Annotated in this window: 48 protein-coding genes, 1 tRNA gene and 2 pseudogenes; 17 read left to right on the top strand and 34 right to left on the bottom strand. The window is 55.7% G+C overall.

Annotation, left to right across the window (positions count from 1 at the left end; translation table 11 throughout):
- Nucleotides 1-379: 379 nt before the first annotated feature.
- Both QN377_RS14435 and QN377_RS14430 read right to left on the bottom strand, forming a co-directional pair.
- Nucleotides 380-1,699 (bottom strand): LLM class flavin-dependent oxidoreductase, encoded by a 1,320-nt coding sequence (locus QN377_RS14435; RefSeq protein ID WP_095019284.1) that lies wholly within the window; start codon nucleotides 1,697-1,699, stop codon nucleotides 380-382.
- A gap of 17 nt (nucleotides 1,700-1,716) precedes the next feature.
- Nucleotides 1,717-2,640: an ABC transporter substrate-binding protein gene (locus QN377_RS14430; RefSeq protein ID WP_138738466.1), complete on the bottom strand. Its 924-nt coding sequence runs from the start codon at nucleotides 2,638-2,640 to the stop codon at nucleotides 1,717-1,719.
- Between the two features lie 313 nt (nucleotides 2,641-2,953).
- Here QN377_RS14430 and QN377_RS14425 point away from each other — a divergent pair, with 313 nt between their 5' ends.
- A complete protein-coding gene (locus QN377_RS14425; RefSeq protein WP_138738467.1) occupies nucleotides 2,954-4,192 on the top strand; it encodes an acyl-CoA dehydrogenase family protein in 1,239 nt (412 codons plus the stop codon).
- Between the two features lie 37 nt (nucleotides 4,193-4,229).
- Here the strand turns inward: QN377_RS14425 and QN377_RS14420 are convergent, their stop codons facing one another.
- Nucleotides 4,230-4,409 carry a hypothetical protein gene (locus tag QN377_RS14420; RefSeq protein WP_143518471.1) on the bottom strand — a complete coding sequence of 60 codons (180 nt, stop codon included), beginning with the start codon at nucleotides 4,407-4,409 and terminating at the stop codon, nucleotides 4,230-4,232.
- Nucleotides 4,410-4,471: 62 nt separating this feature from the next.
- Between QN377_RS14420 and QN377_RS14415 the strand changes: the two genes are divergently transcribed.
- Together QN377_RS14415 and QN377_RS14410 are read left to right on the top strand one after the other, a co-directional pair.
- Nucleotides 4,472-5,491, top strand: a complete 1,020-nt coding sequence (locus QN377_RS14415; RefSeq protein ID WP_095026557.1) for an alpha/beta hydrolase — start codon at nucleotides 4,472-4,474, stop codon at nucleotides 5,489-5,491.
- A 176-nt stretch (nucleotides 5,492-5,667) separates the two neighbouring features.
- On the top strand, nucleotides 5,668-6,183 hold the full coding sequence (locus tag QN377_RS14410; protein ID WP_095026558.1) for a cupin domain-containing protein: 516 nt from the start codon (nucleotides 5,668-5,670) through the stop codon (nucleotides 6,181-6,183).
- 14 nt (nucleotides 6,184-6,197) lie between these two features.
- On the opposite strand, the gene QN377_RS14405 is transcribed toward QN377_RS14410, so the two are convergent.
- Entirely contained in the window at nucleotides 6,198-7,019 is an 822-nt protein-coding gene (locus QN377_RS14405; protein ID WP_095001756.1) for an AraC family transcriptional regulator, read from the bottom strand.
- 65 nt (nucleotides 7,020-7,084) lie between these two features.
- Between QN377_RS14405 and QN377_RS14400 the strand changes: the two genes are divergently transcribed.
- Nucleotides 7,085-8,308, top strand: a complete 1,224-nt coding sequence (locus tag QN377_RS14400; RefSeq protein ID WP_095022925.1) for an MFS transporter — start codon at nucleotides 7,085-7,087, stop codon at nucleotides 8,306-8,308.
- Between the two features lie 361 nt (nucleotides 8,309-8,669).
- On the opposite strand, the gene QN377_RS14395 is transcribed toward QN377_RS14400, so the two are convergent.
- The 5 genes and pseudogenes from QN377_RS14395 to QN377_RS14375 all read right to left on the bottom strand — a co-directional run bounded on the left by QN377_RS14395 (nucleotide 8,670) and on the right by QN377_RS14375 (nucleotide 13,317).
- Entirely contained in the window at nucleotides 8,670-9,095 is a 426-nt protein-coding gene (locus QN377_RS14395) for a hypothetical protein (protein WP_130872095.1), read from the bottom strand.
- Between the two features lie 8 nt (nucleotides 9,096-9,103).
- Nucleotides 9,104-9,772: a hypothetical protein gene (locus QN377_RS14390; RefSeq protein WP_322212578.1), complete on the bottom strand. Its 669-nt coding sequence runs from the start codon at nucleotides 9,770-9,772 to the stop codon at nucleotides 9,104-9,106.
- Between the two features lie 80 nt (nucleotides 9,773-9,852).
- Nucleotides 9,853-10,121, bottom strand: a pseudogene (locus QN377_RS14385) (filamentous hemagglutinin N-terminal domain-containing protein); the annotation flags it as partial.
- A gap of 30 nt (nucleotides 10,122-10,151) precedes the next feature.
- Nucleotides 10,152-11,870 (bottom strand): ShlB/FhaC/HecB family hemolysin secretion/activation protein, encoded by a 1,719-nt coding sequence (locus tag QN377_RS14380; RefSeq protein WP_095019277.1) that lies wholly within the window; start codon nucleotides 11,868-11,870, stop codon nucleotides 10,152-10,154.
- A gap of 556 nt (nucleotides 11,871-12,426) precedes the next feature.
- Nucleotides 12,427-13,317, bottom strand: a complete 891-nt coding sequence (locus tag QN377_RS14375; RefSeq protein ID WP_095001759.1) for a LysR family transcriptional regulator — start codon at nucleotides 13,315-13,317, stop codon at nucleotides 12,427-12,429.
- Nucleotides 13,318-13,454: 137 nt separating this feature from the next.
- Between QN377_RS14375 and QN377_RS14370 the strand changes: the two genes are divergently transcribed.
- The 4 genes from QN377_RS14370 (at nucleotide 13,455) to QN377_RS14355 (ending at nucleotide 16,708) form a co-directional block, all read left to right on the top strand.
- A complete protein-coding gene (locus QN377_RS14370; RefSeq protein WP_095001760.1) occupies nucleotides 13,455-14,195 on the top strand; it encodes an SDR family oxidoreductase in 741 nt (246 codons plus the stop codon).
- A gap of 118 nt (nucleotides 14,196-14,313) precedes the next feature.
- Nucleotides 14,314-15,210, top strand: coding sequence for an SDR family oxidoreductase (locus tag QN377_RS14365; protein ID WP_204936318.1), 897 nt, complete (start codon nucleotides 14,314-14,316; stop codon nucleotides 15,208-15,210).
- Nucleotides 15,211-15,335: 125 nt separating this feature from the next.
- Nucleotides 15,336-15,947 carry a hypothetical protein gene (locus QN377_RS14360; protein WP_232527640.1) on the top strand — a complete coding sequence of 204 codons (612 nt, stop codon included), beginning with the start codon at nucleotides 15,336-15,338 and terminating at the stop codon, nucleotides 15,945-15,947.
- 293 nt (nucleotides 15,948-16,240) lie between these two features.
- Complete coding sequence (locus QN377_RS14355) at nucleotides 16,241-16,708, top strand: GNAT family N-acetyltransferase (protein WP_095019275.1); 468 nt, start codon at nucleotides 16,241-16,243, stop codon at nucleotides 16,706-16,708.
- 154 nt (nucleotides 16,709-16,862) lie between these two features.
- Here QN377_RS14355 and QN377_RS14350 read toward each other — a convergent pair whose 3' ends face one another.
- The 4 genes and pseudogenes from QN377_RS14350 to QN377_RS14335 form a co-directional block, all read right to left on the bottom strand.
- The gene (locus QN377_RS14350) at nucleotides 16,863-17,165 is read right to left on the bottom strand and encodes an MFS transporter (protein ID WP_176464310.1); all 303 of its coding nucleotides are present in this window, start codon (nucleotides 17,163-17,165) and stop codon (nucleotides 16,863-16,865) included.
- Between the two features lie 217 nt (nucleotides 17,166-17,382).
- Nucleotides 17,383-18,015 carry a hypothetical protein gene (locus QN377_RS14345; protein ID WP_095019274.1) on the bottom strand — a complete coding sequence of 211 codons (633 nt, stop codon included), beginning with the start codon at nucleotides 18,013-18,015 and terminating at the stop codon, nucleotides 17,383-17,385.
- Nucleotides 18,016-18,243: 228 nt separating this feature from the next.
- On the bottom strand, nucleotides 18,244-19,314 hold the full coding sequence (locus QN377_RS14340; protein ID WP_095019273.1) for an alpha/beta hydrolase family protein: 1,071 nt from the start codon (nucleotides 19,312-19,314) through the stop codon (nucleotides 18,244-18,246).
- Between the two features lie 245 nt (nucleotides 19,315-19,559).
- Nucleotides 19,560-19,970: pseudogene (locus tag QN377_RS14335) on the bottom strand (tyrosine-type recombinase/integrase); the annotation flags it as partial.
- A 345-nt stretch (nucleotides 19,971-20,315) separates the two neighbouring features.
- Between QN377_RS14335 and QN377_RS14330 the strand changes: the two are divergent.
- The 4 genes from QN377_RS14330 (at nucleotide 20,316) to QN377_RS14315 (ending at nucleotide 25,349) form a co-directional block, all read left to right on the top strand.
- A complete protein-coding gene (locus QN377_RS14330; RefSeq protein ID WP_095019272.1) occupies nucleotides 20,316-21,215 on the top strand; it encodes a LysR substrate-binding domain-containing protein in 900 nt (299 codons plus the stop codon).
- Nucleotides 21,216-21,378: 163 nt separating this feature from the next.
- A complete protein-coding gene (locus tag QN377_RS14325; protein WP_095019271.1) occupies nucleotides 21,379-22,701 on the top strand; it encodes an MFS transporter in 1,323 nt (440 codons plus the stop codon).
- The gene (locus QN377_RS14320; RefSeq protein WP_095021333.1) at nucleotides 22,701-23,960 is read left to right on the top strand and encodes a metal-dependent hydrolase family protein; all 1,260 of its coding nucleotides are present in this window, start codon (nucleotides 22,701-22,703) and stop codon (nucleotides 23,958-23,960) included. The genes QN377_RS14325 and QN377_RS14320 overlap by 1 nt, the downstream gene beginning before the upstream one ends.
- Before the next feature lie 99 nt (nucleotides 23,961-24,059).
- Nucleotides 24,060-25,349 carry an OprD family porin gene (locus QN377_RS14315; protein WP_095019269.1) on the top strand — a complete coding sequence of 430 codons (1,290 nt, stop codon included), beginning with the start codon at nucleotides 24,060-24,062 and terminating at the stop codon, nucleotides 25,347-25,349.
- Between the two features lie 408 nt (nucleotides 25,350-25,757).
- Here QN377_RS14315 and QN377_RS14310 read toward each other — a convergent pair.
- The 17 genes from QN377_RS14310 to QN377_RS14230 form a co-directional block, all read right to left on the bottom strand.
- Nucleotides 25,758-25,833, bottom strand: a tRNA-Lys gene (locus QN377_RS14310).
- 74 nt (nucleotides 25,834-25,907) lie between these two features.
- Complete coding sequence (gene queC, locus QN377_RS14305; protein ID WP_095001772.1) at nucleotides 25,908-26,600, bottom strand: 7-cyano-7-deazaguanine synthase QueC; 693 nt, start codon at nucleotides 26,598-26,600, stop codon at nucleotides 25,908-25,910.
- A gap of 1 nt (nucleotide 26,601) precedes the next feature.
- Nucleotides 26,602-27,249 (bottom strand): 7-carboxy-7-deazaguanine synthase QueE, encoded by a 648-nt coding sequence (gene queE, locus QN377_RS14300; protein ID WP_095001773.1) that lies wholly within the window; start codon nucleotides 27,247-27,249, stop codon nucleotides 26,602-26,604.
- A gap of 163 nt (nucleotides 27,250-27,412) precedes the next feature.
- Entirely contained in the window at nucleotides 27,413-28,231 is an 819-nt protein-coding gene (gene ybgF / locus QN377_RS14295; RefSeq protein ID WP_095001774.1) for a tol-pal system protein YbgF, read from the bottom strand.
- A gap of 6 nt (nucleotides 28,232-28,237) precedes the next feature.
- Nucleotides 28,238-28,738, bottom strand: a complete 501-nt coding sequence (gene pal, locus QN377_RS14290) for a peptidoglycan-associated lipoprotein Pal (RefSeq protein ID WP_003441254.1) — start codon at nucleotides 28,736-28,738, stop codon at nucleotides 28,238-28,240.
- A gap of 55 nt (nucleotides 28,739-28,793) precedes the next feature.
- Complete coding sequence (gene tolB, locus QN377_RS14285; protein WP_016782234.1) at nucleotides 28,794-30,044, bottom strand: Tol-Pal system beta propeller repeat protein TolB; 1,251 nt, start codon at nucleotides 30,042-30,044, stop codon at nucleotides 28,794-28,796.
- Between the two features lie 47 nt (nucleotides 30,045-30,091).
- Complete coding sequence (tolA, locus tag QN377_RS14280; protein WP_095001775.1) at nucleotides 30,092-31,186, bottom strand: cell envelope integrity protein TolA; 1,095 nt, start codon at nucleotides 31,184-31,186, stop codon at nucleotides 30,092-30,094.
- A complete protein-coding gene (gene tolR / locus QN377_RS14275; protein WP_322214098.1) occupies nucleotides 31,186-31,638 on the bottom strand; it encodes a protein TolR in 453 nt (150 codons plus the stop codon). The genes tolA and tolR overlap by 1 nt, the downstream gene beginning before the upstream one ends.
- A 23-nt stretch (nucleotides 31,639-31,661) precedes the next feature.
- Nucleotides 31,662-32,357, bottom strand: a complete 696-nt coding sequence (gene tolQ / locus QN377_RS14270) for a protein TolQ (RefSeq protein ID WP_048363571.1) — start codon at nucleotides 32,355-32,357, stop codon at nucleotides 31,662-31,664.
- Complete coding sequence (gene ybgC / locus QN377_RS14265) at nucleotides 32,347-32,814, bottom strand: tol-pal system-associated acyl-CoA thioesterase (RefSeq protein WP_016782230.1); 468 nt, start codon at nucleotides 32,812-32,814, stop codon at nucleotides 32,347-32,349. The genes tolQ and ybgC overlap by 11 nt, the downstream gene beginning before the upstream one ends.
- 137 nt (nucleotides 32,815-32,951) lie before the next feature.
- Nucleotides 32,952-34,010, bottom strand: coding sequence for a Holliday junction branch migration DNA helicase RuvB (ruvB, locus tag QN377_RS14260; protein ID WP_095001776.1), 1,059 nt, complete (start codon nucleotides 34,008-34,010; stop codon nucleotides 32,952-32,954).
- Nucleotides 34,011-34,619 carry a Holliday junction branch migration protein RuvA gene (gene ruvA, locus QN377_RS14255; protein WP_095001777.1) on the bottom strand — a complete coding sequence of 203 codons (609 nt, stop codon included), beginning with the start codon at nucleotides 34,617-34,619 and terminating at the stop codon, nucleotides 34,011-34,013.
- 110 nt (nucleotides 34,620-34,729) lie between these two features.
- Nucleotides 34,730-35,254 carry a crossover junction endodeoxyribonuclease RuvC gene (gene ruvC, locus QN377_RS14250; RefSeq protein ID WP_029611572.1) on the bottom strand — a complete coding sequence of 175 codons (525 nt, stop codon included), beginning with the start codon at nucleotides 35,252-35,254 and terminating at the stop codon, nucleotides 34,730-34,732.
- Between the two features lie 128 nt (nucleotides 35,255-35,382).
- The gene (locus tag QN377_RS14245; RefSeq protein WP_016782226.1) at nucleotides 35,383-36,129 is read right to left on the bottom strand and encodes a YebC/PmpR family DNA-binding transcriptional regulator; all 747 of its coding nucleotides are present in this window, start codon (nucleotides 36,127-36,129) and stop codon (nucleotides 35,383-35,385) included.
- 109 nt (nucleotides 36,130-36,238) lie between these two features.
- Entirely contained in the window at nucleotides 36,239-38,014 is a 1,776-nt protein-coding gene (aspS, locus tag QN377_RS14240) for an aspartate--tRNA ligase (protein WP_016782225.1), read from the bottom strand.
- 109 nt (nucleotides 38,015-38,123) lie between these two features.
- The gene (locus QN377_RS14235; protein WP_029611571.1) at nucleotides 38,124-38,345 is read right to left on the bottom strand and encodes an FmdB family zinc ribbon protein; all 222 of its coding nucleotides are present in this window, start codon (nucleotides 38,343-38,345) and stop codon (nucleotides 38,124-38,126) included.
- Between the two features lie 198 nt (nucleotides 38,346-38,543).
- The gene (locus QN377_RS14230; protein ID WP_322212575.1) at nucleotides 38,544-38,888 is read right to left on the bottom strand and encodes a ribbon-helix-helix domain-containing protein; all 345 of its coding nucleotides are present in this window, start codon (nucleotides 38,886-38,888) and stop codon (nucleotides 38,544-38,546) included.
- 473 nt (nucleotides 38,889-39,361) lie between these two features.
- Between QN377_RS14230 and QN377_RS14225 the strand changes: the two genes are divergently transcribed.
- A complete protein-coding gene (locus QN377_RS14225; RefSeq protein ID WP_095001779.1) occupies nucleotides 39,362-39,964 on the top strand; it encodes a cold-shock protein in 603 nt (200 codons plus the stop codon).
- 68 nt (nucleotides 39,965-40,032) lie between these two features.
- On the opposite strand, the gene QN377_RS14220 is transcribed toward QN377_RS14225, so the two are convergent.
- On the bottom strand, nucleotides 40,033-40,239 hold the full coding sequence (locus QN377_RS14220; protein ID WP_095001780.1) for a SlyX family protein: 207 nt from the start codon (nucleotides 40,237-40,239) through the stop codon (nucleotides 40,033-40,035).
- Nucleotides 40,240-40,241: 2 nt separating this feature from the next.
- Nucleotides 40,242-40,667 (bottom strand): HIT family protein, encoded by a 426-nt coding sequence (locus tag QN377_RS14215; RefSeq protein WP_095001781.1) that lies wholly within the window; start codon nucleotides 40,665-40,667, stop codon nucleotides 40,242-40,244.
- A 781-nt stretch (nucleotides 40,668-41,448) separates the two neighbouring features.
- Here QN377_RS14215 and QN377_RS14210 point away from each other — a divergent pair.
- The gene (locus QN377_RS14210; protein ID WP_095019266.1) at nucleotides 41,449-42,741 is read left to right on the top strand and encodes an OprD family porin; all 1,293 of its coding nucleotides are present in this window, start codon (nucleotides 41,449-41,451) and stop codon (nucleotides 42,739-42,741) included.
- A 268-nt stretch (nucleotides 42,742-43,009) separates the two neighbouring features.
- On the opposite strand, the gene QN377_RS14205 is transcribed toward QN377_RS14210, so the two are convergent.
- Both QN377_RS14205 and QN377_RS14200 read right to left on the bottom strand, forming a co-directional pair.
- On the bottom strand, nucleotides 43,010-43,852 hold the full coding sequence (locus QN377_RS14205; RefSeq protein WP_095019265.1) for a mechanosensitive ion channel family protein: 843 nt from the start codon (nucleotides 43,850-43,852) through the stop codon (nucleotides 43,010-43,012).
- A gap of 136 nt (nucleotides 43,853-43,988) precedes the next feature.
- Nucleotides 43,989-44,474, bottom strand: coding sequence for a YajQ family cyclic di-GMP-binding protein (locus tag QN377_RS14200; RefSeq protein WP_007906601.1), 486 nt, complete (start codon nucleotides 44,472-44,474; stop codon nucleotides 43,989-43,991).
- Between the two features lie 205 nt (nucleotides 44,475-44,679).
- Here QN377_RS14200 and QN377_RS14195 point away from each other — a divergent pair, with 205 nt between their 5' ends.
- Genes QN377_RS14195 through QN377_RS14185 form a run of 3 tightly spaced genes read left to right on the top strand, consistent with a single transcriptional unit; the run spans nucleotide 44,680 to nucleotide 48,223 of the window.
- Complete coding sequence (locus tag QN377_RS14195; protein ID WP_373557912.1) at nucleotides 44,680-45,555, top strand: putative 2-dehydropantoate 2-reductase; 876 nt, start codon at nucleotides 44,680-44,682, stop codon at nucleotides 45,553-45,555.
- Nucleotides 45,556-45,602: 47 nt separating this feature from the next.
- Nucleotides 45,603-47,639: an ATP-binding protein gene (locus tag QN377_RS14190; protein ID WP_095001785.1), complete on the top strand. Its 2,037-nt coding sequence runs from the start codon at nucleotides 45,603-45,605 to the stop codon at nucleotides 47,637-47,639.
- A gap of 2 nt (nucleotides 47,640-47,641) precedes the next feature.
- Nucleotides 47,642-48,223: a cob(I)yrinic acid a,c-diamide adenosyltransferase gene (locus QN377_RS14185; RefSeq protein ID WP_095001786.1), complete on the top strand. Its 582-nt coding sequence runs from the start codon at nucleotides 47,642-47,644 to the stop codon at nucleotides 48,221-48,223.
- Nucleotides 48,224-48,323 lie beyond the last annotated feature (100 nt).

The raw sequence follows: 48,323 nt of genomic DNA, 5'->3' as shown, positions 1-48,323 counted from the left end.
AGATGTGTATAAGAGACAGTGTTTATGCCGCCTGGCGGCATAAACATCCAGCAGCCTGACAAGGCCGATACCGCCACCGCTACAACCATCGCTTTAACAACAGACTTCAATTTCATGACCGAACGCTCATTTTCAACAGGGACAAAACGCCGCCCTTATACCAGTGCGAGCAAGGCTCGAAGCCAAGATTTACCCAACTTTACAGTCCTTGCACAACTGCCAAGCACCTGTAGCCGCTGTCGAGCGGAGCGAGGCTGCGACGAGCATCGGGTGATTGTCAGCTACCCATTGAATATTCTGTAAAGGAACCGGCCTCAGGGGCTATCGAGCAATCCATCATTGGCGAGGGGTTCAGGATTGCCCCCCTCGCACTCCGGTTTCAATTGAAACTTTTCAACCCCAGATGCCCACGCAAGGTCGGGTGTTCATAGGCGCTGCGCAGGTAACCGCGGCGTTGCAGGATCGGCACCACCGATTCGGTGAACTCGGTGAAAGTGCCGGGCAGATAGGCAGGCGACACCACATAACCGTCACAGGCACCCAACTCCAGCCAGTCGATCAATTGCTGCGCCACGCTCTCTGCGGTCCCCGCCAATTGCGGCACGCGGATACTGGCGGCCATGATCGCACCGTACTCGCCAAGGGTGATGTCACGTTCCAGACGCAGTTTTTGCGCAATCACGTCGGGGGTGGCCGAGTGCCGGGCGATATCCAGCAGGCGGGTGTCCAGCGGGAATTGGGTAAAGTCGAAATTGGACTGGGTCGACAGGGTGATAACCCCCAGTTCAGGGTTGGCCAATGCATTGTGCTCATCGCGCTTTTTGATCGCTTCAGCTTCAGTGCCGCCAATAAATGGCATGACCGCCGTGAGGATTTTGCAGTCATCCGGGTTGCGGCCAATGGCGCGCATTTGCTGGTGGATATCCTGGCGGAATTCGAGCATGCGCTCTACCCGGCTGTTGATGCTGAAAATCACTTCAGCCCAGCGTGAACCAAACTGGCGACCCCGCCCCGAGGCTCCGGCCTGGATCAGCACCGGCTGGCCCTGTGGCACTCGCGGAATATTGAGCGGGCCTTCGCAGTCGAAGTAGGTGCCGCTGTGCTTGAAGGCATCGATCTTGCTCGGGTCGGCGAGGATGCCGCGCACCTTGTCCAGCACCAGCGCATCCGGCTGCCAGCTGTTCCACAGTTTGAGCACCAGTTCGACAAACTCATCGGCGCGGGCGTAGCGCTGATCGTGGGCCAGGTGCTGGGCATGGCCGAACAGACGCGCTTCGCTGTCGTTCATCGAGGTCACGATATTCCAGGCGCTGCGACCTCTGGAGATATGGTCCAGGGAGGCGATGGCCCGCGCCACATGGGGCGGTTGGTAGTAGGTGGTAGAGCGTGTCAGCCCCAGGCCAATATGCTTGGTGTGACCGGCCAGCAAGCTGAGAATCGGTAGCGGATCGAGCCGCGCCGCATCCTGCGCACCCAACTCGAAGGAACGCGCCCGGGATTGCCCGGCCTGATCGCCGACCGCCAGGCGATCAGCGAAAAACAACAGGTCAAAACAACCCTCTTCCAGGGTCTTGGCTATTTCGATGTAGTAGTCGGGGTCGAGAAAGTGGCTATGGGTTTGCGGGTGACGCCACACCGCGTGGCTATGTACCACGGGGCCCGAAAGCATAAACCCCGCCAGTGCCATTTGCTTGGCCATAAGGTTTTCCTTGGTTGTCAGAGTGCGCGGTCAAACATGGGAGTGACGTCGTACGGCTTTTTCAGCAGTTTGGCGTCGTATAGAAAGTCAGAAGTGGCCTGGGCTTCGCTGACAATGGTGGGCGAGATCGGCAACACGGTAATGGCGTCACGCTTGAACCAGGCCTTGGCGATTTCCGGGGAGGACTGGTTGGCCTTGGACCAGGCGGCAGCGTATTCATCAACATGGCTTTGGCTCCACTCCCGGGCGCGGGTCAGGCGCGCAACAAAGTCCTTGATGATCTCGCCCTTTTGCGCCAGCACCGGCTCATAGGCAACCACATAAGTCGGTGCGCTCATCAGCCCCTTGGCGTTGCGGATCAGGGTGCTGCCTTCTTTTTCCTGCAGCGACACATAGGGTTCCCACGTGCCGAAGGCATCGATATCGCCCTGGCTCAAGGCCATGCTGGCTTCCGCCGGCAACAGGAACTTGTAGTTCACGCTGTCACGTGGCACGCCTGCTTCATCCAGGGCCTTGAACATCATCTGCTGACTCCAGGAGCCGTTCCAGATCGCCACGGTCTTGCCTTTGAGGTCAGCCACCGAATGGATGCCCGGGCGGGCCACAATGCCGACACCGTTAAGGCTGGTCTGGGTGCTGGCCACGACTTTGACCGGGGCACCGTTGGCCGCCAGGCTGATCACCGGGGTATCGCCTACCACGCCAATATCCAGGGCGCCGCTGGCGACGGCCGAGGCTACCGGCGAACCGGTATTGAAGCGCTTGAAATCGATGGTATAGGGCAAATCTTTAAGCTCACCCGAGAGTTCGAGAACAATGCGGTTGGAGAAGAACTGATCGCCCACCACCAGGGTCTGCGGGGTAGCGGCGCAGGCGGGAGTGCCATGCAGCACCAGAGAGGCCAGACCCAACAGGCCGAACAATTTTTGACGTGTTGTCATTAAGAATTCCTACAGAGTTAACAGCTGAATCAACCATCTGTAGGCATGCAGTCTGGCTTTGAGAAAAGAGGCTTTTTGAGTCGCCAAGCGTGGCGTTTTTAGAAGCTAGCGCAATAAAGACATAAGCAACCAATACTTTTAAGGCATATCCATAGAACCCTGTCCGGGTATTTGGTTAGCTGTTTTTGGTATTAAGCATTTGACCAATCTAGTATTAGGGTGGCTTCACCAGACCACTGGGCCTAACCGTATTTACTTCACTCATTTCAGCGCCAGCGCGCCTTTGAGCGCAGGCCCGGCAAGGTCAGACTGCATGCCTAATCCACAACTTGATATCTGGGGCAGCGCCCCAAGCGCCCGTTACGAACAACTGGCCGCTCCCTTTCGCCCGCTGTTTGCCCAAATCGGCGCACAAGCCGCCGAAGCTGATGGTTCGCGCAGCCACCTGGGCAAGGTGATCCAGCAACTGAACGCCCTGGGCTTGCCGCGCTGGCGTCTGCCGACCAGCTATGGCGGTCAGGACGCCACGCTGGTTGAGTTGCTCGCCCTGTTGACCGAATTGTCCGCAGCCGACTCCAACATCACCCAGGCCTTGCGCGGGCATTTTGGGTTCTGCGAAGAAGTGCTGGTCTCGAAAAATCTCGACTGGCAGGCCCGCTGGCTGGACACACTCAGCCAGGGCGTTTTACTGTCGCCGGGCAGTACCGAGGTGGGCACCCAGACCCGTGGCGAATTCGAAACCCGCATCCACCGGGCTGAAGACGGCTCGCTGCGTATCAGCGGGAAAAAGTTCTACACCACCGGCGCCCTTTACAGTGACCTGATCAACACCATCGGCACCGGTGACGATGGCACGTTGTACAGCGTAGTGGTCGATCTCAAGGCCCCCGGCGTACAAATCATTGATGACTGGAACGGCTTTGGTCAGCGTCTGACGGCCAGCGGCACCTGCATTTTCGACAACGTGCGGGTGAACGATGAACCCCGCGCCACCGACCAGCGTTTTGCCTATGGCCAATCGTTCTTCCAGATCTACCACCTGAGCACCCTGGCCGGCATCGCCCGCCGCGCCGCCTTGAGTGGTGCCGACGAACTGCACAGCCGCTCCAGAACCTTCTCTACGGGCAATGCCGACAGCGCCGCGCAGGACGTGCAATTGCTGCAAGTGATTGGCGAGGTGGCCAGCCAGGCCTATGCAGCACAGGCCATTGCCCGGTACGCGGCGCAGCGCCTGGAAAGCACCGCGCAATACACCATTGCCAGTGAGCAGCCGCTGACCCATGAAGACCCGCAGGTGGCACTGGCCGAACTGGAAGTGTGCCTGGCGGTCAACCCCGTGGTAGACGCCACCCTGGCCGCGACTACGGCGCTGTTCGATGCCCTGGGCGCCAGTGCCACCGCCAGCAACAAGGCGCTGGACCGCCTGTGGCGCAACGCCCGCACCCTGGCCAACCACAACCCCCGGGTCTACAAGTCACGCATTGTCGGCAACTACCTGGTCAACGGCCTGGTGCCCCCTTCGCAGTGGCGGGTGGGGGTGGCCAAGGGCTGATTATTGCGCAGGCGCGGCTTTCAGCTCATTGCCACCCTTAACGGTAATGAGTTGGCTTGCGCTCGCCAGATAAAACCCGGGCAACTTGTAAACGCTCATCAAACAACTGTCGTGAAAAACAAATACAGAATGAGCCGCTGGTTTTTCCGACTACAAATCCTCTAACAGTCTGGAAGTTGACGCTTTCAGCCAGCTTGAGCATAACTTCGTCGCCCATTTAGGCAATTGCGATGTACACCCGTACGTGTACGCTCAACCCACTGCGATGAAGATAAAAACATGAGCACTCTTGTTAAAATCCTGGCGGGGTCAATCCTCGCTGTATCTATAGGCAGCGCGTTCGCAGCAACTGACACCGGTATTGAACACAACACCCGGAACTTCCTTAATGCATTGAATTCCAGTGGCGGCACACCCATCGAGAAGCTCTCGCCTGAAAATGCGCGTGCGGTGCTGGCGAGTGCCCAGTCGGGGGTAGAGCTGACTCTGCCCAAAGCCGATATCAGCCAAAAGACCATTTCCGTCGAGGGTCAGGATATCAACCTGACCATCGTGCGCCCGGCAGGCGTGAAAGGCATCTTGCCCGTGTTCATGTACTTCCACGGTGGCGGCTGGGTGCTGGGAGACTACCCGACCCACGAGCGCCTGATACGCGACCTGGTCGCGGGTTCCGGGGCAGTGGCGGTGTATGTTGACTACACCCCCTCCCCCGAAGCCAGGTACCCGACAGCCATCAACCAGGCCTACGCGGCAACCCAGTGGGTGGCCGAGCACGGCAGCGAAATCAATGTAGACGGCAAACGCCTGGCCGTTGCAGGCAACAGCGTGGGCGGCAATATGGCCGCTGTGGTCAGCCTGATGGCCAAAGACAAAGGCACACCGGCGATCAAATACCAGGTGCTGCTATGGCCAGTGACTGATGCCAACTTTGATACCGGATCCTACAAGCAATTTGCCGAGGGCCACTTTCTCACCCGCAACATGATGAAGTGGTTCTGGGACAACTACACCACCGACCCCAAGCAACGTGCCGACCTCTACGCCTCGCCACTTCGCGCATCGGTGGATCAGTTGAAGGGGCTGCCACCTGCACTGGTACAAACCGCCAGTGCCGATGTACTGCGTGACGAAGGCGAAGCCTACGCCCGCAAGCTGGATCAGGCAGGAGTACCGGTCACTGCGGTTCGCTATAACGGCATGATTCACGACTTTGGTCTTTTGAACGTGGTCAGCCAGGTGCCTGCAGTGCGCTCTGCCATGTTGCAAGCCTCGCAAGAACTCAAGGCACATTTGCAGTAACGCTGAATGCTGGCAATGGCATGAGCGGGCAACCAACCCCATCAGCGCTCACCAAAAGTCCGTCTCGATCAGTCGGGCTTTTATAACCCATAAACAAATTGTTAATTGTCCAGAGCCGCTCCCCCGCAGAACATGACTGCCTGTCACGTCAATTCAGCACAAGGGAACCCTGCTCCATGCATAAGCACACTCGCGCACCGCAGCGCATTGCAATCCACCGCCTGGGCCTGCGCACGGCGGCGGCGGTAGCCATTACCCTGGCGACCCTGAGCGGTGCCCAGGCCGCCACCTCCACTACCGACACCATCAAGGCCTACAAATTGTGTACGGGTGCGGACAACGCCTCCCATGTTCTGCAAGGCCGTATCGACCAGAACATGCGCAACGACGTGACCGCCATCCATTTCAAGCAAAGCCCGGCGCATGCTTCCTATGACTGGCACAACGACCCGGAGCCGCAGTACGTCATCACGTTGTCGGGCACGCTGGCATTCGCGACCCGCAATGGCGAGAAATTCACCCTGCATCCGGGCGAAGTGCTGATCGCCGAAGACAACACCGGTACGGGGCATCGCTGGAGCATGGTCGATGACCAGCCCTGGCGCCGCGGCTACGTGGTGCTTAAACCCTCAGCCAAGGACTCGTTTATCCCCGACGACCCGGTTGCTGCCAAGGTGTGTAGCGGTTCTTAGAAGCGAGCGAAAGGCTATTTGAAAAAATGGCTGGGGGTTTTGCCGAACTGCTTTTTGAACATGTTGGTGAACGCACTCGGACTTTCATACCCCAGTGAAAACGCCACATCGATAATCTTCTCCCCCACCGCCATGCGCTCAACCGCCAGCAGCAAACGCGCCTGCTGGCGCCACTGGCCGAAGGTCATGCCGGTCTCCTTGCGAAACAGGCGCTGGATGGTTTTTTCGTCGAGGCCCAGATGGGTACTCCAGTCAGCCAGCGTCGAACTGTCGGCGGGATTTTTTTGCAACCTGAGGCAAATATCGTTGATGCGATGATCGGCTGGCCGGGGCAGATGCAAGGGTAATGCGGGCAGTAGAGCCAACTCGTCCAGAATCAGCTGCATCACCCGACCTTCGCGGGTGTGCGCGGTATATGGCAGCTTCAGGCCCACGGCAACCTTGATCAACTCGCTCAACAGCGGCGAGATGCTCACGGCCCTTATCTCGGCAGGCAGGTCCACAAGTGCATCGGGTCGCACAAACACACTGCGCATTTTCAGCGGCCCCACACAGCGGATCGAATGAACCCTGCCGCTGGGCATCCACACCCCCCGATTGGAGGGAACGGTCCACTGGCTCGACTCGCTGTAAACCACCATGACACCTGCAATGGCATACAGCAGTTGATGCTTCTCATGAGTATGGGCCGGGATGATCCAGTCCTGAGGATAATCGGTCGCGCTGCCGATCACCGTCCAGTTGCTCCGATCGATCTCCAGCAAAAAATCATTGAGTGGTTTGATCGCGACGCCCCTTTTGCGATGGTTTGCTCCCTTATACAGCGAGACAGGCATGCAGGCGAATTCTAGGATAGCGTCGAGCATTGAGCTCGCACCCCTATCGCCCCGGAAGATTTGCCATGTCTACAACAACCGCATCCCCGGCCTCTGCGTCTGCGTCAGCCTCAGTGGCCCAACAAGCGAGCCCGCTGGTCATGAAGGTGATCGGCGCCTGCGCGCTGGCACATTTGATCAACGACCTGATCCAGGCCGTGCTTCCCTCGATCTATCCCATGCTCAAGGCCAACTATGGGCTCAGCTTTACCCAGGTGGGGCTGATTACCTTGACCTTCCAGCTGACAGCCTCCCTGCTGCAGCCCTGGGTGGGTTATCACACCGATCGCCACCCCAAACCCTGGCTGCTGCCGGCGGGCATGGTGTGCACCTTGATCGGCATCCTGCTGCTGGCCTTTGCCGCCAGCTTTGCGTCGATCCTGGTGGCCTCCGCCCTTGTCGGCATCGGCTCATCGACCTTCCACCCCGAGGCCTCCCGTGTGGCGCGACTGGCGTCAGGCGGGCGCTATGGCCTGGCCCAGTCAACCTTCCAGGTCGGCGGCAACGCCGGTAGCGCATTCGGCCCGCTGCTGGCTGCGGCCATCGTGATCCCTTATGGCCAGGGGCATGTCGCCTGGTTTGGCCTGTTTGCCGCCTTCGCCATCTTCGTGCTGTACGGCTTGAGCCGCTGGTATCGCAACCACCTGGCCCTGTTCAAGCTTAAACAGGGCAGCCAGGCGAGCCACGGCCTGTCCAAGGGACGAGTAACGTTTGCACTGGTGGTGCTCGCAATGCTGGTGTTCTCCAAATACTTCTACATGACCAGCTTTACCAGTTATTTCACGTTCTACCTTATCGAGAAATTTCACCTGTCAGTGGCCAGCTCTCAACTTTACCTGTTCTTGTTCCTCGGCTCAGTGGCAGCAGGTACCTTCTTTGGTGGCCCGATTGGCGACAGGATCGGGCGCAAAAAAGTCATCTGGTTCTCGATCCTGGGGGCAGCCCCTTTTACACTGGCCTTGCCTTATGTGGACCTGTTCTGGACAGGCGTATTGAGCATGGTTATTGGATTTATTCTGGCGTCGGCGTTCTCTGCCATCGTCGTCTATGCCCAGGAACTGGTACCCGGTAACGTCGGCATGATTGCCGGTGTGTTCTTCGGCTTGATGTTCGGTTTTGGCGGGATTGGCGCCGCGTTGCTGGGGCATCTGGCGGACATCCAGGGCATCGAGTATGTGTATGGACTCTGTTCCTACCTGCCGCTGCTGGGGGTATTGACCATCTTGCTGCCGAATACCAAAGGGGTTTAAGGGAGGGCCGCGCTGGGAAATCACTACCAGCCTGACGCAACGCATGCAATTAATGGGAGTCACGCAAGAGCTCGGGTTGGGCTCTTGGTGTTCCCTAAGTTAACTCTCAAAGGCTAAGAACCTGCCTTGGCTGAAAGCTATGTGCTGGGTCTCGTAGTCAGCACTATTAAAATAGATAGTCTTGAATAGCTGTCGCACGAGAAAAAAACGCCTTTCAATACCGTTCCGCTGAGGGCAGCACGAACGAAGTTAACAGTTATTAGATAGGCCCCCGTTACTTTCACACCATTTGAGTTTTAATCAGCACAAACTAGGAAGACATCTCCACCTCCCAAACCACCAATTATATGCTGACCATACCCTAACCCCATGGTTCTGCTATGCGCTCCACTTCTTCCAGGAATCGCAGTACTTCCACTGGGTCCCGTTCAACAACCCCTATATAATGCTCATACTCATTAACCAGTAGCGGATAGCCTATAACATGGCTAATTTTAAAAGCTTCAAAAAGACACTTATAATCAGGGCGCGTTTGCGTAATACAAAGCTGCCAGCCGGCTGGAATTCTAGCATCAACCAACTGAAACAGACTGCTCGGAGCCCAGAAAGGTGGTTGCTCAGGCGCTCGAACTAAAAAATCCACTCGTTCAAAAACACACAGCAGACCATACACCACATAACTCCCACCAATACTTAAAGGGGAGTAGTCAGTTTGATCAACCTCACCCAAATAGCGCTCCTTGGCTGGAATAGCACTACCGAGATTAGCCTGACATAAGGCAAGCATAGTTTTACTCACTTAAATTTGAAATCATCAATGGCTCCAGTTATGGAGTTTCTTACATAGTGAATTTCGATTCCATTTATATTTTGGGCCGATTTCACCCAACCATCATTTGCCGGCCATCGGGGATCAGTCATTGGGACAGTCAGTGGGCGACCAGCAGCAGGGTTCGAAATAGCCTGCTCCATTGCAAGCTTTTCACTCAAGTTAGCAGGTGCAGACCTACCCGTCGAACCAAGACCTAAAGGTTTGTTCGCTAGCGTAGTTATTTCAGCGCCTTTTACCCCCCAAGACCCGAGGCGCCACAATATACCCGCGAGAGCCGCCCCTGTGAGCTCGCCGGCCATAAACATGCCCCAAGCCTCAACGAACTCAGTAGCCGGTTGGACACCATCAAACCCTTGCCCTCGGGCCAACTCCAGTTGCGCCTGAGCTATTTCATCACCCGTAGCGCCCTTGCTTTGCATATCTGTTGCGAGGGTAGTTGCCGCTTGTCCATACTCAACCAAGCCAGGCGGCAGATGGTTAAGGAAGTTGTACTGCGTCAGGTTCTGCGCAATCCATTTGCCTTTCTCAAGCTTGCTGGCGTCCACATCATGTTGAGCGGCAGCCGCCAGCACACCAACGATCTGGGAACTCATGGTCAGCAGTTTTTCATCACCTTGGACCAAGCCATTCAAGTGACCAACCAGCGCTTCGTTGGCACCGCCCGCCAAAGCCCCGGTTTTGAAGTCTCCCCCCCCATGGTTTCAGCCAGCAAGCCTCCGACCATGGGTTTACCGGTCGTCAACGTGACATTCGGGGTGTTGATAAAACCGCAGCCATTACAGGTAATACCGTACGGGTTGGCCACGATCACCCTGGCCGACTGACGACAATGTTTTCGGCCTGCACAAGCAAAGGTTGCCAGAACATCGTGTTGGCCAAAATAAGGGCCAGGCCACGTTTGGGTACTCCCAAAAAGGATTCCCAGGGCTGAAGGGTTGCTGAAGGCTGGCGGGCCAAAAAGGCTAAATGTCGATCATCCATGTCTGTTTCTCAATACAACACAGCGTTGAATTACAGGAAAAAATCCATACGGAAATAAATCGGTGCCTCAGGCTCGCTGAGCACATCCGGTCGCTCCAGGGAATGAGCCAGGGTCACACTGGCGCTGAGGTTGCGGCCCCGGGCAAACAACTCCAGCGAATTGCTGGAGACCCGGCCATGTACCTCGCGGTTGTAACGCCCGTGGCGAATCACGCCCTGGTCGTAGCCAAGGCTGGTGCCGTAATCGGTAAATACCGGGCGCAGCCACTCCCACGTCACCGGACGCGACCAGCGCAGGTCATTGCGCCAATAACCGCCGCTGTCGCCGGCAAGTTGCTGGTCCTTGTAGCCCCGTACCGAGGCTGTACCGCCCAGGCTTAAGCGTTGTGGACTAAACAGCACATCCTCACTGCGTTGACCGGTGGCCATACTGGTAAAGCTGAAGGACTCACCCAACAGCTTGAAAGGCTGTAAATAGCTGATGGTCGCGGTGTATTTACGGTAGCGGGCCTCTGGCATGCCCCGCTCGGGGCTGTGCTCCCCCTGGGCATCGAAGGCGCCGATACCGTTTTGCATACCGACATCGAGGTTGACGAAGGAACTCGCGATACGTCGACCGTGGTTGATGCCAACCTGGAATTCGCTAAGACGGTGGCTGCTGTTGCGCAGTCGTGAATCGCTTACGTAGTTATTGGAACGCATATGCGCCAGACCGGTGTTGAGGGAGGTTTTACTCATCGCGTCGCGATGGACCACCCGCTCGGCACGCAGTTGATGGTTTGCACTGTCCCCGGTTTGTTTGAAATCAAACGTATTGGCCTGGCCGACCGAGCGATAATCGCTTTGGCTGTAGGTATAAGCGAAGTTCCACCAGCCCCACGGCAGGTTGTAGTAGAAGCTCGCATTTTTCGAAGTTTTCCGGTGGTCACTGATTGCATCGTGGCCCCCACGCAGCACCAATTGATCGGCCAGACCCAGCGGGCTGTCCCACTCAAACCCCGTGCCCCACTGCTGTTCACCGGTACTTTTCTGACCGTCATTAGTACGCGACAAGCCGACACGCCAGGGCTTTTGAGGCGCGTTTTTGACCACTACCGCACTCCCCCCCACCTCACTGCCCGGTGCCAGTTCCATTTGTGCCTGGTTGGATGGCAAGCGGTTGAGCTGATCAATCGCCTGCTCGATTTCCCGCAAATCCAGCTGATTACCAGGCTGACCGGGAAAGCTCATGGCCAATTCGCGGCTGGATAGCTTGCTGTTGTCGTCGCCCTTGAAACTTTCAAGCTTGCCTTCAACCACCAGGACTTGCAGATGCCCTTGGGAAAGGTCCTGCTGCGGCAAGTAAGCACGACTGGTCACCAAACCCCTGTCGATATATTGGTTAGTGATGACCTTGAGTAGTTCATTGAGCTGAGACACGCCCAGACACTGGCCGATATAGGACTGGAACACCGATTCGCGCTCACTGGCGGACAGGCTGTCGGCGCCCTTGAGCTCGATTTCTTCTATGGGGAAACAGCGACTGTCGGCTGGCTGAGCTGGAGCCGTAGGAGAAATCTGTTTGCCGGGAAGCTCCTGAAGCTCCTCAAGCCGGCGCCGTTGCTCTTCGAGCAGACGTTCTTGACGATCACGAATCAGATCCTGCTCACCCGGCGTCGGGCCCGCTTCGGCCACAAGGGAACTCACCCCGGCCAAGCCAGCCAGTAAAGTTGAACAGTAAAACCTCTTAGCGAGGTGAGATGCCGACATGCTTGCTCCATCCTTGGTTCGCAAACCTTGCTGTGTGAGCCAAAGCCTTTTGACAGGGGCAACTCGTAGAAAAATGCCTAGGAGCGCCCGTGGATGGCGTAAGTTTTAAGTTTCTCAGAGGGAAATGATTTAGGACGTTTCCTATACCAACGACGAAACCTCTCGCTAGGGAACTAGATTTTTCGAAGCAGGTAGATCTGGTAGTTGAGGGGTCCGCTTGCCCCCATGTGCAAAGCCAAATTGTCAGAGCGCCCAAGAGCACTGCGTTGGCCTTATCGATGAGTGCCGATCCGTGGTTGATATCAACGGCCAACGGGGTGAGCAGATTAAAAATCCGCCGCTCTTTGAATATTTACTGCCGATCGCATACCGATAAACCACTCACGGACACCATGATTAAAATCAGTCACCCAATCATCTGCCGGGTAAAAAAGGGACTGCCCCGCCTGACCTCTATGCTTGGTGAATGCTAAAAATGGGGGGATTACCCGCCCTTCTGAACGAACGTTGGCCGCTCATCCTGAAATAAGCACTCAGACGAGCCGTCACAATGCCCTCACGATGCATCGGCGAATATCTCGCTCAACCAGTCGACAAATACCCGAACCCGTGGCGACATGTGCCGGTTCTGCGGGTAAAGCACAGAAACCGGCATCGGTGGCGGTGGCGTTTCGGCGAGAATTTTCTGCACCAGGCCTTGGGATATCTGCGTTTTCATCCGGTAATGCGGGCACTGGATGATGCCGAGCCCGGCAATTGCCGACGCCGCATAAATTTCTGCACCAAACACCGACAACGCCCCCTCAATGACCACTTCCTTGACTTGGCCATCGACCATGAACTCAAACGGAAACTGCCTGGCGGTGGTGCGCGAGACGTAATTCACGGCGCGGTGATGGCCCAGGTCGTCGAGGCTTTTCGGTACACCGTATTGGCGCAGATACCCCGGACTTGCACAGGTGATCTGTTCAAGGTTGGCCACACGCTTGCCAATCAATGCCGAATCACCAAGGGTTCCGGCACGCAGGACACAGTCCACACCTTCGGTAATCAGGTCGACAAAGCGATCGGCCTCGCTGATGGACAACTCTATCTCCGGATACCGGGCCATAAACTGCGGCAACGCCGGGATAACGAAGTGTTTGGCCAAAGTGCCATGCAAATCTACGCGCAACTGGCCTTTGGGGGCCACGCCGCGAAATGCCAGCTCGGCCTCCTCCAGTTCCGCCAATAACTGCACGCAACGCTGGTAGTACGCCTCGCCATCAAGCGTAGGGCGCACTTTTCGCGTACTGCGTTCCAGCAGACGCGTACCAAGCCAGGCCTCGAATTGATTCAGGGTATGGGTCAGCGTCGCCCGCGGCAGGTTCAAGTCATCGGCAGCTTTCGTGAAGCTGCTGCGCTCATAAATCCGCACAAAGGCTTTCATCGCCTTGACTTGATCCACGCTGAACGCCCTCTTTTTGATTGTTGGTATTTATTGAACAGTTAAGCCAACTTTCATGCATTTAACACCAAGAGTAAACATGTGAAATTAGCCTCGTCCCCAGCAAACACCCCCCACTGACACAAGGAATGACAGCCATGACGACTCACAATTTGAAAGTTGCCATTATCACTGGCGCCTCCCGCGGCATCGGCGCTGTTATTGCCAAACAACTGGCCACCGAAGGTTTCGCAGTCGCAATCAATTATGCCAACAGCGCCAACGAAGCCACGGCTCTGGTTGCCCAATTGCGTCAGGCCGGACACCAGGCCATCGCGATAAAGGCAGATGTTGCCAGTGCCGAAGATGTACGCCGCCTGTTTGATGAAACCGAAGCGCAACTGGGTAAAGTCGACGTGCTGGTCAACAACGCGGGCATCCTCAAAGTCATGCCGCTGGCGCAACACAGCGACGAGCTGTTCGATCAGAATTTCAATATCCACGCCCGCGGCACCTTCAACACGCTGCGTGAAGCCGCTACCCGCCTGAACAATGGCGGCCGGATCATCAACTTTTCCAGCAGTACCGTCGGCATGAACCTGCCGGGTTACGCCGTGTACATCGCCAGCAAAGCAGCGGTGGAATCCCTGACCCAAGTGTTCGCCAAGGAAATGCGCGGTCGCAACATCACCGTCAACGCCGTGGCACCTGGCCCGGTCGCCACCGATCTGTTCTTGCATGGCAAGAGCGAAGAGCAAATCCAGACCTTCGCCAAAATGCCTCCGCTGGAACGCCTGGCTCAGCCAGAAGATATCTCTCGCGTGGTGTCCTTCCTCGTCGGCCCTGATTCGGCCTGGGTGAACGGACAAATCCTGCGCGTCAACGGCGGCCTCGTCTGAACCGTCCTGCTTGAGACTCAGGGCAGGTGAACATGCTGCGAGCAATCGCAGCGGATGTTCACATTGCTCAGCGCAGTGACGGCAGGTTTTATCTGCTGATTTTGGAGAGGTCTTTATCTTGAAATCCGTCATTCTGATTACCGGTGCCTCCAGCGGGTTTGGCGCGCTCACCGCACGCGCCCTGGCCGACGCTGGCCATACCGTCTACGCCAGCATGCGTGAAACCCAGGGCCGCAACGCAGCGCAAGTACTCGAAGCACAGCGCTACGCGGACGAACACCGGGTTGACTTGCGCAGCGTTGAACTGGACGTCGCCTCAACCGAGTCGGTCCAGGCGGGCGTCGCGAAAATCATCGGCGATTGCGGCCAACTGGACGTGATCATTCACAATGCCGGGCACATGTCCTTTGGCCCCGCCGAAGCCTTTACGCCCGAGCAGTTCGCCCAGCTCTACGACATCAACGTATTGAGCACTCAACGCGTTAACCGAGCGGCCTTGCCGCAACTGCGCAAACAGGGACGGGGGCTGGTGCTGTGGGTTTCCTCCAGCAGTGCCCGCGGTGGCACCCCACCGTATTTGGCTCCGTACTTTGCGGCCAAGGCGGCCATGGACTCGCTGGCAGTGTCCTACGCCAGCGAACTGACGCGTTGGGGGGTGGAGACGTCAATCATCGTGCCGGGTGCGTTCACCAAGGGCACCAACCACTTCACCCATTCCGGTTCCCCTGCAGATCAGGTTCGAGCCGCCGAATACAACGAAGGCCCTTACTCCGGTGTGCCGGATCAGGCACTCAAAGGTCTGGCAGCCCTGGAACCGGCTGACGCGGATGTCGGTGAAGTGGCCAAAGCCATCGTCGAAATCGTCGGAATGCCATTGGGTACCCGTCCATTTCGGTGTCATATCGATCCATCCCAGGACGGTGCCCAGGTCGTCAATGCCATGGCCGACCGGGTACGCGCTGAAATGCTTCGCCGCATAGGCCTGGAAGACCTGCTCAAGGTCGCTGCTCGCTGAGTCTGCCCTCGCGGCCCGAGGGGTACTACGGCGACTAAGTGGAATACACACACTCCAGGTTTTACGCAAAGGCCAAAGCCCCCCGGCGACCTCCCACAAGACCGCCAATCACATAGGGCATGACAATGATGAACATCAACTTGAGCCACGGTACGGCGACCCTGCGCAGGCGCTTTCGAAATGCGGGCCTGACCGTTTTGACCACTATGGGGTTTGCAGCGTGCGGCGATCATCGTACGCCCGATGCCATGCAGGAAATGACCATGAAACCTTCAATCACGTATCTGCATTTGCTACGCCACACGCCGTTTTTCACGTCGTTGACGACCGAACAACTGCGGTGGGTCATCGACCACTCAAACGAATGGGAAACCGAAGCCGGAGCGGTCATCGCCAAGAAGGACCAGGGTGGAGCATCGGCACCGGACACCTGGATCCTGCTCGATGGTGGATGGCAGGTTCATTACAACGGCCATACCTTCGCAAGCGGGCATGGTGATGCGGGCAAATGGTTCAATATGGGCGAAACACAAGGTGCGGACTGTGCGCTGATCACGACCGGGCACAGCTACATCATGCGCATTACCGAGGCCGACATGAACACAATGCTGGAACAAGGTTTTACGTTCGGGCCTCATCTTGAAGCCGGGCGAAGGTACTACCAGTCGATATTCACTACGACGCAAGGGCTGAACTGCCCCTGTGAAGTTGGGGATTTTGCAGCTGGTTTGGATTGAGGCTATGACTGAGGACGATGCTGGCAATCGAAGCTACGGGTTGGCCCCACTCTTGAATGACCTGGGCTTTGAAAGATCTGGAATACGAACGTCATTTTGGCTGCATTAAATACCCGCTTAAAAGGCTAAAACTGCTGCCCACTTAAATCAAAGTGCACACCATGTCACAGCTTTGGGAGTTGGGTAGATGACGTGGATAGACGCACACGTTAAATTGAGTGTTGACGTATATTTTTACACCTTATATTCAGACTGATATATAAATCCGAACCAGTCATTTGAGCGTAGATCTTTTGAAGACTTCCCCCTTTATTTCGCTTGAATCCCCTGATCAACCGGAAGTGATTGCCCTCATTGAGGAGCTTGATGCTTACCAAGCCCCGCTTTACCCCGCAGAAAGTCATCACGGCATAAACATCGAAGCTCTTTCTTCGAAAAATGTGCTGTTCGCTGTTGGGCGTTCCAGTAACGGAGAGGCCGTGGCATGTGGAGCCTTGGTGGTGCACCCGACGCACGGCGAGCTGAAGCGGATGTTTACAAAACCAACATTCCGGGGACAAGGGCTGGCCAGTCGGCTTCTTACAACCCTAGAAAACGAAGCTCGAAAGGAGGGCTGCTTTCATTTAATGCTTGAAACCGGCTATCGACAACTGGAAGCAATTTCATTTTATGAGCGCAACGGATATCAGCGTCGAGGGCCATTCGGCGGGTATGAATATGATCCCAATAGTATATTTTTGGAAAAGCATCTCGAATCATAGCGTCCATATGCAGCTGTGCTGGCCGGACAGATATTGCTATAAGCGCAGCATTGAATTACTGCGGTGAAACCCTCAGCAATCATCGCCTGGGTTCGCGGAGGTGTCTTTACACACTTTGTGCCGAAAGCAGACTCTCAAGCTATTTTTATTAGCTTCAACATGCACCTGGCGGCCCATTGGCCCTGGCGAACCAAACCACGGACAGACCGAGCAGCGCCAGTATCAGCCGCGTTGGGGAAAAAGAGCTCGGCCCCGCCTGTTCCAGCAACAAGCCACCAGCAATGCCACCTCCGGCCACTGCCAGATTGAAGATGGCGACCAGCATCGACTGCGCTACATCGGCCCCGTCACCGGCGGTATCGGCAATGGCCGTCTGTAGTAACGAGGGAGCGCCACCAAACGTCAGCCCCCAGGTCGCAACGCTGAGGAGCACAATGTTGGGCGAGCTGCTTGCCATTCCCAACACCTGCGCCGCCATCGCGAAAACCGCCAGACTAAGAAGCGTCAGCACATGCAACCCACCCACATGCCTGTGACCCCGTTGCCGACAATAAGGCGGCACCGAAGACCATTAGCACGAGATCTATGCGCTGAGCAATCCCGACGGAGTCCAAAAATGGCCCGATTCAAGGTTAATCTTGCTAATGCCGCAGCATGAGTGCAAAGAGTTTTAATTACTCGACCTTATTACCTGGCAGTGGGGCCGTATGAATTTCGTCATACATAGCGGTTGTCACTGAAGCAGCATAAACAATGTACTTTACATCACCCTCTTGGCTGCTGACTTCATAAATTTCACAAAGAAGACTTCTGTTATCCTTAGGTAACGCTATAGGCGACCAAGATGAAGGGCTCTTGAAGTTATACTCAGGGCCTTTGTACGTTAAAGACCTTAGACCAACCACTACGCGTTTATATTGTTGCCTATCAGATCTTTTGGAGTTTTTATAGTCACCTATAAATGACCCTAAAGAACCAGAGACAACATCTATGCACGCCCTGTCTAGCTCGGCCTCATAATCAGTAGTCGCGTATATTCCAACGCTGCCATGATTGGAATAGAATTTTTGGCGTGGCGACAATTTCTCTTCGGGGTACGCGGGGATATATTTATCACCCTCGAAATAGTATTCGATGTACCCTCGCGAAATATCAACTCTGTTATATCTGCTTCTCTTTTCTATCACATCTTCGAAAGTATACCAGCGCTGCTCAATTAGCTTGTGCTCGACATCTAACCCGCTCGCCAAAACCTTTAAAGAAAGCGCGGAGCCGAACAAGACAGATGCAATCAAAATATTTTTCACGAGCTCACCTAACGCATGGTTTTTAAATTTTATTTTATTTTATTTTATTTTATTTTATTTTAATCAGCACTCGATAGAGCTGTAAATTTATTCAATAGAAAAATCAACCTTATCAATTGAGTTGCCTTGCTTTTTTATAAGCAACCTATGAGCACTTTTAGCCGATAGCTGCCTGTAACGAAGGACAGCTTTCGGCCAAACCAGTGGCGATTCATTTCAGGTCACCCACTAAATGTGTCGCGTATCTGCTTGTGAGCGTGCCTCAGTTACGCCCACTCTTGCATGAACCCACTCGGTTATCGTTTCAAGGGCACCGGGGGCGTAGGCATGACGACCTTCCATCAGGAATCTCAGCGTGGTTAGCCAGGGCCATTCGCTGGTTAGTTGTGTGTTGTAGGGATCCGCCCTCAAGAGTCCATGACTTGCATTCGGTATGACTTCAATCCGGTTTGCGGGATGATTGCCTCCTACAGTCTTTCGGTAAATATCTGCATTGACCTCAGAGTTTACATTCAAATCTTCCGCCCCCCACAACGCAAGCAATGGAATCTCGAGTTCTTTCAAATCATGGGTTGCATCTTCGTGAAGATTTCGTCGCACAAAAGCCCACCGCTCGGGGCTCATATCGCCCAGAAGGGCTGCTGACGGCACTTGCGAAGAGGCAAACAAACGTTCGTCATCTGCGGCAATCTCCGCCATCACTCGCTCAATGTCAGGCTGAGACATCCCTGTGCGCTGCAACCGCTGCCTGGTGTAATAGTCTCCTTGCCGTTGCCAAGATACGGCACCTCCGACAAGTACAATAAAGTCCGCACTATTCGGCTTAAGGCGGGGTAGTACCCAACCGGCTTGCGAAAACCCAAGAACACCCACAGGAATCCCTTGAAACTTGTTGCGCAGGGTAGAAATCGCGCTGCGCACGTTAACAGAGCGGTCAGTCATCGATTGATTGAGCCAATTCCCTTGCGAATCCCCAATGCCTGGTTTGTCCCACGATACAACTGCAATGCCTGCATCAAGAAGAGCGTTGATGAGTGGATCGAAACCCTGCTGTGATGTGCGATCTTGTGGGCCATCCCCATGGACTAGAACGACTGCCGCGGTTGTAGTTTGGTCAGGAAGCCAGAGCGTACCCGCCAGGAGCAGTCCATTTGCTTCGAATGCAAAAGGCTCACTTACTCTGCTATCCAGGCCATAAGTGTCAAGACGGGATAGAACAACAAAAGCGATTACCATGGCGAGACAAACGACGGAAATCAACCATCCGCGATTACGCTTCGCCCAGATTACTTTATTCATAGTCACTACCTTTTCGTTTCATGAGCTCCGGCCAACTAGCCCAAATCGTCAGCGCCAGACGAAGCAGAGCTTATGGTTCGTGACTGCAATGCTTTGCGCAAGGACGGGAGCGTTCACACCGGTCAGGCTAACCCCATTTTTTCGACCTCAAATTACTCGGCGCTCCGTCCTTGCCAGGCCCCAGCCATGTGCGGCGCCCGTCATCATTAATCACCCCTAGCTTCTTAGAAGCCTTCGAGAGGCTACGTATGGCCGAGAAGCAACTGAACCGCCCGCAGATTCTTCGTCCTGCGATAGATCAGTGATGCCTTCGTACTTCTCATTGTGTGCGTGCCATACATGGTTGGATCAAGGCCCACAGCTTTCACCCTGCCATTGACGATACGAGCGTATTGACGAGTAGATAGATGGTCTGAAGTATGCAGCCGGCTAGGAAAAAGGCAGTCCTCGCTGCGTAGCTGGGCCCAATGTATCCAGGCCGTGAGAGCAGACCGTGTTTGCTCAGTGATATCAAACTGCACCGGCTGCCGCGTTTTCTGCTGCATCACCATGGCTCGTGCTAATGCGTGCTCGCCATGAGCGACATCGCACACGCAGAGCTTGGTTAAGTCGCAGGCTCGAAGCTTGCTGTCGATGGCCAGATCGAAGAGAGCCAGATCACGGGTTCTTTACGCAATTTGAAACCTTACTCGGATGGCCCAGACATCTCTCAGTCGGAGTGGGGTTTTCTCCCCGACCAGTTTTCCTTTGTGCCAGGGCTGACGGCTGCAGGTAGCGTTGATGTTCATGACAGGTCCTCCACGTGTGGGGGGACAAAGATGGCTAATCGGAGAAACGCTCCCTAACCGGCCAAGGTCGGTTGTTCAATTCAACGAAGCACGAGATTGAGAGCTAGTAAAAGTTACAGCGCCAGTGCGTACGCAAGCTTGTAGCATTGGCTTACGCTTCGACCTTTGTAGCCCCATCGAAGCCTCCATCCTGCGATACATTTCGGACGAAGCATGCGTATAGAACCTCTTCCCCCGCTGCAAAACCTAATCGCATTCGAAGCCACCGTACGACACGGCAGCTTCACTCGCGCCGCGGCCGAGCTTCATCTGACACAAAGCGCGATCAGTCGGCAAGTTGCGCAACTGGAGGAGTTTCTTGGTCGTGCGCTGTTTCGCCGAGAGCACAAGCGTATTCATTTGACCGTGGCAGGTCAGATTTATGCTGAGGAGGTGCTCCGAGTACTGACGCATTGCGCAGAAGCAACAGCACAGGTCATTACCCACACCGGAGAGCAGGAGTTGACCTTGGCCAGCTCAAGTGGTGTGGCTGCTTTGTGGCTCGGGCCTTTACTAGGTCGTTACTCTGATGAATTCCCCTCAGTGGAGATCCGATTACGTGTTGTAGACAGTCTGGAATCACTGGTTCGTGCCGAATTCGACTTGGCTCTGTATTTCCTGCGCAAGCCATCACCGCCAGGGTTCGACAGCCGGTTACTGTTCGTCGAATCCGTGGGGGCCTATTGCTCGCCGGATTTTCTCAAGGGCGAAGTACTGGAACCGGAGCAGTTGACTGAGCACCGCTTGTTGATGCTGGAAGACGGGCAGCGCAAATGGCTTTCCTGGGTTGACTGGTTTAGTTACTACGGTGTTGATGCGTCGCTGATCCGGCAGCGCATGAGCGTCAACCACTATCCGGTATTGGTAGATCTGGCCATTGCCGGACATGGGATCGTATTAGGCTGGCGCCCGATGATCGACCGTCATCTGCGCTCCGGCGCGCTGGTTCCTGCGTGCAACGTGCATGCGGGTGCAGCCGGTGGCGGTTATTACCTGCTCAATCCCCAGGGACAGGTTCCCAGCCGCGCTGCGCGCGCGTTCGAGAAGTGGATGATGAGTACAATTGCAATTTAGCCCTTAACATTTGCATGCGCCTGACGCATGCAAACCTGCGTAATAAGCGTTTTCCGTCTTTTGAGGCTCCCTTTATTCTCAATCAAAGGGCACGAGACTCGATTGATTCGCACCTAAATCGACTCTCCTCCAATACTGCAGGGTCAATCCCTGCGCGTGATGCATGCAGGAGCCATTCGTGAACACTATAAAAATAAACACAACGGCAACACACAACAAACAGGCTCGTCGCGCCATTGTTGCCACTGTAATCGGCAACGGTCTGGAGTGGTTTGACTTCACCGTTTATAGTTTTTTTTCGGTCATTATCGCTAAGGTATTCTTCCCCACCGATAACGAACTCACTTCTTACCTAATTGCCCTGGCCACATTCGGCGTGGGATTTTTCATGCGCCCTGTTGGCGGCATTGTCATTGGTGTTTATGGGGACAAGCACGGGCGCAAAGCCGCCTTGTCTCTGACCATCCTGCTGATGGCTCTAGGCACACTGATCATCGCGATAACCCCCAGCTATGCTCAGATTGGCCTCATGGCCCCCATACTGATCGTGTTGGCGCGATTACTACAGGGCTTTTCTGCCGGTGGCGAGATGGGGAGTGCCACTGCCTTCTTGATCGAGCATGCACCCGCCGGCCGCAAGGCATACTACTCCAGCTGGATTCAGGCGAGCATCGGTGTCGCGGTGCTGCTCGGCTCTGCACTGGGCGCAGCACTGTCGAGCTACCTGACGCAGGCACAATTGGAAAGTTGGGGTTGGCGCGTACCGTTTATCATTGGCACCCTGATCGGTCCAATCGGGTTCTACATCCGCAGCCGGATTGACGAAACTCCCGCCTACACCGAATCCAAGCCTGTCGACTCTCCTCTTCGTGAGGTATTGCGCACGTACCCGCGCCAGACCTTAATCAGCTTTTCGCTCGTGGTGCTTTGGACTGTCTGTACCTACGCCATTCTGTTTTACATCCCGTCGTACTCCACACGAGTGCTGCAACTGCCTTCCTGGATGGGGTTTTGTGCCGGAATGATGGGTGGCGCCGTGTTGATTATCGTCACTCCGATCGTCGGCGCGCTGGCAGACCGATATGGCCGTCGTCCGTGGCTGCTGTGGTCGGCCTTGGCCATCTTCGTCACGGTGTATCCGATGTTTGTCTACATCAACCAGATGCCTGGGCTGATTTCATTACTGGTGTTCGAGTTAGTACTCGGCGTGCTAATCGCCGGTTACATCGGTTCGATACTCGCAGCCTTCGGAGAATTGCTTCCAACCCACGTGCTTTCAACAGGACTTTCGGTGGCCTACAACGTCGCAGTGACCATCTTTGGCGGCTTTGCGACCTTCACCATCACCTGGCTGATCGCCCAAACGGGCTCAAATGTCTCACCGGCCTTCTACATCATGTTTGCGGCGCTCATCAGCAGTATCGGCGCGATGCTATACCGCGACCATGAGCCTGCATTGCGCCCTACCCTGACGGGAGCTTACTAGTGAATACTCAGACCTCTAACCGCTTGATTCTGCGCAACGGCCAACTACTCGACTTGCAGCAAGGCCGATTGATTGCCGGCCAGGAAGTGCTGATCGAGGGCGATCGAATTATCGCTGTACGCCCCCAAAGCAGGGTGCCCGAGGCTGGCGTACAAGCCTATGATCTGAACGGCAAGACCCTTATGCCTGGCATGATCGATTGTCACGTACATGTGCTTGCGTCCAACGCTAATCTGGGCCTCAATGCACTACAACCGAATGCCATCATCATGTACCGAGCCCTGCCGATTCTCGAGGCAATGCTTGGCCGAGGCTTCACCACTGTACGTGATGCAGGAGGCGCCGATTGGGCACTTGCCCGCTCAATCGAGCTTGGACTGGTTCCCGGACCGCGGATTTTCGCCTCAGGCAAGGCGCTATCGCAGACGGGTGGTCACGGCGACATGCGCGCTCGGGGCTCGTTACTGCTTAACGAACCCTGCTCGTGCTGCTTCCGGGCCGGAGCCATCGCACGAATTGTGGACGGTGTCGACAACGTCCGCCTGGCTGTACGCGAAGAGCTTCAGCAAGGGGCCAGCCAGATCAAGATCATGGCGTCTGGCGGCGTGGCGTCTCCCACAGACCCCATCGCCAATACGCAATACAGTGAGGCAGAAATCCGCGCAATCGTAGATGAAGCCGAAGCCGCCAACACTTATGTAATGGCTCATGCCTACACTCCCCGTGCGATTCGACGTGCCATTGAATGCGGCGTACGGACCATAGAACACGGCAATCTGGTTGACGCTGACACCGCCCGCCTGATGGCAGAGCGAAACGCCTTCGCAGTACCGACTCAAGTCACTTACGAAATGCTGGCGGAGCACGGTGCACGCTTCGGATTGGCGCAAGAGTCTGTCGCCAAGATCGAAGAAGTGCGCCTGGCCGGGCGCAATGCTTTGCGGCTTTTCGCCGAAGCGGACGTACCGATGGGTTATGGTTCCGACTTGCTGGGTGAGATGCATGAGTACCAAACGCATGAACTGAAAATACGCGCCGAAATCCTGGGCAATCTTGCCGCCTTGCGAAGCGCCACAACCGTGGCTGCACAGATATTACAACGTGAAGGGGAACTGGGCTGTATCGCCCCAGGAGCGCTGGCCGACTTGCTGGTAGTCAACGGCAATCCGCTCACGGATATCGATTGCCTGATCGGTCAGGGTGAAAACCTGGCGATGATTATCCAGGACGGCAGTATTAAGAAAAACACACTTACGTAGTAGTTGCGAACTTCGGGGCTCCCCCCATGCAACGGATGCCAACAATAACGCAGCCATTGTGAGCTGCTACAAAATTCAGTGCATTCAGGAAATCAGTTAATGAAAAAGCAACTACAGGGTTTTGCCTTGGGTACGGCTGTGCTTGGCTCATTGTTGGAAACTGCGAATGGCGCCGGTTTCATTGAGGACAGCAAGGCAACTCTCGACTTGAGAAACTTTTATTACAACAGCGACACTCGTGATACACATAAGGCTACCGGCGATGAATGGGGGCAGGCATTCGTACTCAACGTAAAGTCTGGCTTCACAACAGGAACCATTGGTCTGGGGCTGGATGTCATTGGCACCTATGCAGTCAAGCTTGATTCTTCCGGCCCTGGCGCTCTGTTTCCCCGTAAACGAAATGGCCAAGCGGTCGACGACTTCAGCCGTGGGGGCTTAACCGGAAAACTGCAGTTTGCCAAAACCGAAGCTCGTGTCGGAACGCTTCTACCGTCTTTGCCAGTGATCTCCGCCAACGATGGCCGGCTTATGCCGCAGCTCTTTGAAGGCGCCATGGTTACATCAAAGGATATTGACAACCTTAGCCTTACGGCCGGGCAGATCGAGCATGCCACCGGCCGAATGTCCAGTGATACCACCGGCCTCGCAGTCGCAGGCGGTACACGCCAGAGCAATAAATTCCGCTTTGTCGGAGGGAACTACACCCCATTCGACAACGTGTTGCTACAGTACTATTTCGCCAATCTGGAAGACTATTACAACCAAAACTTCCTCGGCGCCATGCACAGCCTGAAATTTGACAGTGGGCAGTCACTCAAAACCGATTTGCGCTGGTTCAGGACACGTGGCAATGGGGCGAACGCCATGGGTGCTCCCGGTTACAGAACTTCGGGCTTCACAAAGAACGGCGACGGGAAGATTGACAACAATACCTGGAGTTCGATGTTTACCTATGGCGTTGGCGGCCATGCTTTTAGCCTCGGCTATCAGGAGGTCTCGGACAACAGCAACTTTGTTCAACTCAACCAAGGCAGTTTGGTTGATAAGGACGCGGGCGGAACTTCGTTGTACTTGATTACCGACCGCATGACGGCAAGCTTCAATTATGCGGGTGAACGCACGGTCCTGGGCCAATACGGCTATGACTTCGCATCACTCGGCATGCCAGGCCTTACCGCCAACCTCGCGTACCTCAAGGGTGATCAAATCAAGCAGATACGCGGTGCCGAAGAATGGGAGCGTGACTTTATTGTCGGTTATGTCGTGCAAAGTGGCGGGTTCAAAGGCGTTGGTGTTACGTGGCGCAACTCCAGTTTGCGCAGCGACATAGGAGGCGATGTCGACCAAAACCGGATGACGGTAAGCTATTCCCTAGCTCTTTGGTAAACATGGGTCGGCACGCTCAACTATTGACTCAAATCTATAGCGAACCAGTAATGTCTGTGGGTAGATTTATTCGTAGTCTTCAGGTGCAGTTCCACTTTGCTGACAGCGTCCTTTATGTAAGCTCAAGGTAGCAATCATCTGAAACGCTTTTCAGAGCAAAAAGAATGTTCCTGCAACAGCAAAATCCACCTTCCGACAGACATTGCTTAAATCGCTAAAAACAGCCAAGAACTCGACCGCTCCATATTGACATCACCTGAAGTCGAAATTAGTGTTCGATTCAGACGGCTGCATGTCTGTACGTTGGTGAAAGCTCAAACCACCTTCCAGCCCTCGCCCCACCAAATCCCGGACACAAAAAAGCCGGTTAATCCTGAGGACTAGACCGGCTGTTTTGGTGTAGCGATATGGTGGGTCGTGTGGGATTCGAACCTACGACCAATTGGTTAAAAGCCAACTGCTCTACCAACTGAGCTAACGACCCGCTTCGTTGTGGGGCGTATAATACTGATTTCTAACGAGAATTCAATACCCGCTCAGAAATAAATCGGAAATAATTCAAAAATAACGGGTTGGGTCGCTAATTCCGGCAGCTGCAAAGCCTTCTGCACGCAAACGGCAACTGTCGCATTTGCCACAGGCACGCCCTTGATTGTCAGCCTGGTAGCAGGAAACTGTCAGCGAATAGTCCACGCCCAGCTTTATACCAGCCTGTACGATTTGTGCCTTGCTCAGGTTTTGCAGAGGCGCCTTGATACTGAAGCCCTGCCCCTCGACTCCGGCCTTGGTCGCCAGGTTGGCCATGACCTCAAAGGCCTCGATAAACTCTGGACGGCAGTCCGGGTAACCCGAGTAGTCCACCGCATTGACACCGATAAAAATATCTCGCGCCTGCAGCACTTCTGCCCAACCCAGCGCCAAGGACAGGAACACGGTATTGCGTGCCGGAACATAAGTAACCGGAATGCCTTCACTCGGGGCCTCGGGCACGTCTATGGAGCTGTCGGTCAATGCCGAGCCACCCATGCCGTCCAGGTTCAGGCCGATAACTTTATGCTCAACAGCCCCCAGATCCCGTGCAACACGTGCAGCAGCGTCCAGTTCAGCACGATGGCGCTGACCGTAGTCAAAGCTCATGGTGTAGCAGCTGTAGCCCTCGGCACGAGCCATGGCCACGACGGTTGCCGAGTCAAGGCCGCCAGACAGCAGGATCACGGCCCGTTTTTCAGTGACAACAGTTTGTTCAGTCATTTCAGCGCCCCGGCTCGTCATTCCACAGATATTTGTGCAGCTGCATTTGCAAACGTACTGGCAGGTTATCCGCCACGATCCAGTCGGCCAGGTCACGGGCTGACAGGTCATGGTGGCTCGGCGAAAACAGTACTTCGCCTGCACGTCGCTCCAGCCCGTATTCAATCAACTTGGACACTGCCCAGTCATAGTCTTCCCGCGAGCAGATCACAAACTTGACCTGGTCGTTGGGCGTCAACAGGGCGATGTTTTCGTAGAGGTTGCGGTGGGACTCCTTGGAGCCCGGCGTTTTCAAATCCAGCACGCGACTGACGCGCGGATCTACCGCCGAGATATCCAGCGCACCACTGGTCTCGATCGAGACTTCATAGCCCGCATCGCAGAGCTGCTTAAGTAGAGGAATGGCATTGGGCTGGGCCAGCGGCTCGCCGCCTGTCACGCACACATAACGCGGGCGAAAGCCGGCAACCTGCTCAAGGATGTCGTCCAGAGGGCGCACAGTCCCGCCACTGAAGGCATAAGCGCTGTCACAGTAACCGCAGCGCAAAGGGCAGCCAGTCAGGCGCACAAAAACGGTGGGCAGGCCAGCCGTCCGCGTTTCACCCTGCAACGAGTAAAAAACTTCGGTAATTCTCAATGTGTCTTGCATATTCGCCACGGGCGTAACAGCTAAACAGGCTGTCCGCCTCCGTCAGGCACTCCAAAAAATCTGCTCGCGCAGGATCCAGAAGAGCGTATTTCATAAAAGGGCGTGGATTCTAACGAAAAAACCCGCGACAGGCGCGGGTTTCTCGATTAAAGCCGGTTATTGCTTACATACGCTGCAAGTCGCGTTGCGCCAACTGTGCAGCGGAAGTGCCTGGATACTGGGCTACAACCTGCTGCAGAATGCCTTTTACCTTGTCGGTATGGCCCAGGCGGCGCTCTACATCAGCAAGCTTGTAGAGCGAGTCCGGCACTTTGGCATGCTTGGGGTACAACTGGCTGACCTTGGCAAAGGCCTGGCCTGCCGCTTGCAAATCACCTTTGGCCAGGTTTACTTCTCCCAACCAGTACTGGGCGTTACCCGCGTACTGACTGTTGGGGTATTTGCGCAAAAAGGCAGTAAATGCCTGGCTGGCCTTGTCGAAGTCCTTGGCTTTGATCAGGTCGAAAGCAGCATCGTAATAGAGCTTCTCTTTCGCCGGATCGCCAGGCTCGGCACTGGCAGCGGCCTGGGAAGCAGGCGCTGCTGTATTACCGGCGGCATTAGCGCCACCAGCAGAAGAATTATCAGGGGCGGCAGCAGGAGCAATGCCAGCACCAATACGCCGATCAAGTTCCTGGTATCGCTCCAGGCTTTCTTGTTTCATGCGCGAAATGTCGTTCTGCAGAACTTCAATCACACCCTGTTGGCGTGCAATCTGTTCCTGCATTTGTTGCAGCTGGTTGAACAGCTCGCCCTGTGCCGAGACAGGGGTCGAAACCCCTCCCCCGGCATAGGCGCCGCTCGCACCATAACCCGGTGACGGATAACTCCCCCCGCTATTGTTATAGCCAGAGTTGTCATCGACCACAGGAACCGCAGCCCATGCCGATAGCGGCAGGAGGCTGAGAGTCAGAATAGTTACAGCACGGCGGCACGTTCGCATGACGAATTACTTACGCAGTTCGACGCGACGGTTTTGAGCCCACGACTGTTCGTCGTTGCCAGTAGCGATTGGACGCTCTTTACCGTAGGACACCAGCTCCAGCTGTGCTGGAGAAACGCCTTGCAGTACCAGGTAGCGTTGAACGGCTTTCGCACGACGCTCGCCCAGTGCCATGTTGTACTCACGAGTACCACGGGCGTCAGTGTTACCTTCCAGAACAACGCGAGCGCCGTTAGCTTTCAGGTCTTTGGCGTGAACGTCCAGAGCGCGCATTGCTTCTGGTTTCAGGTCCGAAGAATCGTATTCGAAGTAGAAAACAGTGATAGCGCGCAGAGCAGCTTCTTCGCTCAGGGAACCATCAACAGCGCCAGTGTTTGCGCCGTAACCAGCGTTTGGATCAACAGCAGCGCCTTCACCGGCATTGTCGCCGCCTTTGGACGAGCAACCTACAGCTACAGCCATGGCCAGTGCCAGCGCAGCAAATTTACCAAACTTCAGCATTTCCATCGTAAAACTCCTAATGAACCCCAAGTGTTATGTGCAACGTAAAGCTATCACCACGTCAGTTCAGGTAAGGGGACCAGGAAGGTTCTCTGACTTCGCCTTGAGCGGTAGGAAGAGGGAGCCTTACGCGTCCATTAATGGACACGAGCATCAAGACTCCCCGGCCCTGCTGGCGGGTGGCGTAGATTACCATGGTGCCGTTGGGCGCAACAGTAGCAGACTCATCAAGGTTGGTATCTGTGAGGATTTTCACGCTTCCACGCTGCAAATCTTGCGCCGCAACACGGAAATTGGTGAAGCCGTCCTGACGATGGATCATTACCAGGGTCTTTTCGTCAGCCGAAAGCTTAGGACTGGCGTTGTAGTTGCCGATAAAGGTCACGCGCTCTGCGTTACCGCTGCCAACGTTGGTCTTGTAGATCTGTGGTTTGCCGCCACGGTCGGAGGTGAAATAGATGGTAGAACCATCTTTACCCCAGAAAGGTTCTGTATCAATTGCAGGGTTGTTGGTGACACGAGTCAACCCACGGGAGGCCAGATCCATCACATAGATCTCGGCATTACCGTCCTTGGACAATACGAACGCCAGTTTCGAGCCGTCCGGCGACCATGCTGGCGCACCGTTCAGACCTTCGAAATTGGTGATTTGCTCACGGCGGCCGGTATCAATGTTCTGCACGAAGATGCGAGGACGTTTCTGCTCGAACGACACATAAGCGATGCGTTTGCCATCGGGCGCAAAACGCGGCGACAGGATCGGCTCACGGGATTGCAGCAGGGTCACGGCACGGGCACCGTCGTAGTCCGAACGTTGCAGGGTGTAACGGGTGTTGGTGGCACTGGCACGCTCGGCCGTCACGTAAAGAAGACGGGTGGAGAATGCACCTTTGATACCGGTCAGTTTTTCAAACGACTGATCGGAGATGTAATGCGCCATGTCCCGCAGCTGTTCAGCCGTGCCCGACACACTGCCAGTCAGTACTGGCTGCTCGGTTGCAACGTTGAACAAGGCGTATTGCACCTGCAGGCGACCGCCTGCCGGCACGATATTGCCAACCATTACGTACTGGGCACCCAGGGCTTTCCAGTCGCGGAAAATGACTTCGCTGGCCTGGGTAGGCAAGCCGATCATGTTCTGCTTTGGAATCGGCGCGTAGTAACCCGAGTTGCGCAGGTCATTGCCGATAATTTCAGCCATGTCGTCCGGCAGCACTGTACCGCCCTGCCAACCAAAAGGGACTACGGCAATTGGCGTTGCCCGATCGCTGCCACTGGTGACCAGGATGTTCTTTTCATCTGCTACAGCCATCCCTGCCAGGCAGCAGACGACGACCAGCAGTCCTCGAAAAAGTTTAATCACAAGGCTAGATCCTCAGGTGTGAATGTCATCTTGAACGATCGATAAGGATTAAAATCGCTGGGTTTCATACCCTGCATTTCCGTTAAACGGCCAATATTCTTGACCGCTGCCACTGCGGAGCTGTCGAACGGTCCGTCACCGCTGGATTTGGCAACCGTCACAGAGGTTACCGTACCATCTGGCAACATGCCGATCTGCAGCACCACTGTCATGTTTTTGCGCGCCGATGGCGGACGGGCCCACCCTTCTGCTGCACGAGCACGAATCAAGTCATCGAAACTGCCGGCGACCTCATCACCTTGCTCATCTGCCAGCGCCTGCTGGCGTTGCGGCGTATCGGAAAGCAAATCAGCCAAGGCTTGCGCCTTTTTCTCTTCGGTCGATTTACGAGCTGCTTCCACGGCCTTTTTCTTGGCGGCATCGGCAGCGGCCTTTTTCTTCGCATCTTCGGCGGATTTCTTTTTCGCCTCGTCTGCTACGGCCTTTTTCTTGGCGTCTTCAGCTGCTTTTTTCTTCGCATCTTCAGCCGCTTTTTTCTTGGCGTCTTCCGCGGCCTTTTTCTTGGCCTCTTCTTCCGCAGCCTTCTTGGCCTCTTCCTCGGATTTTTTCTTGGCTATGTCAGCCAGTTTTTTCTCTTCGGCTTTTTTGGCTTCAGTGGCCTTTTTGGCATCATCGGCTTTCTTGGCTTCATCAGCCTTCTTCGCCTCGTCTGCCTTTTTGGCCTCGCTCGCTTTGGCTTCGTCAGCCTTCTTGGCTTCTGCAGCTTTTTCGGCAGCCTCTTCTTTCTTTTGTTCCGCAGCTTTTACAGCTTCCTGCTCAACCTTCTTTTGTTCCATCTGCTCGACTTCGGTCTGGCGCGCGGCGGATTTCTTCGCCTCACCCGCAATCTTTTGATTGGTCTGGGTGGTCGCCTGACTTTTGGACTTGAGCTGGTACAAGGTCGCCTGAACAATCGGTTTGGAAGGCGGCAGTTCCGGAGTCATGGCAAAGCTGACAAACAGCAGGCCAAAAATCAGGACGTGCAACCCTACCGCCCAGACTGCAGGCCAAAAATAGTTTTCAGAGGCGGACGGCTCCCGCTGTTCGCGCATCAGGGAGCCTCGGTTATCAAGCCAACGTTACCGACCCCGGCCTTCTGCAGACCACCCATAGCCCCCATTACCGCCCCGTAATCCACGGTCTTGTCACCGCGAATAAACACCTGGGTGTGCTTGCCGCCTTCATTGCCTGCGCGGATGATCTTGGTCACGGCGTCAGTCATCTGGGGCAAGGTCATTGCCTTGTCCATCTGCTTGTCGGTGTCGACTTCGCTGCCAAGGTTCCAGAAATAGGTCTTGTCAGCCTTGATCGAAATGGTCACAACCTGGGTATTGTTGTCTTGCGGCAAAGCCTCGCTGGAGACCTTGGGCAAATCAACCTTCACACCCTGGTTGAGCATCGGTGCGGTCACCATGAAAATGACCAGCAGCACCAGCATCACGTCGATGTAAGGCACTACGTTCATCTCGGCGACCGGCTTGCGCTTTTTACGCGCTCGAGCGATTAAAGCCATTGGAAATTACCTGCTTATTCTTCGCTGGTGTGCACTTTGCGGTGCAGGATCGCCTGGAATTCATCGGCGAAGGTGTAGTAGCGGCCGATCAGCGTTTCGCTACGGGCAGCAAAACGGTTGTAAGCAATAACTGCCGGGATGGCCGCGAACAAGCCGATGGCCGTTGCGATCAGTGCTTCGGCAATGCCTGGCGCTACAGTCGCCAGTGTCGCCTGCTGGGCAGTGGCCAGGCCACGGAAGGAGTTCATGATGCCCCATACGGTACCAAACAGGCCGATATACGGGCTTACGGAACCAACGGTGGCCAGGAACGGCAAGCTTTGTTCAAGCTTTTCTTCTTCACGGGAGATGGCCACGCGCATGGCACGCGCCACACCTTCCATAACCGCTTCAGGATCAACGCCCGGCTGCTGACGCAGACGCGAGAACTCTTTGAAACCGGCACGAAAGATTTGTTCCACGCCCGAGTCCGGATCCGGATTGCTACCTGCCTGACGATACAGTTTCGACAGGTCGATACCCGACCAAAAACGCTCTTCAAAGCTTTCAAGGGCACGTCGACCGGCGCGCAACATGGTGCTGCGCTGAAAAATCATGACCCACGAGGTAACCGATGCGGCCAGCAGGGTCAACATTACCAACTGCACAACAATGCTGGCATTGCTGACCAAGCTCCACATGGAGGAATGGTCGACGACGTTAGCTTCCACGCTTTATCTCCTGCTCTAAATGTTTACCCGCGCCGCTCACGTCGGCAAAGGCCGTACGTAGAGCTTCGGGAATGGCTCGGGGTTTAAAACTATCGGCGCGCACACAGGCCACCAAAAACTGCCCTTCACAGAGCAGCGTTGCATCTGCAGCCCGCCAGACCTGCTGCTTGAAACGCAGGCTGGCACGGTTGAGTTCCATCACTTGCGCACTTACCAACAGTTCGTCGTCCAGTCGCGCCGGTGCGTGGTAGCGCGCCTCGCTGGAATGCACGACAAATAACAGGTTCTCGCCTGCCAGCGCGGACTGGGCAAACCCCAATTCCCGCAGCCTTTCGGTTCGAGCCCGCTCCATAAACTTTAGATAATTTACGTAATACACGACGCCACCCGCATCGGTGTCCTCGTAATAAACGCGACAGCGATGTGCGAACGGCTCAAGCCTGTTTTGCGCGCGCATACTCTAGTGCTTACTCCTCAGGTTGCCAATCCGCCAAACCACTGTTTTTTACGCTTCTTGGCCTTTATGACCGAAGATTTTCAGCGCCAGTCCTTGAGACAGCAAAAACCTTAAAAAAATCGACCGCTAACGGCTTATTAATCATCCAAAGCATTCAGAAATTCGTCTACCACAGGCATATCGCCTAATCGTGACGGAATGTTTAAACCAAAGTGCAAATACGCATGCCGGGTCACAACGCGACCACGCGGCGTACGCATGATGTACCCCTGCTGAATCAGATACGGCTCCAGCACGTCTTCAATCGTATGACGCTCTTCGCTGATTGCTGCGGCAAGGCTATCGACTCCCACAGGCCCGCCATCGAACTTCTCGATCATGGTCAGCAGCAATCGCCGGTCCTGATGATCAAAACCATGCTCATCTACGTCCAGCAGGTTCAACGCCAGGTCAGCGACCGGCTTGGTGATATGCCCCTTGGCACGCACCTCGGCAAAATCCCGCACACGACGCAGCAAACGGTTGGCGATACGCGGTGTCCCGCGAGCCCGCCGGGCAATTTCATACGCACCTTCAGGGTCGAGCGGCAAACCGAAGATACCCGCCGAGCGACTGACAATCGTCGCCAGGTCGTCAGTACTATAGAACTCCAGTCGCTGAACAATCCCGAAACGATCACGCAACGGATTGGTCAGCATCCCGGCGCGCGTGGTCGCCCCCACCAGGGTAAAAGGCGGCAGATCGAGTTTGATGGAACGCGCAGCCGGCCCTTCGCCAATCATGATATCGAGCTGGAAGTCCTCCATGGCCGGGTAAAGCACTTCCTCGACAATGGGTGAAAGGCGATGGATTTCATCGATAAAGAGCACATCATGGGGCTCAAGGTTGGTCAGCAGCGCAGCCAGATCACCCGGGCGCTCCAGAACAGGCCCGGAAGTGCTCTTGATCGATACGCCCATTTCCTGGGCGATGATGTTGGCCAGCGTCGTCTTGCCCAGCCCGGGCGGCCCAAAGATCAATGTGTGATCCAGCGATTCGGCACGCCCGCGCGCAGCCTGGATAAACAGCTCCATCTGCTCGCGAACGGTGGGCTGGCCAATATAGTCGGCCAGGCTCAGAGGCCGAATCGCCCGATCCTGAACTTCTTCCCGGTCCCGCCCGCTTGAGGCTGTAATCAGTCGATCAGCTTCAATCACTTAAATCATCCCCTTGAGGGCTCGGCGAATCATGTCTTCACTGCTCAACGTTTTATCCTTGATCGCAGAAACCGCCTTGCTCGCTTCCTGAGGCTTATAGCCCAGGGAGATCAAGGCACTCACCGCATCACTTTCAGCGCTGGCGACCGGCACCGGAGCATCCGGCTGATTAGGGACCAGGGCGAACATGCTGGGTACTTGCTCCCACGCCTTGAAACGATCCTTCAACTCTACCAGCAGTCGTTCCGCGGTCTTTTTGCCCACCCCCGGAACCTTGGTCAAGGCCGATGTGTCCTGAGCCTGCACACAGCGCACAAGCTCGTCGACTTCCAGGCTGGACATCAACGCCAGCGCCAGCTTGGGGCCGACGCCGTTGAGCCGGATCAGCTCACGAAAAAAGTCACGCTCGCGCTTGCCTATGAAACCATAGAGCAACTGGGCGTCTTCGCGAACCACAAGATGGGTATGCAGGGTCAGTGGCTCGCCGACAGACGGTAATCGATAAAGCGTGGTCATCGGTACTTCCAGCTCATAACCCAAGCCGTTTACATCGAGAATCAGGTGCGGCGGCTGTTTTTCAGCCAGAGTGCCGCGCAAGCGTCCAATCACGTTTCAGATCCTTTCACTGGCCAGATCAATGGCTGACAAATACAAAGACAGAGCCGCATCATTACAGATGAAGCCCTGCCAGGAAGCCCAATCCAGTTAAAAATTGCGTTTCACAGCCGCAAACGCCCGCCACGGCTACGGGCCGCACCCAGCCCGTGGGGCAGCAAGCTGGAGCGAGTGTGGGCATGGCACAAGGCAATCGCAAGGGCATCCGACGCATCGATTTGCGGCTTGCTGGTCAGCTTGAGCAGGTGCATGACCATCATCATCACCTGTTCTTTATTGGCGCCACCTGTACCCGCCACCGCCTGCTTGACCTGGGTTGCCGAATACTCGGCGATCTCCAGGTTTTCTTCGGCTCCCGCAACAATGGCCGCGCCCCTGGCCTGCCCCAGCTTGAGAGCCGAATCGGCATTGCGGGCCATAAACACCTTTTCGATGCCCATGGTGACAGGACCGTACGTCTGAATAACCTCACGCACCCCACGATAGACGATCTGCAACCGCTCATGCAGTTCGCCGCTCCCCGTACGAATACATCCCGAAGCCACGTACACACAGCCACGCCCAGTGTCTCGCACGACGCCATAACCGGTGATTCGCGAACCCGGATCGATACCAAGAATAAGAGTCATAACGCCTACAGCTTATGAAGTGATGCCCACCGGCACATACCCGGACAGCTTAAAGGCAGAAGCCGGAGGTGCCCAGCGCCGCGATTGTCGCGACGGAGCACCTCCGGCCTCTTGATTGACGCAATCGCTCAGGCAAGCTGTTCCAGGACGGCGTCAGGGATTTCAGCATTGGAGTAGACGTTTTGGACGTCATCCAGGTCTTCAAGCATGTCGATCAACTTGAGAACCTTTTCTGCGCCCTCCAGATCAAGCTCGGCACTGGTGGTCGGCAACATGACGATTTCAGCATCCGTCGGCTTGAACCCTGCCGCTTCCAGGGCGTTACGCACGGCATAGAAGCTGGAGAACGACGTGAACACATCGATGGAGCCATCTTCGTTGGTCACCACGTCGTCGGCATCGGCCTCCATCGCGGCTTCCATCAAGGCATCCTCATCAACGCCGGCTGCATAGGAGATCTGGCCCTTGCGCTCGAACAGATAGGCAACAGAACCGTCAGTACCCAGGTTGCCGCCACACTTGCTGAACGCATGGCGTACAGCCGCGGCAGTACGGTTACGGTTGTCGGTCATGCACTCGACCATTACGGCTACGCCACCCGGGCCATAGCCTTCGTAGCTCAATTCGACCATGTCATCGGTATCAGCCGCACCGGCACCACGGGCCACGGCGCGATCAATGATATCGCGACTCATGTTCGCCCCAAGGGCCTTGTCCAGCGCCAGACGCAGGCGCGGATTGGAACTCGGATCGCCGCCACCTTGACGGGCAGCAACGGTCAGTTCACGGATCCACTTGGTGAAAATCTTGCCTTTTTTGGCATCCTGACGCTCTTTGCGGTGCTTGATGTTCGCCCACTTAGAATGACCTGCCATAACGCACTCCGAATCCCTTTAAAAACCTTGCCAGGCCAAGGCCTGACAATAAAAATTCTCGACCCCAAATGCAAAGGCGCACCCGAAGATGCGCCTTTGAAGGTCAGACTTACTCTGCCTTGGCTTGTTCGCGCAAACGAATATGCAGCTCGCGCAACGCTTTGGCGTCAACCACGCCAGGTGCTTGTGTCATGACACAGGCAGCACTCTGGGTTTTCGGGAAGGCAATCACTTCACGAATCGATTGTGCACCGGTCATCAGCATGACCAGACGATCCAGACCGAAGGCCAGGCCACCATGGGGCGGCGCGCCGTACTTCAGGGCGTCCAGCAGGAAGCCGAATTTCTCTTCCTGCTCGGCTTCTTCGATACCCAGCAGGCGGAATACCGCTTGCTGCATTTCCTTGCGGTGGATACGGATCGAACCGCCGCCCAGCTCGGTACCGTTCAAGACCATATCGTAGGCACGGGAGATCGCGGTTGCCGGGTTGGCTTCCAGCTCTTCAGGCGAGCACTTCGGTGCAGTGAACGGGTGGTGCAAGGCGCTGAAGCTGCCGTCGTCGTTCTCTTCGAACATCGGGAAGTCGACCACCCACATAGGGGCCCACTCGCAGGTCAGCAGGTTCAGGTCGTTACCCACCTTGATACGCAGCGCGCCCAGGGCCTCGCTGACGATCTTGGCCTTGTCGGCACCGAAGAACACGATATCGCCATCGACGGCACCGACGCGATCCAGAATCACGTTCAGGTTGGCCTCAGGGATGTTTTTAACGATCGGCGACTGCAGACCTTCCACGCCTTTGGCGCGCTCGTTGACCTTGATGTACGCCAGGCCTTTGGCACCGTAGATGCCGACAAACTTGGTGTAGTCGTCGATCTGCTTGCGCGGCATGCTTGCAGCACCCGGAACCCGCAGGGCCGCAATACGGCATTTAGGGTCGTTGGCCGGGCCGCTGAACACCTTGAAATCCACGTCTTTGAGCTGATCGGCAACGTCAACTAGTTCCAGCGGGTTACGCAGGTCAGGCTTGTCGGAGCCGTAGCGGCGCATGGCTTCTTCGAAGGTCATGTGCGGGAATTCGCCGAATTCCAGATCCAGCACTTCCTTGAACAGGTTGCGGATCATGCCTTCGGTAAGGCCCATGATGTCTTTTTCATCGAGGAAGCTGGTTTCGATGTCGATCTGAGTGAACTCAGGCTGACGGTCGGCACGCAGGTCTTCGTCGCGGAAGCACTTGGCGATCTGGTAGTAACGGTCAAAACCGGCCACCATCAGCAACTGCTTGAACAGTTGCGGCGATTGCGGCAAAGCAAAGAACGAACCGGCGTGAGTACGGCTAGGCACCAGATAGTCACGGGCGCCTTCCGGGGTGGCACGGGTCAGGATCGGTGTTTCAACGTCCAGGAAGCCGTTTTCGTCCAGGTAACGACGAATGCTGGTAGTCATGCGCGAACGCAGGCGCAGCTTCTCGAGCATTTCCGGGCGACGCAAGTCGATAAAGCGGTAGCGCAAACGGGTTTCTTCGCCGACATCCGAGAATTCGTTAAGCGGGAATGGCGGGGTTTCTGCTTCGTTCAGCACTTCCAGCTCATAGCCCAGCACTTCGATCATGCCCGACGCCATGTTGGTATTGCCTGCACCGGCAGGACGCAGACGTACCTTGCCGGTGATCTTGACAACATACTCGCTGCGCACACGGTCGGCAGCGGCGAAGGTCTCAGCGCGATCCGGGTCGAAAACCACCTGGGCCAGACCATCACGATCACGGATATCGAGGAAAATCACCCCACCGTGGTCACGGCGACGGTGAACCCATCCGCAAAGGGTAATTTCCTGGCCGTCCAGGCTTTCGTTCAGTTGGCCGCAATAATGGCTGCGCATCATGGTAGTGGTTTCACTTCTCGTAATTCGAAATTCGGTGGAGGTCTTGCGCACCGTCGGTGCTGGTAACCTTGCAAGAGCCCGCTTGTGTTCTGACTGCTTTCGCTAGACCTCAGTCGGATTTATCGCCGCCTGCCAGATTCTTTTTCGAGCCTGTCTTGAAGTCTGTTTCATACCAGCCTGTACCGCTAAGGCGGAAACCCGGCATGGACAGCATTTTCTTCAGCTCGGGGGCCTGACAGGCTGGACAATCAACCAGCGGTGCAGCGCTGATCTTTTGAATGGCTTCCAGCTGATGACCACAGGAAGCGCACTGGTAATCGTACATGGGCATTGGCGTGTCTCGACAATCCGTTAGCGGCAACCCTTAAGCAGGGCCGCACAGCAAAGAGCGAGATTATATCTGGTAAATCGAGCCATTGCAGCCGCATGAACAGCCAGAAGCGCCTAAATGCATCATAAATAGTGGGCGATTACAAGCCGTCGAGCATGCACCTCCAGCCGGCTGCGGCCTTCAACCCGCAAACACCTGCTACTGTTTTACCTCCTGAAAGCCGCGACCCATTTTCAACAAATGCATGACGCAAACGACCCGAATGAACCCACTGAAGTTCTTCACCCCGCCATGGCGCAAGTGAACCTCCAGGTCGATATAGGACAGCAGCGTATTTATTGAACACTTGTTGATACGTGATATATCGGACAACACCTCCCAATACACTTCCTCAAGCCGCAAACAGGTGGCAAAGCCATTCAACCGTACTGAACGTGATAATGGCCGGGCCAGCGTGATGCCAAAGTCCAGAATGGCAGGGTCAATCCTGACCCTCTGCATTGATCTGCACCCGGCATTTTCTTGCCGCATCAATCGCCCCATCGCAAAAGCACTCCATTGCGCATCATTGGATTTGATTACTCTTTTTTCAAAGAACTTGCCTCATAAAACGACATGTAAAAATTCTTATCCAGCGGATCAAACCCGCAAATCTGTAGGAGCGCTCTCGCTACGTGCGGCGAATATGGTCATGGACGGAGCAGGCAGCACCCCCATCAGATCACACCACCCCCCAACCCCCAGACCAGAGGCCTACATGCGTCTAAGACAAGGCTTTCGTAATAAGCTGATTTTGCCTAGGCCTCATCGAACAGTCTCACTCACAGATAGACCCATACGCTTAATTTGAGTAGACCCAAGCTTTGCTGTTAAATAGGCAGCGTGTTGCCCAATTTTCGCCTCCGGCGAGGGCGCATAGGCTGATGAACTCACGTGTCCAGCGCCTCCATTTTTTCTGAAGCGAACCGTGCGCAATCAGCTCTTCCTTGCGATCTATCTTAATGTGAGTCATTGAAATGTTGAAAATCGTCCACCTGATAACGGGTGCAGCGGCTTTGCTGCTGTCCTTTATTCCCAGCCTGCAATCTGAAGCTTTACCTTACCTACAACATCCTGATGCCCTTTACCTGGCGTTTTTTGGCCTGCTGAACCTGACACTGGCCCCAGTCATTCCATTCTGGAATAAAGGCCCGCGCCATCAACTGCAGAATCTGGTCAGTGCGCTGCTGGTACTGTCCGTTGTCCTGCAGACCCTGACCCTGTTCGGCCTGCTGCTGCCGATTGGTGATCAGCCCGCTGTTCTCCTGGGCCTGACACCTGCTGTTATTGCCGTACTGCTTCATCTTGCTGTCAGCTTCTATAAATCGTCACCTTCGTCGTCCTCGCAAAGCTATGACATGACCAACCGCGATACAGGGACTGTCAAATGGTTCAACACCTCAAAGGGTTTCGGCTTTATCTCCCGAGATTCCGGTGATGATATTTTTGTACACTTCCGCGCCATTCGTGGCGAGGGCCACCGTGTTTTGGTGGAAGGGCAACGTGTCGAGTTCTCGGTCATGAACCGCGACAAGGGCCTGCAGGCCGAAGACGTGATCGCAGCATTGCCGCGCCGCTGATTCAAGCCTGAAAAAAAACCGCGATCAGCCAGGCTGAATCGCGGTTTTTTTATGCCTGCACAAAACAATCAATAGTGCGGTGGCGGAGCCTCTTCTTCAAACGACTCGAACTGCCCGCCCATTTCCTCCTGGCGCTTGAGCAAGGCGGCCATCTGCATCTGCAGACGATCCACGGCGTTCTGCTGGGCCACCAGCACATCATTCAATGCCTGAATGGTGTCATCCTGAAAAGCCACGCGGCTTTCAAGGTCCATCACTCGCGCTTCAAGCGTCACGATCAACCCTCCGAAATAGTAAAACTTGCATCAAGAGCCGATGCCAGCCTGTCCCGGACAGCACGCACCTCTGCCGGCGCATAGGGTTTTGCAGGATGCTTGCCCCAGACAGGCCCTGGCCATGCCACATCAGCCCGGTAACGAACAATCACATGCATGTGCAACTGACTGACGACATTACCCAGGGTGGCAACATTGATTTTATCCGCACCGTACGACTCTTTCAGCACCCGCGCCAAAGCCGTGGTCTCAGCCCACATCCGCTGCTGGTCGGCGTCATCCAATTGAAACAGTTCAGTTATACCCTCGCGTCGCGGCACCAGGATAAACCAGGGGTAATTCGAATCATTGGAAAGCAGCAAGCGGCACAAGGGGAAGTCCCCTATCAGCCAGGTATCCTCTTGAAGACGTGTATCCAAAGCGAACACTGGGAGCTCTCCTGTTTGACCGTTCATTTCAGCACAACCCGGCACCCGGTGACATTCACCGCAGGCCAGACGACAGGAATCAAGGATACCCTTGATTGCGACTGGCATCACGCCTCCAGCCCTGCACGCACCGCAAATGCGACGCTGCACGCCCAAGCAACAGTGCTCGAACACTTATGCACCAAAACTGCACAAAGCGCATGTTTCAAGCGCGCCAAAACGTCACCTGCCACCCCAGCGGGTGTTAACCGGTAACGCTTAAGGCGTAAATCCGGGACAGGCACCACTCCTTGCAACAAAAAATAACACCCTGAAGACAGCTTTATCGCCGTTTGACCCAAGCACGATCAGGCCTCATAGCTCAAAAACGCAGAATATTATTTATTTTTCATCCAGGCAGGAATTTGAGCACGCTTGTTGCATAGATCATTGACACAGTCGCCAGGCCTGAGCAGGAGCACAGCAACCCGACGATAAATAACAATAGCTAAACAGTAGGAATTTTGAGTTTTCATTGTAGGCAACATGAAATCAATCATATGCCCAACACTGGAAACAGTACTGAATAGATGCTCAAACAAGGCTCTAAGCGGCGCGCTTGCGACATGTGGGGTGCCATTTGCGACATGGCTGTAAAGAAGCTGAAAGGTTATGAGAGCAAGTATCGCCAATATTGCCGGCGTGATATAAGTTTGCGCCGACACAAAAAGAAAGAGCCGCCCAGATAATAATTCAGGTGGGACGGCAGTACTCTTCCTAAAAACCAAAGGAGCAAATCACGATGCGCGTGATGAAGTGGAGCATGATCGCCCTGGCTGTTTCAGCCGGCACTACTCAGTTCGCAATGGCTTCGTCCCAGGACGACGCAAAAGGTTTCGTTGAAGACAGCACGCTGACTTCCAAAACCCGCATGCTGTACATGAACCGCGACTTCCGTAACGGTGCTGGCAACAAGCAGCAGGCCGATGGTTCGTTCAAAAGCGGCTACCGTGAAGATTGGGGCCTGAGCGAGCTGCTTAACTACCAGTCCGGCTTCACCCAAGGCACCATTGGTGTCGGTGTTGATGCTTTCGCCATGGGTACTGCACGCCTGGATGGCGGTGCCGGTCGCCAGGGCAACGGCCTGTTCGCCAGCAAAAGCGATGGCTCCCCTGAAGATACCCAAGGGAAAATCGGCGGCGCGGTCAAATTCCGCCTGTCCGACACCGAGCTGAAATACGGCAACCAGTTCGTCGCCAGCCCGGTTTTCTCCACTGACGACAGCCGCCTGCTGCCTGAGGTTGCTACCGGCACCCTGATCACCAGCAAGGAAATCAAAGGCCTGGAGCTGACCGCAGGTCGCTTCACCGCACTGAGCTCCCAGACTGGCATGGCCCGTGACAGCATCAACGGCAAAGGCGAGCCAGGCCTGACCGCCGCCAATATTGCCGGCGCAACCTACCAGTTCACTGACAACTTCGTCGGCGGCATTGCCGCATCCGATGTTGATGACTACTTCAAGAAGCAGTACATCAACCTGAACTACACCCTGCCAATCGCAGAGTCTCAAGCCCTGAACTTCGACTTCAACGGCTACAGAACCTCGAGCCAGGGTCAGGAACGCGCCGGCGACGTTGACAACAAAATCTGGAGCCTGGCAGCCGCCTATAGCCTGGGCGCCCACAAGTTCACCATCGCTCATCAGCGCTCCACCGGTGACAGCGCTTACTACTACGGCGTAGACGGCGGCGGTACTATTTTCCTCGCCAACTCCGTGCAATATTCCGACTTCAACCAGCGTGACGAACGCTCCTGGCAGGGTCGCTACGACCTGAACATGGCCAGCTACGGCGTGCCAGGCCTGAGCTTCATGGCTCGCTACGTGAAAGGTGACAACATCTCCACCAGCACGGGCGAAGGCAAAGAGCACGAGTTCGACTTCGAGACCAAATACGTATTGCAGGAAGGCCCGGCCAAAGACCTGTCCTTGCGTCTGCGTAGCGCGGTTTACCGCACCAACGGCAACAACAGCGTGAACGGCACAGACAACAACGACGTACGTATCATTGCCGAGTACCCACTGAACATCTTGTAACCGAGGCCTAAGGGCTCTAGTTGCAAACACACTGTTTAGTGAAAGCCACGCACCTGTCTCAGGGCGTGGCTTTTTATTGGCCGACATAAAACCAAGTTATATAGCAAGCTAACTAACAGAGCCGAATGCAACTAATTATCAGTTATACATATATGTCCGATCATGCATTCGCAGCGGCGACCACAAGCGACAAAAACAATTAAAGGGGCCTTAGCCCCTTTAATTGTTTATCCAGACCTGACTCAATAATCAGGTGCAGTTCCCGGCCTTATTGCGCCGCCACTTCCTGAACCACACGTACTACACGCTGCGGAAAAGGAATATCAATACCTTCAGCCTTTAAGCGGTCACGCGAATGCTCGTTGAGCATAAAGAGTACATCCCAGTAATCCGGGGTGTTGACCCAAACCCGCAGCGACATGGTGATAGCACTGTCGCCCAAGGCAGTCACCACAACGACCGGAGCAGGCTGCTTCAGCACGCGCGGGTCATCGGCCAGCGCCAACAACACTTCACGCACCTTCTGCAGGTCCGCCTCGTAGTCCACACCCACATCAAACACCACCTTGCGCGTCGGCTGACGGTTGTAGTTGGTGATGATGCCGTTGGACAGGTTACCGTTTGGCACGATGACGGTTTTGTTGTCACCGGTACGCAGCACCGTGTGGAAAATCTGAATGCTGTCGACAGTCCCGCTTACACCTTGAGCTTCGATCCAGTCACCGATCTTGAACGGGCGGAACAACAGAATCAGTACCCCACCTGCAAAGTTGGCCAGGCTGCCCTGCAATGCCAGGCCAATGGCCAGACCTGCCGCACCGATGGCTGCCACAAACGAGGTGGTCTGAATACCGATCATCGATGCAACACTGACAATCAGCAATATCTTGAGAATGATATTGGCCAGGCTGCTGATAAAGCCCTGCAGCGCAAGATCCGCCTTTCTCAACGCCAGCAACTGACCGATCTTGGTCGTCAGGCGGTTAATCAGCCACCAGCCGACAGCCAGGGTAACCAGTGCCAGCAGCACGCGACTGCCGTACTCCATGATCATCGGAACCCAGGCCTGGGAGGCCTTGATCAATTGATCAACTTCAGTGTTCAAATCCATTTTTATCTCCTCACGCCATTACCTGCCAGCGTCATTTATTCAGCAAAACGATCGAGCCACCCTGGCAGCTCAATCGTTTCTGCAGCGCCCAGGAAAATCGGACGTCAATGATCGCCAGAGGTTCCCCGGGTGGTGATCAGTCGCGGAAGTTGTTGAACTGCAGCGGCATGTCGAACGTCTTGGCACGCAACGCAGCGATGGCTTCTTGCAGGTCATCACGTTTTTTACCCGTGATACGCACTTGCTCGCCCTGAATGGCGGCCTGAACCTTGAGCTTGGCGTCCTTGACGTGAGCGACGATCTTTTTCGCCAGCTCTTTATCAATGCCTTCCTTGAGCACCGCTTCCTGCTTCATCAACTTGCCCGAAGCGTAAGCGTCCTTGACCTCAAGGCACTGAACGTCGATCTTGCGCTTGACCAGTGCCAGCTTGAGGATCTCGATCATGGCTTCGAGCTGGAAGTCGGCTTCAGCGGTCAAGTTGACCGTCAAATCCTTTTCCTTGAACTCGAAAGTACCTTTACCCTTGAGGTCATAACGACGGTCCAGCTCCTTGACGGCGTTCTCGACGGCGTTGGTGACTTCGTGCTTGTCCAGTTCGGATACCACGTCGAACGACGGCATGTAATTTCTCCAATAATAAACGGCGCGCTCAACACAGATGGAGCACGCCTGACCTGACAGTTAAAATGCGCGGGCATTATAGCGGTTCTTCGACTTCATTCACTTGCGAGCTCACATGCCAGATTCGGCCATCCCACAAAATCCCCCAAACGCACCGGCACGGGCTAGCACCACCTGGCACATTCTCGGTGCAGGCAGCATGGGGATGCTGTGGGCAACACGACTGGCACGCGCCGGCCTGCCCGTCACCCTCATTCTGCGCAACGACGACCGCCTGCAAGCCTATAAAGCCGTGCAAAAGTTGACCCTGATTGAAGGCGAAGATTCACAACACTGGCCCATCAGCGCACAAACCCCTGAAACCGACGAGCCTATCCAGCGCTTGCTGGTCACCTGCAAGGCATACGACGCCGAGCAGGCGGTCAAGCAAATCGCCGGGCGCCTGAGCCCGGGTGCCGAACTGATCCTGTTGCAAAATGGCCTCGGCAGCCAGCAGGCCGTCGCTGCGCAGGTACCCCACGCGCGTTGCATCTTCGCCTCCAGCACTGAAGGCGCCTATCGCGATGGCGACTGGCGCGTAGTGTTTGCCGGGCGTGGCCATACCTGGCTGGGCGACCCACGTCATGGCCCTGCCCCTCAATGGCTGGAAGAGCTTCAACTCAGCGGCATTGCCCATGAATGGAGCCCGAATATTCTGAGCAGGTTGTGGCGCAAACTGGCACTAAACTGTGCGATTAACCCACTGACGGTGCTCCATGATTGCCGCAACGGCGGCTTGCAAGCCCATGATGCCGAAGTGAACACCCTGTGCGCCGAACTCAGCGCCTTGCTGGAACACTGCGGCCAGGCAGAAGCCGCCATCGACCTGGCCACCGAGGTGCACCGGGTCATCCAGGCGACAGCCAACAATTATTCATCGATGCACCAAGATGTCAGCCAGGGCCGGCGCACCGAAATCAGTTACTTGCTGGGCTACGCTTGCACTGCCGCCCGCAACCGACAGTTCGCCGTCCCCTGTCTGCAAGGTCTGCACCAACGCTTGAGCGAACACCTGCGCCAGCGCGGATTGCCCTGCAACTGAGGGCCGCGCTACCCTGCCCTTCTGTTCTTTTATCAAATGGCCATCTCATGCCCTTGCGCCAGCGCCTTGAAAACCTCCCGGTAGGCCAGAAGCTGCTGACCGCCCTGCTCGCCTTGCTGGCCACCGTATTGCTGGTGGCCAACTTGACGTTTATCAGCGTCGCGTACTGGATCTCCCACGAGAGCACGGCTCCGCAAGCCCTGCAAACCCTGGGCAAGCTGACCGCAAACCCCGACCTGATCACCCACGCACTGGACTCGCCGCAAAGCGCCAAAGCCCTGCTCAACGAGATCGGCAGCTACGCCCCCCTGCGTGCTGCCGCCATTTATGACAGCGCGGGCAACCTGCTGGGACAACTGCAACACGGCGAACACCTGCCACTTCCGGAGCACTATCGTCAACTTGAGGCCTGGAGCCTCACCGAACTGCGCAGCCATCAAATCACCCGCCTGCATAACGGCGACCAGCCCCCCGGGCATTTGTTGCTGATCGCCAGCAGCGAACTGCCAATGGCGTTCTATACCGGCACGCTAACGGCCAGCCTGGGCATTCTGATCATCAGCGCTTTGCTCTGGTTCGTGGTGGCGCGGCAGATCAAGCGCCTGATTACCCAGCCTATTCACCGCCTTGAAGAACTGTCCCGCCAGGTCACTCGCGAGGAGAACTACGCATTGCGCGCGGCGCCCGGCAACAACGACGAAATCGGTAGCCTGGCCGAGGCATTCAACACCATGCTGTCGCGCATTGAAGTACGCGATCAAGCGCTCAAGCGCGCACGGGACGAGGCCCGCCAGGCGTACGATCAAGCGCAGTCGCTGGCCGAAGAAACCCGCAACACCAATCGCAAGCTGGAACTGGAAGTCCAGGTACGCAGCAAAATCGAGAAAAAACTTACCGGTTTTCAGAACTACCTCAACTGCATCATCGACTCCATGCCTTCGGCGCTGATTGCACTGGACGAACAGCTCTATGTCACCCAATGGAACCAGGAAGCCAGCGCCCTCTCCGGCACGCAGCTGGATGAAGCCCTGAACAAGCCCATCGAGCTGGCATTTGAACCTCTCAAGCCCTTCCTGCCGCAACTCAAAGACACCATTGAGCACCACCAGGTCGCAAAAATTGAACGCGTCACCTGGAATCAGGGCGAGGAAGCCCGCCACTATGCCCTGACCTTTTACCCCCTGATGGGCGGTGGTGGACGCGGCGTGGTGATCCGCATCGATGACATCACCCAGCGCCTGTCGCTGGAAGACATGATGGTGCAATCGGAAAAAATGCTTTCCGTAGGCGGGCTGGCTGCCGGCATGGCTCACGAAATCAACAATCCGCTGGGAGCGATCCTGCATAACGTACAGAACATTCGCAGGCGCCTGTCGAGCGAGTTGCCCAAGAACATCGAACAAGCCGAGCAGACCGGCATCGACCTGGAGGTGGTCAACCACTACCTGCAGGCCCGGGAAATCCCGCAACTACTGGATGGCATTCAACAGGCCGGTGCACGCGCGGCGAAAATTGTCACCCATATGCTCAGCTTCAGCCGCCGCAGCAACCGGCAGATGAGCCCCTGTGATCTGTCGGCCCTGATTGACCAGGCTCTGGACATCGCCAGCAATGATTTCGACCTGGCCATTGGTTTTGACTTTATGGGACAAGCCATCACTCGCCAGTTCGACCCGCAACTGGGACCGGTGCCCGGCATCCCCAACGAACTGGAGCAGGTGCTGCTCAATTTGCTGAAGAACGCCGCCCAGGCCATTCATCAACGTGCCGATCAGAGCGAGCCGGGACGCATAACCCTGCGCACCAGGCTCAACCCGCCCTGGGCGGAAATACAGGTCGAAGACAACGGTGCCGGTATGCCCGAGGCGGTGCGCAAACGAATTTTCGAGCCCTTCTTCACCACCAAGGAAGTTGGCCAGGGCACAGGGCTTGGCCTGTCCGTGTCGTACTTCATCATTACCAACAACCACAAGGGCCAAATGGAAGTGCACTCAACCCAGGGCCAAGGCACCTGTTTTACCCTGCGCCTGCCCTTGGCCGGCAACCAGCCGGCCTCCCCCGAACCAACCAACGTGGAAATGTAACCATGGGCTTTCGCTTATCGAAAATTTATACCCGCACCGGCGACAAGGGCGAAACAGGGCTTGGCGACGGTCGCCGTGTGCCCAAGGATCACCCGCGCATAGAAGCCATCGGCGAAGTCGATACGCTTAACAGCCAGGTCGGCCTGCTCCTGGCCGGGCTCATCGAGCACAGTGCCAGCCAGCCGGGGCTCAACGAGCTGATCGAGGTGCTTGAGCCGTGTCAGCACCGTTTGTTTGACCTGGGGGGTGAGTTGGCGATGCCGGAATATCAGGCACTTAACGCTGCCGAGATCGAACGGCTTGAAACTGCGATCGATCGCTGGAATGAGGAGCTGGGGCCACTGGAGAACTTCATTCTGCCCGGCGGCTCGAGCCTGATAGCCCAGGCCCATGTTTGCCGCAGCCTGGCACGTAGTGCCGAACGCCGCTGCCAGCAGCTCAATGCATTGGAGCCACTGGCAGGTGTGGGGCTGGCGTATATCAATCGCTTGTCTGACTTGCTGTTTGTCGCCGCGCGCCTGATTGCCAAGCGCCAGGGGGTTGCAGAGATCCTGTGGCAGGCGGCAGCCAAACCAAAGGCTTGATGTCGTTCATTTGTAGTCGCTCTACTCGTCAGCGACTACAGGAAAAACTGAATCTGTGGGAGCGAGCCTGCTCGCGAAGGTCTGTCTCTTATACACATCT

Source organism: Pseudomonas sp. CCC4.1, from assembly GCF_035019225.1.
Taxonomy (GTDB): Bacteria; Pseudomonadota; Gammaproteobacteria; order Pseudomonadales; family Pseudomonadaceae; genus Aquipseudomonas; species Aquipseudomonas bubulae.
This window is presented reverse-complemented; position numbering and strand designations above follow the sequence as displayed.

Bases quoted from the DNA above. Each gene is read 5' to 3' on its own strand.
- QN377_RS14435 (WP_095019284.1), bottom strand. From the start codon at position 1,699: ATGGCCAAGCAAATGGCACTGGCGGGGTTTATGCTTTCGGGCCCCGTG.
- QN377_RS14430 (WP_138738466.1), bottom strand. From the start codon at position 2,640: ATGACAACACGTCAAAAATTGTTCGGCCTGTTGGGTCTGGCCTCTCTG.
- QN377_RS14425 (WP_138738467.1), top strand. From the start codon at position 2,954: ATGCCTAATCCACAACTTGATATCTGGGGCAGCGCCCCAAGCGCCCGT.
- QN377_RS14420 (WP_143518471.1), bottom strand. From the start codon at position 4,409: ATGGGCGACGAAGTTATGCTCAAGCTGGCTGAAAGCGTCAACTTCCAG.
- QN377_RS14415 (WP_095026557.1), top strand. From the start codon at position 4,472: ATGAGCACTCTTGTTAAAATCCTGGCGGGGTCAATCCTCGCTGTATCT.
- QN377_RS14410 (WP_095026558.1), top strand. From the start codon at position 5,668: ATGCATAAGCACACTCGCGCACCGCAGCGCATTGCAATCCACCGCCTG.
- QN377_RS14405 (WP_095001756.1), bottom strand. From the start codon at position 7,019: ATGCCTGTCTCGCTGTATAAGGGAGCAAACCATCGCAAAAGGGGCGTC.
- QN377_RS14400 (WP_095022925.1), top strand. From the start codon at position 7,085: ATGTCTACAACAACCGCATCCCCGGCCTCTGCGTCTGCGTCAGCCTCA.
- QN377_RS14395 (WP_130872095.1), bottom strand. From the start codon at position 9,095: ATGCTTGCCTTATGTCAGGCTAATCTCGGTAGTGCTATTCCAGCCAAG.
- QN377_RS14380 (WP_095019277.1), bottom strand. From the start codon at position 11,870: ATGTCGGCATCTCACCTCGCTAAGAGGTTTTACTGTTCAACTTTACTG.
- QN377_RS14370 (WP_095001760.1), top strand. From the start codon at position 13,455: ATGACGACTCACAATTTGAAAGTTGCCATTATCACTGGCGCCTCCCGC.
- QN377_RS14360 (WP_232527640.1), top strand. From the start codon at position 15,336: ATGATGAACATCAACTTGAGCCACGGTACGGCGACCCTGCGCAGGCGC.
- QN377_RS14350 (WP_176464310.1), bottom strand. From the start codon at position 17,165: ATGGCAAGCAGCTCGCCCAACATTGTGCTCCTCAGCGTTGCGACCTGG.
- QN377_RS14340 (WP_095019273.1), bottom strand. From the start codon at position 19,314: ATGAATAAAGTAATCTGGGCGAAGCGTAATCGCGGATGGTTGATTTCC.
- QN377_RS14330 (WP_095019272.1), top strand. From the start codon at position 20,316: ATGCGTATAGAACCTCTTCCCCCGCTGCAAAACCTAATCGCATTCGAA.
- QN377_RS14325 (WP_095019271.1), top strand. From the start codon at position 21,379: ATGCAGGAGCCATTCGTGAACACTATAAAAATAAACACAACGGCAACA.
- QN377_RS14315 (WP_095019269.1), top strand. From the start codon at position 24,060: ATGAAAAAGCAACTACAGGGTTTTGCCTTGGGTACGGCTGTGCTTGGC.
- queC (WP_095001772.1), bottom strand. From the start codon at position 26,600: ATGACTGAACAAACTGTTGTCACTGAAAAACGGGCCGTGATCCTGCTG.
- queE (WP_095001773.1), bottom strand. From the start codon at position 27,249: ATGCAAGACACATTGAGAATTACCGAAGTTTTTTACTCGTTGCAGGGT.
- ybgF (WP_095001774.1), bottom strand. From the start codon at position 28,231: ATGCGAACGTGCCGCCGTGCTGTAACTATTCTGACTCTCAGCCTCCTG.
- pal (WP_003441254.1), bottom strand. From the start codon at position 28,738: ATGGAAATGCTGAAGTTTGGTAAATTTGCTGCGCTGGCACTGGCCATG.
- tolB (WP_016782234.1), bottom strand. From the start codon at position 30,044: ATGGCTGTAGCAGATGAAAAGAACATCCTGGTCACCAGTGGCAGCGAT.
- tolA (WP_095001775.1), bottom strand. From the start codon at position 31,186: ATGCGCGAACAGCGGGAGCCGTCCGCCTCTGAAAACTATTTTTGGCCT.
- ybgC (WP_016782230.1), bottom strand. From the start codon at position 32,814: ATGCGCGCGCAAAACAGGCTTGAGCCGTTCGCACATCGCTGTCGCGTT.
- ruvC (WP_029611572.1), bottom strand. From the start codon at position 35,254: ATGACTCTTATTCTTGGTATCGATCCGGGTTCGCGAATCACCGGTTAT.
- QN377_RS14245 (WP_016782226.1), bottom strand. From the start codon at position 36,129: ATGGCAGGTCATTCTAAGTGGGCGAACATCAAGCACCGCAAAGAGCGT.
- aspS (WP_016782225.1), bottom strand. From the start codon at position 38,014: ATGATGCGCAGCCATTATTGCGGCCAACTGAACGAAAGCCTGGACGGC.
- QN377_RS14235 (WP_029611571.1), bottom strand. From the start codon at position 38,345: ATGCCCATGTACGATTACCAGTGCGCTTCCTGTGGTCATCAGCTGGAA.
- QN377_RS14230 (WP_322212575.1), bottom strand. From the start codon at position 38,888: ATGGGGCGATTGATGCGGCAAGAAAATGCCGGGTGCAGATCAATGCAG.
- QN377_RS14225 (WP_095001779.1), top strand. From the start codon at position 39,362: ATGTTGAAAATCGTCCACCTGATAACGGGTGCAGCGGCTTTGCTGCTG.
- QN377_RS14210 (WP_095019266.1), top strand. From the start codon at position 41,449: ATGCGCGTGATGAAGTGGAGCATGATCGCCCTGGCTGTTTCAGCCGGC.
- QN377_RS14205 (WP_095019265.1), bottom strand. From the start codon at position 43,852: ATGGATTTGAACACTGAAGTTGATCAATTGATCAAGGCCTCCCAGGCC.
- QN377_RS14200 (WP_007906601.1), bottom strand. From the start codon at position 44,474: ATGCCGTCGTTCGACGTGGTATCCGAACTGGACAAGCACGAAGTCACC.
- QN377_RS14195 (WP_373557912.1), top strand. From the start codon at position 44,680: ATGCTGTGGGCAACACGACTGGCACGCGCCGGCCTGCCCGTCACCCTC.
- QN377_RS14190 (WP_095001785.1), top strand. From the start codon at position 45,603: ATGCCCTTGCGCCAGCGCCTTGAAAACCTCCCGGTAGGCCAGAAGCTG.
- QN377_RS14185 (WP_095001786.1), top strand. From the start codon at position 47,642: ATGGGCTTTCGCTTATCGAAAATTTATACCCGCACCGGCGACAAGGGC.